We start from the raw sequence: 57,193 nt of genomic DNA, 5'->3' as shown, positions 1-57,193 counted from the left end.
GACCATACCCGGCGCAATGCTGCCGAGCTGCTTGTCCACACCAATGGCGCGCGCGGGATAGAGCGTCGCCATCCGCAATACTTCGTCCAGCGCCACACCGCAATGCTCAACCAGATTACGCACCCCTTCAATCATGGTCAGGGAAGATCCGCTGAGGGTGCCGTTTTCATCTACGCACAGCCCGTTGCGGTAGTATATTGTTTTCCCGGCAAAAATGAACTGGTCAATATTCGCCCCCGCCGGCGCGGTGGCGTCGGTGACCAGGCACAGTTTGTCGCCTTTCAGGCGCTTGGCGTTGCGCACGTTGGCGTAATCGACGTGCATCCCGTCGACAATAATACCGCAGTAGACATCCGGCTCGTCAAAAATCGCCCCGGCCAGACCCGGTTCGCGGCCGGTAATGTACGGCATCGCATTATACAGGTGGGTGGCGAAGGTAATGCCCGCGCGGAAGCCCACTTTCGCCTCTTTCAGCGTGGCGTTGGAGTGGCCCGCGGAGACGACGATCCCGGCGGCGACCAGTTTGCGGATCACTTCCGGCTCGACGCGCTCAGGGGCGAGGGTCACTTTGGTGATCACATCGGCGTTGTCGCACAGGAAATCGACCAGCGCCGCGTCCGGTTTACGCACGTAGTCGGGATTGTGGGTGCCTTTCTTAACGATATTCAGCCACGGTCCTTCAAGATGCAGACCCAGCGCCTGGTTCGGGTGCTTTTGCAGGTATTCGCGCATCACGCGGACGCCTTGCTTCATCAGATCGTCGCTGGAGGTAATCAGCGTCGGCAGGAAGCTGGTGCAGCCTGAGCGTTCGTTGGCCTTCTGCATGATCTCCAGCGTTTCGACAGTGACCGCGTCAGGGCTGTCGTTAAACTGCACGCCGCCGCAGCCGTTGAGCTGGACGTCGATAAAACCGGGGGCGAGGATTGCGCCGTTGACTGAGCGCTGCTCGATGTCAGACGGCAAATCTGCCAGCGGACAAAGACGTTCGATAAGGCCATTAGCGATAACAACCGCATGGTCATCGAGAATTTCATGACCGGTATAAACCCGGCCCTGGGTTAATGCATACATTACGACCCCCGGTATATACGCCTCATCAGGCCCGGGAACGTTCGTTTGCCGCCGGCCTGATGATGCATACAAAGAAAAAGATGGTCCCGCGCAAAGTCGCGGGACGCGACTACATTACAGACCTTTAATATTTTCAGCTTCTAATTCGTTGAAATATTTCAGCGTCTTCACTTTCAGCTCCATGGTGGACGGTTCGTCGCAGACGATCACCGCCTTCGGATGCAGCTGCAGACAGGTAATGGTCCACATGTGGTTGACGTTACCTTCAACTGCCGCCTGCAGCGCCAGCGCTTTCTGATGGCCCAGCACCAGAATCATGACTTCTTCTGCATCCAGCAGGGTGCCTACGCCGACGGTCAGCGCATATTTCGGCACCAGATCCACGTCGCCGTCAAAGAAGCGGGAGTTCGCCACACGGGTGTCATGGGTCAGGGTCTTAATACGGGTGCGGGACGCCAGAGAAGAGGCCGGTTCGTTGAACGCGATGTGGCCATCGTTGCCCACGCCGCCCATAAACAGGTGGATTTTACCGTAGGAACGAATTTTTTCTTCATAGCGACGGCATTCCGCATCGATGTCCGGCGCGTTACCATTCAGCAGGTTGATATTTTCTGCCGGAATATCAACGTGGTCAAAGAAATTACGGTGCATGAAGCTATGATAGCTTTCCGGATGCTCTTTCGGCAGGCCAACGTATTCATCCATGTTGAAGGTGACAACGTGCTTGAAGCTAACCTGGCCTGCTTTATGCATTTCAACCAGCGCCTTGTAGGCGGTGAGCGGGGTGCCGCCGGTCGGCAGACCCAGCACGAACGGACGGTCCGCGGTTGGTTTGAATGCATTAATGCGGTTCACGATATGGCGGGCAGCCCATTTACCGACCTGCTCAGCGGTTACCAGGGGGATCAGTCTCATTCTTCACCTCTATAGTTAAAAGTAGAATCTGGCGGATTGGCGCCAGCACTCTGAGGAGAGTATTGCAGCAACTGCGCCGACCGGGGTCAATCCGTGTTGATTTTTTGAATGATAAAATAAGTTTTCGATGTTAGCCAGTCTAAGGGAGGGGGGAATACGATATTTGGTGATAATTATCACAAAAAATACCCTTTTAATTTGCGATACGAATTAATTTTTCACACACTTTGCCGGTAAGTGATAAAACCGACCTTGTTACACAATAAAAAAGTGGCTTTGAAAATGAGCCTCATCGGGGTCTCATAGGGGGAATAAGATGAATATTTTAGGTTTCTTTCAGCGACTGGGTAGGGCGTTACAGCTCCCTATCGCAGTGCTGCCGGTCGCGGCATTGCTGCTGCGTTTCGGGCAACCAGACCTGTTGAATGTACCCTTCATCGCGCAAGCGGGTGGGGCTATCTTCGACAACCTGGCGCTGATCTTTGCTATCGGTGTGGCGTCAAGCTGGTCCAAGGATAACGCCGGTTCTGCGGCGCTGGCCGGGGCAGTAGGTTATTTCGTGATGACCAAAGCGATGGTCACCATCAATCCGGAAATCAACATGGGCGTACTGGCCGGTATCATTACCGGTCTGGTAGCAGGGGCGGTGTACAATCGCTGGGCCGGCATCAAGCTGCCGGACTTCCTGAGCTTCTTCGGCGGCAAACGCTTCGTGCCGATCGCCACCGGCTTCTTCTGTTTGATCCTCGCGGCGCTCTTCGGCTACGTCTGGCCGCCGGTGCAGCACGCTATCCATGCGGGCGGCGAGTGGATCGTTTCCGCAGGGGCGCTGGGTTCCGGTATCTTCGGCTTTATCAACCGTCTGCTGATCCCGACCGGTCTGCATCAGGTGCTGAACACCATCGCCTGGTTCCAGATTGGTGAGTTCACGAACGCCGCAGGCGCCGTGTTCCACGGCGACATCAACCGCTTCTACGCCGGCGACGGCACCGCGGGGATGTTTATGTCCGGCTTCTTCCCGATCATGATGTTTGGTCTGCCGGGCGCGGCGCTGGCGATGTATCTGGCCGCTCCGAAAGCGCGTCGTCCGATGGTGGGCGGTATGCTGCTGTCTGTTGCCATCACCGCGTTCCTGACCGGGGTAACCGAGCCGCTGGAATTCCTGTTCATGTTCCTGGCTCCGCTGCTGTACCTCCTGCACGCGGTACTGACCGGTATCAGCCTGTTCATCGCAACGGCGCTGGGCATTCATGCGGGCTTCTCCTTCTCCGCAGGCGCTATTGACTACGTGCTGATGTACAGCCTGCCGGCCGCCAGCAAAAACGTCTGGATGCTGCTGGTGATGGGCGTGGTGTTCTTCTTCGTCTACTTCCTGCTGTTCAGCGCGGTGATCCGCATGTTCAACCTGAAAACGCCGGGTCGTGAAGACAAAGCCGCTGACGTGGTAACGGAAGAAGCGAACAGCAACACTGAAGAAGGCCTGACCCAGCTGGCGACCAGCTATATCGCCGCGGTGGGCGGAACGGACAACCTGAAAGCGATTGACGCCTGTATCACCCGTCTGCGCCTGACCGTGGGCGATTCGGCGAAAGTCAACGACGCCGCCTGTAAACGTCTCGGCGCGTCCGGGGTGGTGAAACTGAATAAGCAAACCATCCAGGTTATCGTCGGCGCGAAGGCAGAGTCTATCGGCGATGAGATGAAAAAAGTGGTGACCCGCGGCCCGGTAGCGGCAGCGGCAGCCGCGCCGGCTGGCAACGTCGCCACCGCAGCGCCCGCGGCTAAACCGCAGGCGGTAGCGAACGCGAAGACCGTTGAGTCGCTGGTTTCGCCGATTACCGGTGACGTGGTGGCCCTCGAACAGGTGCCGGACGAAGCCTTCGCCAGCAAAGCCGTCGGCGACGGTATCGCGGTGAAACCGACCAGCAACATCGTGGTGGCCCCGGCCGCCGGTACCGTGGTGAAAATTTTCAATACTAACCACGCGTTCTGCCTCGAAACCAACAACGGTGCGGAAATCGTTGTCCACATGGGTATCGACACCGTGGCGCTGGAAGGCAAGGGCTTCAAACGTCTGGTTGAAGAGGGCGCGGACGTGAAGGCGGGCGAGCCGATTCTGGAAATGGATCTGGACTTCCTCAACGCCAACGCGCGCTCGATGATTAGCCCGGTGGTCTGCAGCAACAGCGATGACTACAGCGCGCTGGTGATACTGGCGAGCGGTAAGGTCGTTGCCGGCCAGACGCCGCTGTATGAGATTAAAGGCAAGTAAGGCTCCTGAGTCGAGTTTATGCCTCAGCGGCGAAGGGAAACCTTCGCCGCTTTTTTTTGCAGCAATCGGCCCCATAATCCTCTTCTGATACCTATTTTACGTAACTAATAGTTGTCACTACGCCCTGCTTGTAAGATCATGTGCCGTTATACGTTGTTTACGCTTTGAGGAACCCGTGATGAGTGAGGCAGAAGCCCGCCCGACTAACTTTATCCGTCAGATCATTGATGAAGATCTGGCTACCGGTAAGCACACCACCGTTCACACCCGCTTCCCGCCGGAGCCGAACGGTTATCTGCACATTGGCCATGCGAAATCCATCTGCCTGAACTTCGGCATCGCCCAGGATTATCAGGGCCAATGCAACCTGCGTTTCGATGACACCAACCCGGTGAAAGAAGATATCGAATACGTGGAGTCGATTAAAAACGACGTGCAGTGGTTAGGTTTCCACTGGTCCGGGGACGTTTGCTACTCGTCTGACTACTTTGATCAGCTGCATCAGTATGCGGTTGAGCTGATCAACAAAGGCCTGGCCTATGTTGATGAACTCTCTCCTGATGAAATTCGTGAATATCGCGGCACCCTGAAAGCGCCGGGTAAGAACAGCCCGTATCGCGACCGCAGCGTGGAAGAAAACCTGGCGCTGTTCGAAAAAATGCGCAGCGGCGGCTTCGAAGAGGGCAAGGCCTGCCTGCGCGCGAAGATCGATATGGCGTCGCCGTTCATCGTGATGCGCGATCCGGTGCTGTACCGCATTAAATTCGCTGAGCATCATCAGACCGGCAACAAGTGGTGCATCTACCCGATGTACGACTTCACCCACTGCATCAGCGATGCGCTGGAAGGCATTACCCACTCGCTGTGTACCCTGGAGTTCCAGGACAACCGTCGTCTGTACGACTGGGTGCTGGACAACATCAGCATCCCGGTTCACCCGCGCCAGTACGAATTCTCGCGCCTGAATCTTGAATACACCGTGATGTCCAAGCGTAAGCTGAACCAGCTGGTGACCGAGAAGCACGTGGAAGGTTGGGACGATCCGCGTATGCCGACCATCTCCGGTCTGCGTCGTCGCGGCTACACCGCCGAATCCATCCGCGAATTCTGCAAGCGCATCGGCGTGACCAAGCAGGACAACACCATTGAGATGGCGTCGCTGGAGTCCTGCATTCGCGAAGATCTCAACGAAAACGCGCCGCGCGCGATGGCGGTGATCGATCCGGTGAAACTGGTTATCGAGAACTACCCGCAGGGCGAAAGCGAAATGGTGGCGATGCCGAACCATCCGAACAAGCCGGAGATGGGCAGCCGCGAAGTGCCGTTCAGCGCGGAAATCTGGATCGACCGCGCGGACTTCCGTGAAGAAGCCAACAAGCAGTACAAGCGTCTGGTGCTGGGCAAAGAAGTGCGTCTGCGCAACGCCTACGTCATCAAAGCGGAACGCGTGGAGAAAGATGCCGAAGGCAATATCACCACTATCTTCTGCACCTACGATGCCGACACCCTGAGTAAAGATCCGGCTGACGGCCGCAAGGTCAAAGGCGTGATCCACTGGGTGAGCGCGGCGCATGCGCTGCCGGTAGAGATCCGTCTCTACGATCGCCTGTTCAGCGTACCAAACCCGGGCGCAGCGGAGGATTTCCTCGCGGTGATCAATCCGGAATCGCTGGTGATCAAACAGGGTTACGCGGAGCCGAGCCTGGCGCAGGCGGAAGCCGGTAAAGCTTACCAGTTTGAGCGTGAAGGTTACTTCTGCCTCGACAGCCGCTATGCAACCGCAACCAGTCTGGTGTTTAACCGCACCGTCGGTCTGCGCGATACCTGGGCGAAAGCGGGCGAATAACCGTTTCCCTACCGTCAAAGCGCCGCACTCTGCGGCGCTTTTTTTGTTTCAGAATCAGCCAATTACTCTTTTTATTTTCGCGAAGCGAATTAATTCTGTTTCAAACCGGAAATAAATAACGCTTCTGATATTTTCTGTCTCATACAAAAAACCAATGTAATCGCTTTCAGGTTTTGCGTTTTTCCCTGATTTTGCAATGACTTCCATGACAAAATCATCAGAGATAAGACTGTAACAAAACGACATAAATTATGTGCGCTTTGTCATAATCTTAAGCTTTGCCTCACGAAAAACATTGATAATTCGCGTCACGAAAAATAGTCTATCTACAGTGGTTTCGCGGCCTTTTTCACCGCCCCACATTTTGCAGTGTTATTTATTTTTTTTAGCGAATGACCCCCTGGTCTTCGCCTTTTAAAACGTCAAAGAGGATATGCACATGCGTACGTTTAGTGGCAAACGTAGTACGCTGGCGCTGGCTATTGCCGCCGTCACCGCGATGTCGGGCTGGGTTGTGATTCCGCAGGCCAGCGCAGCAGGCTTTATCGATGATTCTACTTTAACCGGCGGTATCTATTACTGGCAGCGTGAGCGTGACCGTAAAGATGTGACCGACGGCGACAAATACAAAACCAACCTTTCCCACTCCACCTGGAACGCCAACCTGGACTTCCAGTCCGGCTATGCCGCCGATATGTTTGGCCTTGATATTGCGGCGTTTACCGCGATTGAAATGGCGGAGAACGGCGACAGCGGCCACCCGAACGAAATCGCCTTCTCGTCGCGTAACAAAGCCTATGACGAAGACTACTCCGGCGATAAGAGCGGCATCAGCCTGTATAAAGCCGCTGCGAAATTCAAATACGGTCCGGCGTGGGCGCGCGCGGGCTACATCCAGCCAACCGGTCAGACCCTGCTGGCGCCGCACTGGAGCTTTATGCCGGGTACCTATCAGGGGGCGGAAGCCGGGGCCAACTTCGACTATGGCACCGCGGGCGCGTTAAGTTTCTCCTACATGTGGACGAACGAGTATAAAGCGCCATGGCATATCGAGATGGATGATTTCTACCAGAACGATAAGAAGACTAAAGTCGATTATCTCCACTCCGTCGGCGCCAAATATGATTTCAAAAACGACCTGGTGCTGGAGGCGGCATTTGGTCAGGCTCAGGGCTATATCGATCAGTACTTTGCTAAAGCCAGCTACAAGTTTGACGTCGCCGGCGCGCCGTTGAGCACCAGCTACCAGTTCTACGGCACTCGCGATAAGGTCAGCAACGGCGGGGTCAACGACATCTATGACGGCACCGCATGGCTGCAGGCGTTAACCTTTGGCTATAAAGTGGCGGATGTGCTGGATCTGCGTCTGGAAGGGACCTGGGTGAAGGCCGATGGCCAGCAGGGCTACTTCCTGCAGCGTATGACCCCGACCTACGCCTCCTCCAACGGTCGTCTCGATATCTGGTGGGATAACCGTTCCGACTTCAACGCCAACGGCGAAAAAGCGGTCTTCTTCGGCGCGATGTATGACATGAAAAACTGGGATATGCCGGGCTGGGCGTTTGGCGCGTCTTATGTGTACGCCTGGGATGCGAAGCCGGGCAAAATGTCCTCCCCGGACGCCTACTATGACGCTGATTACCGTCTGAAAGAGTCGGCCTACAGCCTGGATGCGCTGTATACCGTGCAGGAAGGCCGGGCGAAGGGCACGCTGTTTAAACTGCACTTTACCCAGTACGACAACCATTCCGATATTCCGAGCTGGAGCGGCGGCTACGGCAACATCTTCCAGGATGAGCGCGACGTGAAGTTCATGGTTATCGCCCCGTTCACAATTTTCTGATGCCTGCGCGGCGGGCGTGAGCCTGCCGCACCTCTGGGAGAACGACAATGAAAAAAATGCTGCTTATTGCCATGATGGCATCGGCTCTGGTGGCCTGCACCACGTCGCCGGCACCGAAAGAAGACACCAAACTGAAAGATGCCTATAGCGCCTGTATTAATACGGCGGAAGGCAATCCGGACAAAATTGAAGCCTGCCAGAGCGTACTGAATGTCCTGAAAGAGGATAAACAGCACCAGCAGTTTGCTAACCAGGAGAGCGTCCGGGTACTGGATTATCAGCAGTGTATCCAGGCTACCCGTACCGGTAACGATCAGGCGGTGAAAGCGCGCTGCGACCAGATCTGGAAAGAGATCCGCAGCAATAACACCACCCATTAAGCCAGACGGCAGCGGCAAACGGGCGGAGTCTATCTCCGCCCGTTTGTTTTTTTAGCGCTGACTCTCCGCCGGCTGATAGCCGCGACTCAGGCGCACGAACAGCAGCGCGGTGGCGATGAACCCGCACAGCGCAGCGCACATCAGCCACCATCCCGGCGCGCTTTTATCGCCGGTAAGCTCGACCAGGGCAGTGGAGATAGCCGGCGTCAGGCCGCCGAAGATGGCGGTGGCGAGGCTGAAGGCCAGCGAAAAGCCCACGGTGCGGACATAAACCGGCATCACTTCGGTGAGCGCCGCCACCATCGCGCCGTTATACATGCCAAAGAAGAAGGAAAACCACAACAGGACCAGCGTCATACGGGTGAAATCCGGCGCGGCGGTGAGCCAGTGCATCACCGGCCAGGTGGTGAGCAGCGCCAGCACGGTAATCCCCATCAGCACCGGGCGACGACCGATCCGATCGGAGATCGCGCCGCCAATCGGTAACCAGATAAAATTGGAGATGCCCACCAGCATGGTGACCAGCAGGCTGTCGTGGGCGCTGAGGTGTAGCACTGCTCTGCCGTAGGTTGGCGTATAGACGGTAATAAAGTAGAAAGTGGTGGTGGTCATCGCTACCAGCAGCGTCCCCGCGGTAATAATGCGCCAGTTTCTGGCGATGGTGGTCAGGATCTCTTTGGTATCCGGGCGATGTTTACGCTGCAGGAATTCCTCGGTCTCCTGCAGCGAGCGGCGCAGCACGAAAATCAGCGGAATGATCATACAGCCAATAAAAAAGGGAATGCGCCAGCCCCAGGCGGCAATCTCCTCATGTTCCAGCGTGGCGTTCAGCGCATAGCCGATCAGCGCCGCCATGATGATAGCCACCTGCTGGCTGGCGGACTGCCAGCTGGTATAGAAGCCTTTATTGCCCGGCGTAGCGATTTCAGAGAGATAGACCGACACTCCGCCAAGCTCGACGCCCGCCGAGAACCCCTGCAGCAGACGGCCCACTAACACGAGGATCGGCGCCAGCACGCCGATAGTCTGATAGCCAGGGACCAGGGCGATGAGTAGCGTCCCGCAGCCCATGATCGCCAGGGTGACCATCAGCCCTTTGCGGCGACCGATTCTGTCGATATAAGCGCCGAGCACCACCGCGCCGATAGGACGCATCAGGAAGCCCGAGCCAAATACCGCAAAGGTGAGCATCAGCGCCGCGAACTCGCTCTCCGCCGGAAAGAAGGTGCGGGCGATATAGGTGGCGTAAAAGCCAAACAGGAAGAAGTCGAACTGTTCGAGAAAATTACCGCTGGTCACGCGGAGGATAGCGCCGACGGTGCCGGCGCGGGTGGGTTGTTGGGTCATAGGGGGTGATCTCCATTGTCTTTATCTTGTTGTTATCGGGTGCAGAGGGGCAGGTCAGTCGCCGGCGACGCCCGCCTGTTTTCCGCGGCGTTTCTCAATCGCCCACTTGAGTAACGCCGCACAGCGATAAAATCCGTGGGCAAATTTTCCATACGGCAGGGTTAAGAACAGGGCCATCACCACCCCGAGGTGGATGGCGAGCAGGACGCCCATCCACGAAGTATCCCGCCCCGCCAGCAGCGCCAGGCCGGTGAAGCTGGTCAGCAGCAGCAGCAGAATAAATCCGCGATCCATCGGTTTCTGCCGCGCGTCGCCGTGCAGCGGCGAGCGGCGCAGGTTCAGCCACAGCAGGCCCGCCGGGCCGACCAGCAGGCCGATGCCGCCGAGGGTGCCGAGCAGCACCGGCAGGCTGAAGAACGGGTAGGGGGCTTCCTGGCCGGCGATATAGTGATAGCCCGTGGCCACCACGGTGGCGGCGAAGCAGAGCATAAAGCCGTAGAAGGTGCAGTGGTGGAAACGGCGGCGCAGCAGGGTGAAGGCGTCATCGGCTTCGTTGCAGCCTTTCCCGTGGCCGCCGTCGAGATATTTCAGCGTCAGCGCATCATGGGATGCCTTCGCAATATCAATCGGTTGCGGCTGGCCCGGGGAGATCTCGCGCCAGAAGCGGATCACCCCGCTCATCAGTAAGCCAATCGCCAGCACAAAGACCGAACCAAACATCCACGCCAGCAGGTTATGGGGGAATATCTGGTAGAAGTCGCCCGCCAGCGGCGGATGGCGCAGCGAGCCTTTGAGCCCCATCGCCAGCAGCAGAAAGACAATCAGGCCGCCGACCAGCGCCAGCACGGTGGTCATGCCGGCCCGACGGTACAGGCTGCCAAAGGCGGCGGGCTGGGCGTAGTGTTGATAGGTCTCGAGCCGGACTTCGGCCATCGCCTTCGGCACGTTAATGGCGAACTCGTGCGGCGGCGCATACTGGCAGGCATGCAGGCAAGCGCCGCAGTTATGGCACAGGTTAGCCAGATAGTTGATATCCGCCTTGCCAAAGGCCAGGCGCTGGGTCATCGCCGGGAACACGGCGCAAAACCCTTCGCAGTAGCGGCAGGCGTTACACACCTGCATCACCCGTTCGACTTCCGCCTCCGGTTCGGTGATGATCTGCGCGTCAATGATCAGCTTTTCAAGCGACTTCATGGTGTTTCTCCTGCTGCGCCGCCCGGGCGGCTTGCTGGCCGGCGATGCGGCCGAAGGTGGTGCCGATCGACATCCCGACGCCGGCGGTGTAGCCCTTGCCCAGCACGTTGCCGGCCATCATTTCCCCGGCGACGAACAGATTACGACTGGGTTGACCGGCGAAATGGACGGCGGCGGTGTCGTCGACGTAGAGCCCGAGGTAGGTGAAGGTGATCCCCGGACGCAGGGCGTAGCCGTAGTAAGGCGGCGTATCGATGGGGCGCGCCCAGTGGGTTTTCGCCGGCGTGAGGCCAGAGGTCGCGCAGTTATCCAGGCGGGTGTGATCGAACTGGCCCGGCGCGCAGGCGGCATTATAGTCGGCGATGGTTTGCGCTAAGCGTTCGCCGTCCAGCCCCAGCTGGCGGGCCAGTTCCGCGATGGTATTGGCCTGAGCGCCGGTAAAGACGGGGGGCATAAAGTGGCCGATGGCTTTGCTGTCGATGATCGAGTAGCCGATCTGTCCAGGCTGGTGGGCGACCAGTCGGCCCCAGATGGCGTAGCGTTTAGGCCAGAAATCTTCCCCCTCATCATAAAAGCGCACGGCATCGCGGTTGACCACCACCCCCAGCGAAACGCAGTCGACGCGGGTGCAGATCCCGCCGTCATAGAGCGGCGCCCGGGCGTCAATGGCGACGCAGTGGGACTGGGAAGGATCGCCGATGATATCGGCCCCGGCGTCGATCATAAACTTGAGCAGCACCCCCTGGTTGAAGCGCGTGCCGCGGATGAGAAAGTTATCGGCGGGCCATTCGCCGCGGTCATTTTGCCCCCAGGCCTCGCGCAGCCACTCGCGGTTGGATTCAAATCCGCCGGCGGCGAGGACGCAGCTTCTCGCGACAATCCGTTCCTCGCCCGCCAGCGCGGCGACAAATTCACCGTTGCGCAGTTCCAGAGCCTGCACCGGCGTGTTGTAGCGGATCTGCACCCCCATCCGCTCTGCGCTGCGGTAATAGGCATTGACCAGCGCTTTGCCGCCGCCCATAAAAAAGGCGTTGGTGCGGGCCACGTGCAGGGCGCCGGAGAGCGGCGGCTGAAAGTTAACCCCGTGCTGACGCATCCAGTCCCGGCACTGTGACGAGGTGCGGATCACCAGCCGGGCCAGCGCTTCGTTGGTGTTCCCTTCGGTGACGCGCAGCAGATCCTGCCAGTACTCCTCTTCCGGATAGCTGTCGACCAGCACGTCCTGCGGCGCATCGTGCATACAGCGCAGGTTACGCGTGTGCTGCGAGTTGCCGCCTCGCCACTCCCGCGGCGCCGCCTCCAGCAGCAGCACCGAGGCGCCGGCTTCCCGGGCGGTTAAGGCGGCGCATAGCGCGGCATTGCCGCCGCCAATGACCAGTACATCCACCATTATCGGCTCCCTTACAATTTAATTAATTGTTAAATTTGTAATGGGAATGTAGGCGGTAACGACGGCGGGGCGCTATGGCGTAACGCTAAAGAGGGGTTTAGTTAACGTAAAGAGTGGCGCCTGGCCAGCGATCGGACTCCACCAGCTGGCGCATGACTTTGCTTAGTATGACCCGTGCCGCAAGGCCTGCCGGGGTGAGCTCATCATCCGACAGGCTGACCAGAAAGTTGGGGCGGCTGAGGACCGGATTAGCGATGCCGATCACCCTCAGCGCCTGATGGTCGAGGTGGGAAATAGCGGCCCCGGGCTGCAGAGTGGCGCCCAGTCCGCTGCGCACGGCCTGCATCAGCAGGGCCAGACCGTCAATGTCCGCCACCACCTCAACGCTGAGGCTGTGCTGCTGGCAAACCGCCTCCAGCCTGCCGCGCAGGCCGTGGCCCTGGCTTGGCATAATCAGCGGCAGGGTGGTGAGCTGGTCAGGGGAAACAGGGTCATCCGGCAGCGAGGCCAACAGCGCATGGGTGCCGATCAGAAACAGGCGCTCTTCGAGCACCGGTCTGGCGCTCCAGCGCAGGATCTTCTCCTGCTGGAAGACGATGGCTAAATCCAGCTGGCGGGTGTTGATCATCCGCTCCAGATTCCCGGAGAGGCTTTCCACCAGGTGCAGGCGGACGTCGGGGTAGCTCTCGCGCATCGCGTTGATGAACGGTACGCCAAGAACGGAGGCGGTGCTGGGGGCCATGCCGACGCTGACGTGGCCCGACAGCCGCGCCTCGCGGGCGGCGAGGATGGCATCATCGGCATGACGCAGCGCCAGCTGCGCCTGTGAGTAGAAAGCGAGGCCCGCGCTGGTGGGCGTCACGCCGCGAGAGGTTCGCTGCAGGAGGCGAATGGCCAGCTCATTTTCCAGACGCGCGATCTGCTGGCTGAGCGCCGAGACGCCGATATTCAGATCGAGCGCGGCGCGGCCCATGCTGCCGGTTTCAACAATGCGCGTAAAATAGCGTAGCTGGCGAAGTTCCATATCAACTCTCCGGACAAAGCGGGGACTCGCGAGGGTCGCCGCCGGGACGTGAGCGGGAAGCGCGGCAGAAGCGCCCATAAAAAAGCCAACCGGCTGGTTGGCTTTTCAGAGCAGGCGAAGCAGGGAATTACTTTTCCACTGCGTCGTGGGCGTGTTCGTCCTCGCGGCAATCACCTTCCGCACAGTGACCGTACAGATACAGACTGTGGTTGGTCAGGCGGATGCCGTGACGGGAAGCGATTTCACGCTGGCGCGCTTCGATAGAGTCATCACTGAATTCGATCACTTTGCCGCAGTCGAGGCAGATCAGGTGATCGTGGTGATGCTGCTGGGTCAGTTCGAAAACGGATTTACCGCCTTCAAAATTATGACGAGTCACGATACCGGCGTCATCAAACTGGTTGAGGACGCGGTAAACGGTCGCCAGACCAATCTCTTCGCCCATGTCGATCAGGCGTTTATATAAGTCTTCCGCACTGACATGATGGTTATCCGGTTCCTGCAGCACTTCAAGGATTTTCAGTCGAGGAAGTGTGACTTTCAGGCCAGCCTTCTTTAATGCGGTATTGTTGTCAGTCATGCGGAATCTGTCCTGTTGCTAAACGATCTACTTCCTTCAACGGAAGTCATACAGAAATTAACCCGACGTAATGCGTCTCATTATAGAACTGCCACTGGTAAATGAAAACTGCAAGCATCGGGCCTGGTTTGCTGTCAAAAACGAGGCACCAGCTACAAACTGCGTCACGTGCCTCGTAGAATCAGAGGACATTGTACAGATATGTGATTAAAAGTTAAAAACTTGTAGCTATTAGTTTGATTGCTTTTGTCTATTAATACGACGCAACTCAACGATTGCGCCGCTTAATTATCAGGCGTTTTTGATTTCTTCGAGGTGCAGCTCTTCAGCCACCTGCTTCACCCACTTCTCAACGCGCTCGTTGGTCAGTTCCGGCTGACGGTCTTCATCAATGGCGAGGCCGACGAAGTGGTCGTCATCCGCCAGGCCTTTGGAGGCCTCGAAGTGATAGCCGGCAGTCGGCCAGTGGCCAACGATGGTCGCGCCGCGCGGCTCAATGATGTCGCGGATGGTGCCCAGCGCATCGCAGAAGTACTCTGCGTAGTCTTCCTGGTCGCCGCAGCCGAACAGCGCCACCAGCTTGCCGTTAAAGTCGATCTCTTCCAGCGTCGGGAAGAAGTCGTCCCAGTCACACTGGGCTTCACCGTAGTACCAGGTCGGGATGCCGAGCAGCAGGATGTCGTGGGCTTCCAGATCTTCTTTGCTGCTTTTGGCAATGTCGTGAACATCAGCAACATCTTTACCAAGCTGCTTTTGAATCATTTTTGCAATATTTTCGGTGTTGCCGGTGTCGCTGCCAAAAAAGATGCCGATGATTGCCATGAGTAAAATAACCTCTTGAAACTTAAATGATGTGGTAGGGACGCGATGCCCACAGATAACGGCAATCATAGCAGAACAGGCAAGGACGCGGAAACAGCAATCACGCCCGACTGCACACTCTGCTACATGAATGCGGATTTTTCGCGGAAAGTTAGACTTTTCCCTGGCTGCGCAGGGCGGTTAATTGCGTCATCAGCATCTCTTCGATGAGATCGCTGCGGCTCATATTACGCGCTTCCGCCAGTTCGTTAAGCGCATCGACCGCGTCGGCGTTGAGCTTTAGCTCCACGCGCTTCAGCCCGCGCACTTTATCGCGTTTCAGCTGATTACGTTTGTTGATGCGCAGTTGTTCATCGCGCGACAGCGGATTGGTTTTTGGTCTTCCCGGGCGACGCTCGTTTGCGAACAAATCTAATGTCGTACGGTCCGTTTGTTCTTTTGCCATGATTCTGAGTGACTTCGGGGAAACAAGCTGCCGGGCTCTAGCCGGCGCAGATAGCGCGCCATCATACATCAGGCGAACGGCTGCGCCAACGACCGCGGGCATTCTGCGGCGCGGTCGGGCATATTTTAGCCAATCAGGCGCCAATGCTCGTGAGATAACGGCGGATCGCGCGCAACACCGCTTCGGGTTTCTCGGCATGGACCCAGTGTCCGGCGCCGGCGATGACGTGGGCCCGGGCCTGCGGGAACTGGGCCAGCAGCGCGTCGCGGTAGGCGTCGGTCACGTAGGGTGAGTTGCCGCCGGGAATAAACTGCGTCGGGTGCGGCCAGGCCGGGATGGTTTCCCAGCCGACGATATGCGGGTACTGGTCCCACAGCACCGGGACGTTGAAGCGCCAGTCGCCGTCGACGAAAGATTTCAGCAGGAACTGAATCACCCCCTCTTCCTGCAGATGCTCGCGCATCACCTGCGCCGCCTGCTGGCGGGTGCTGGCGGCGGATTCGCTGACGGCGCGGATAGCGGCGAAGATCTCATCATGGCGGCGAACATGATAATCCACCGGGGCGATATCGATCGCCACCAGACCGTTGATGCGCTCCGGCGCCAGGGCGGTCAGCGCCATCACCGCTTTGCCGCCCATCGAATGGCCGATAAAGGTGGCGCGCTCAATCTGGTGCGCGTCGAGCGTATCGAGCAGATCCTGCGCCATCGCGGGGTAGGTCATCTCTGCCGACCGCGGCGACAAACCGTGGTTGCGCATATCGACCTGCAGAATATCGTGGTCGGCGACCAGGTCGCGGGCGAGGATGCCCAGGTTGTCCAGGCTGCCAAACAGACCGTGGACCAGCACGATCGGGGAGTGGTTGTGCGGATTCTGTGCAGATTGCGCTCGGCTATTTAATTTCATGGCAAAGTTCTTTTTTTCGCTCCGTCGGGTTAGGGTATTATGTTGGACATTCTGCCATCCGGCTGCAAGACCCAGAAGTTTTCTGAGTTTTACCGCCATCCTGGTTTGACGCTATCCGCGGTTGGGATTTGTACTTATAATCCCAACGATTTGTATTCAGAAAAGATATCGCACTGGATTAAGATGAAAACAATTGAAGTTGATGATGAACTCTATCGCTATATTGCCAGCCACACTCTGCATATCGGCGAGAGCGCATCCGACATTTTACGGCGCATGCTGAAATTTTCCGCCGTTTCCCAACCGGCTACACAGGTCAGCAAAGCCGCGCCGGCGCTGGCGCCCGCGCCTGCCGTTGAGGTGAAACCCGCTAACCCGGCGAAAGATAAAGTCCGCGCCATGCGCGAGATGCTGTTATCTGATGAATACGCCGAGCAGAAGCGCGCGGTGAACCGTTTTATGCTGGTGTTGACGACCCTCTACTCCCTGGACAGTAAAGCATTTGCCGAGGCGACCGAGTCTCTGCATGGCCGCACGCGCGTCTACTTCGCGGAAGATGCGCGTACGCTGCTGAAAAGCGGTAATCAGACCAAACCGAAACAGGTTCCTGGTACACCGTGGTGGGTGATCACCAATACCAATACCGGCCGTAAATGCAGCATGATTGAGCACATCATGCAGTCGATGCAGTTCCCTGCGGAGCTGATTGAAAAGGTTTGCGGCACGATCTAGCTTTTTAACATTTGCACCAGAAGGATCAGGCAATGGCAATCGATAAACGTGCGGGGCAGCCTGCGCAACAGAGTGATTTGATTAACGTCGCCCAACTGACTGCTCAGTACTACGTGCTGAAGCCTGAAGTCGGTAATGCGGAGCATGCGGTCAAATTCGGCACCTCCGGCCATCGCGGCAGCGCGGCGCGTCACAACTTCAACGAACCGCATATCCTGGCCATCGCCCAGGCGATTGCGGAAGATCGTGCGAAGAACGGGATCACCGGTCCGTGCTATGTCGGTAAAGATACCCACGCCCTGTCCGAGCCGGCGTTTATTTCGGTGCTGGAAGTGTTAACCGCCAACGGCGTTGACGTGATCGTGCAGGAAAACAACGGCTTCACCCCGACGCCGGCGGTCTCCAACGCGATTCTGGTGCATAACAAAAAAGGCGGTCCGCTGGCGGACGGCATTGTGATCACCCCGTCACACAACCCGCCGGAAGATGGCGGTATCAAGTACAACCCGCCAAACGGCGGTCCGGCTGATACCAACGTCACCAAAGTGGTGGAAAACCGCGCCAACGAACTGCTGGCCGCTGGCCTGCAGGGCGTGAAACGCCTTCCTCTGGACGCGGCGCTGGCTTCCGGCCACGTCAAAGAGCAGGATCTGGTGCAGCCGTTTATTGAAGGCCTGGCGGATATCGTCGACATGGCGGCGATCCAGAAAGCGGGCCTGACGCTGGGCGTCGATCCGCTGGGCGGTTCCGGTATCGAATACTGGAAGCGCATTGGCGAGCACTACAAGCTCAATCTGACCATTGTGAACGACCAGGTAGACCAGACCTTCCGCTTTATGCACCTCGATAAAGACGGCGCCATCCGCATGGACTGCTCCTCGGAATGTGCGATGGCGGGCCTGCTGGCGCTGCGCGATAAGTTCGATCTGGCGTTTGCCAACGACCCGGATTACGACCGTCACGGGATTGTCACCCCAGCCGGGCTGATGAACCCGAACCACTATCTGGCGGTGGCGATTAACTACCTGTTCCAGCATCGTCCGCAGTGGGGCAAAGAGGTGGCGGTCGGTAAAACCCTCGTCTCCTCGGCGATGATTGACCGCGTGGTGAACGATCTGGGCCGCAAGCTGGTGGAAGTGCCGGTGGGCTTTAAGTGGTTCGTCGACGGCCTGTTCGACGGCAGCTTCGGTTTCGGCGGCGAAGAGAGCGCCGGGGCCTCCTTCCTGCGCTTCGACGGCACGCCGTGGTCCACCGATAAAGACGGCATTATCATGTGCCTGCTGGCGGCGGAAATCACCGCAGTGACCGGCAAAAACCCGCAGGAGCACTATAACGAGCTGGCGGAGCGCTTTGGCGCGCCGAGCTACAACCGTCTGCAGGCTTCCGCGACCTCCGCGCAGAAAGCGGCGCTGTCTAAGCTGTCGCCGGAAATGGTCAGCGCTGACACCCTGGCGGGGGATCCGATCACCGCCCGTCTGACCGCAGCGCCGGGCAACGGGGCGGCGATTGGCGGCCTGAAAGTGATGACCGACAACGGCTGGTTCGCGGCGCGTCCGTCAGGCACCGAAGACGCCTACAAGATCTACTGCGAAAGCTTCCTCGGCGAAGAACATCGCAAACTGATCGAAAAAGAAGCGGTAGAGATTGTCAGTGAAGTGCTGAAGAACGCCTAAAGGCGCACGACCATCAGGCCCCTCGCGGGCCTGATTTTTTTCGCAAGGATAGCGATGAAAATACAACGGAAGTCCCTGTTTTTGTTCTGGGCGTGGATGGATCTCTTTTTCGTCCTGCAATTCTTATGGTGGAATATTGCCCACCGCCGACTCCCTTTTTACGACGACCTGCTGGCTTATCTCCAGCAGCTGCACGCCTGGGGCGCTGCGGCGGTCTGGCTCTATCCGCTGAATGTGCTGCTGATTATCAGCATCCCGCTGTCGATGATCCTCTTTTTCCGTCAGAGCCGCTATGGGCTGTGGCTGGCCTGGGGGCAGGTGCCGCTCAGGCTGGTGTTTATGCAGCCTTCGCTTTCTTTGGGTCTGTGGCTGATTCAGGCCGCCGGCGTCCGGCATTTCGCGATCCTGGCAGGCTTCCTGCTGCTCTCTGAAGGGCTGAAAATCGCCAGCCTCTGGTACTGCAGAGGCGGGGCTCAGGGCATAAAGCGATAGCCAATCCCGGTTTCGGTCAGCAGATGCTGCGGGCGCGCCGGATCGGCCTCCAGCTTTTGCCGCAGGTGACCCATATAGATCCGCAGATAATGGCTGTGCTCCACGGCGTTAGGGCCCCACACCTGATTCAGCAGCTGGCGCTGGGTAAGCACTTTGCCGGGATTATTCAATAGCGCCGCCAGCAGACGAAACTCGATGGGCGTCAGGTGGATCTCTTCGCTGCCGCGCAGGATGCGGCGGGCGGGGATATTGACCTCCAGGTCGGCGAAGCGCACCACCGGCTCGTCGGCCTGCGCCGCGCCGTGACGACGCAGTGCGACGCGCAGGCGGGCCTGCAGCTCGCCGATGCCAAAGGGTTTACTTAAGTAGTCATCGGCGCCGGCATCCAGGGCGGCAATTTTGTCGTGCTCTTCGCTACGCGCTGACAGGACGATAATCGGCATCTGACTCCACTGGCGCAGGTCGCGAATAAAATCAATGCCGTCGCCATCCGGCAGGCCGAGATCGAGTATCGCGAGGTCGGGCTTACGGGTGGCGGCTTCGATCAGCCCGCGCTGCAGGGTTTCCGCTTCAAATACGCGCATGCCGTCGGCTTCCAGCGCGGTGCGCAGAAAGCGACGGATAGCGTGTTCGTCTTCGATAATCAGAACGTTAATCACAATTCCTCAGATAGCTCTTCCAGTTCAGGGGGCGTTTCTCCCGGCAGTGTAACACGGAATGAGGCGCCGCCTTCCGGCCGGTTGCTGGCGGAGATGGTCCCGCCGTGGACGTCGACGATGGCCTGACAGATGGCAAGGCCCAGCCCGACGCCGGGGATCGCCGACTCTTTGTTGCCGCGGGCGAATTTATCAAAGATAGCCTGTTCCTGACCCGCCGGGATCCCCGGACCATTATCCCATACCTCCAGCGACAGCTGCCGGGCGTCCGCTTCGGCGCGAATACCGATGTCCGCCCGGGCGCCGGCATACTTATGGGCATTCTCCAGCAGATTGATCAGCACCCGCTCGAACAGCGGCCCGTCGACATGCACCAGCTGCAGCGGGTCGGGTAAATCCAGTTGAACGTGCTGGCCGCCGAGGCTCGGCTCGAGCATACGCAGCGCGCTGCCGACCACTTCCTCCAGCGTCAGCCACTCCTTGTGCAGATTAAAGCCGCCGGACTGGATCCGCGCCATATCCAGCAGGTTGTTCACCAGCCGGGTGGTATTGAGCACATGCTGGCGGATTTCATTGGCCTGCGGGGCATGCTTCGAGCCCTCGCTGGCCAGATCGAGGGTCAGGATTTCCGCCTGGCCAAACAGCACGGTGAGCGGGGTACGCAGATCGTGGGACAGGGCGGCGAGCAGCGAGTTACGCAGGCTTTCGCGCTCGCTGGTCAGCCGGGCCTGCTCTTCGCTGGCGGTCAGGGTGAGACGCTCCAGGGCGCTGGCCACCAGCAGGGTGAAGGTCTCCAGCAGCCGCTGCTGCTCCGGGATCATCAGCTGGCGCAGATTCGCCGGCTCCACCACCAGCAGTCCCCAGGTGCGGGCGGCGCTCTTCAGGGGCAGGATCTGATACGGCACGCCGGGCAGGGTATCGGTGCCGGCGCCGGCGGGTTGCCCCTTATCAAAGCTCCAGCGGGCGATGGCGTCATCCCACGGCGTCAGCCCGGGCTGGTGGGTTAAGGGCAGCAGTTTCCCCTGGGCGTCCGGGAGCAGCAGCTGGCTGCGAGCCTGAAAGGTGGAGGCGATAAACCGCTCGCTGGTGGTGGCGATATCCTGCTGGCTACGACCCACCGCCAGCGCTTTGGACATTTCATACAGGTGGCGGGTACGCCGCTCGCGATAGCGCGCCACCCGCGCCTGGTAGCGCACGCCGGCGGTGAGGTTACCGATAAGCAGGCCAACGGTGAGCATCACGCCGAAGGTGAGCAGATACTGGACATCTGACACCGCCAGCGTGCCGCGCGGGGCGACAAAAAAGAGATCGAAGCTGATAACGTTGATCACCGTCGCCAGCACCGACGGCCAGCGGCCATAGAGCAGGGCGATGATCACCACCCCCAGCAGATAGAGCATGACCAGGTTGGCGGCTTCGAAGGCCATCAGCCACTGCATGGCCACCAGGGTAATGATGGCGCACAGGGCCACCGCCAACGCGCAGCCCTGCAGCTGCAGCCGCCATTTCTCCAGCGCCGGACGAGTGTCGCTGGCGCGCGCCGGAAGGGGGAAGGGCTTTTCATCCAGGGCGATGACCACCAGATCGAGGTCCGGCGCGTGACGAGCCAGACGGTCGGCGAAGCCGCTGCGATCCCACCAGCGGCGCTTGCTCTGGCGGCCGATGACAATTTTTCCGAGATTATGTTCGCGAGCGTAATGGAGGACCGCTTTCTCTTCAGACGGGTCGGAGAGGGTGGCGGTTTCGGCGCCCAGCTCCTGGGCCAGACGCAGCGCGGCGAGGATGGCCCGCCGCCGGGATTCCGGCAGGCGGTGCAGGGAAGGCGTTTCGACATATACCGCATGCCAGACGCTGCCCAGACGGGCGGCGAGGCGGGCGGCGGTACGCACCAGCTTTTCGCTGCCGGTGTTGTGCCCGATACAGAGCAGAATGGCGTCGCGGGTGTGCCAGACTTTCTCCTGGCCCTGGCGGTCGCGCCAGGCGCGCATCTGCTCATCGACGCGATCGGCGGTACGGCGCAGAGCCAGTTCGCGCAGCGCAATCAGGTTCCCTTTGCGGAAAAAGTTCTCGATAGCGCGCTCGGCCTGGCCGCCGATGTAGACTTTGCCCTCATTGAGCCGCTGGCGCAGATCGTCAGGGGGGAGGTCCACCAGCACCACGTCGTCCGCGGCGTCAAAAAAGGGATCGGGGACGGTCTCCCGCACCTGCACGCCGGTGATCCCGCTGACGACGTCGTTCAGGCTTTCCAGATGCTGAACGTTAACCGTGGTGAAGACGTCAATCCCGGCCTCCAGCAGTTCGTCCACATCCTGCCAGCGCTTCGGATGGCGGGAGCCGGGGGCATTACTGTGCGCCAGTTCATCCACCAGAATCAGCGCCGGGCGGCGGGCGAGGGCGGCGTCGAGGTCGAACTCATACACGTAGCGCCCGCGGTGAGCGAGCCGCCGCGGCGGCAGGGTGCTCAGGCCCTGCAGCATCGCGGCGGTCTCTTTCCGGCCGTGGGTCTCCGCCACGCCAATCAGAATATCCAGCCCCTGGGCCCGCAGCCGCTGCGCTTCCGCCAGCATCGCCCAGGTTTTCCCCACCCCGGCGCAGGCGCCGAAGAAGACTTTCAGTTTGCCGCGATGCGGGGCGGCGGTGTGCTGCAGCAGGCGGTCAGGGTCCGGACGCAGCGGCTCGTCACTCATTTACTTATCCTTCAGGGCATCCAGCGCCATATTGAGTTGCAGTATATTGACCACCGGCTGGCCAAGGAAGCTCAGCAGCGGCGTTTGTGTGGCCTGATTAACCAGCGCGGTCACCTGGTCGACGCTCAGCTGGCGCGCTTTGGCCACCCGGGGCGCCTGCCACAGCGCGGCGGCCGGGGTCAGGTTGTTATCGAGACCGCTCGCCGAGGTGGTGACCAGTTCGACTGGCACCCGCGGGTCGGCATCCGGGTTCGCGGCGCGCAGGGCCTGCACCCGCTCGCTCACCGCCTTATCCAGCGCCGGGTTGCTGGCGGCGAGGTTGCTGCCGCCAGAGGCCATCGGGTTATCCGCTGTCTCCGCGGTGGCTGACGGGCGGCCCTGGAAATAGCCTGCGGCGGTAAAGTTCTGGCCAATCAGCGCCGAGCCGCGCACCTCGCCGTTCAGGCGGATCAGCGAGCCATTGGCCTGTGAGTTAAACCACCACTGTCCCAGGCTGGTGGTCAGCAGAGGATAAACGCCGCCGGTGAGCAGGGTTAACAGAATAAATAGCACAAGTGCTGGACGAATCAATGACATAGTTTGTTCCTCACACCAGACCGCTCAGGGTCAGCAGCAGGTCAATGGCTTTAATACCGATAAAAGGCACCAGCAGACCGCCAAGGCCGTAGATCCACAGGTTGCGGCGCAGCATCGCCGAGGCGGAGAGCGGGCGATAGCTCACCCCTTTCAGGGCCAACGGGATCAGGAAGACGATGATCAGCGCGTTGAAGATAACGGCGCTGAGGATCGCCGACGATGGCGAATGCAGGCCCATCACGTTCAGCATCGCCAGCTGGGGATAGACCGCGGCAAACGCCGCCGGAATAATGGCGAAATATTTCGCCACGTCGTTGGCAATACTGAAGGTGGTCAGCGAGCCGCGCGTCATCAGCATCTGTTTGCCGATATGGACCACCTCAATCAGTTTGGTGGGGTTGGAATCCAGGTCGACCATGTTGCCCGCCTCTTTCGCCGCCTGGGTGCCTGAGTTCATGGCCACCGCGACGTCGGCCTGGGCCAGCGCGGGCGCGTCGTTGGTGCCGTCGCCGGTCATCGCCACCAGCCGACCTTCCGACTGATACTGGCGGATCAGCGCCAGCTTGGCTTCCGGCGTCGCTTCGGCGAGGAAATCGTCGACGCCGGCCTCGGCGGCGATCGCCGCGGCGGTGAGGCGGTTATCGCCGGTGATCATCACCGTTTTAATGCCCATTTTGCGCAGCTGGGCGAAACGCTCTTTGATGCCGCCTTTGACGATATCTTTGAGGGAAATAATTCCCAGCACCTTTTCACCTTCGGCAACCACCAGCGGCGTGGCCCCCTGGCGGGCGACCTCTTCCACCTGCTTCTCGACATCGGCAGGGAAGTGGCCGCCGTTTGCCTCCACGTGACGGCGAATCGCGTCCACCGAGCCTTTACGGATCATGCGCTGATCGATATTGATGCCGCTCATCCGCGTTTGCGCGGTAAAGGGGACAAAGGTGGCGTGCAGCGACTGCAGATCGCGTTCGCGCAGGTTGAAGCGCTGCTTCGCCAGCACCACGATGCTGCGTCCCTCCGGGGTTTCGTCAGCCAGCGAGGAGAGCTGGGCGGCGTCGGCGAGGGTTCGCTCTTCCACACCGCGCGCCGGCAGGAAAGCGGAGGCCTGGCGGTTGCCAAGCGTAATGGTCCCGGTTTTATCCAGCAGCAGGACATCGACATCGCCAGCGGCCTCCACCGCGCGGCCGCTGGTGGCGATCACGTTGGCGCCCAGCATACGGCTCATCCCGGCGACGCCGATCGCCGACAGCAGACCGCCGATGGTGGTCGGGATCAGGCACACCAGCAGAGCGACCAGCACGGTGACGCTCACCGCATTGCCGCTCCAGGCCGAGAAGGGCCAGATGGTGGCGGTGGCCAGCAGGAACACCAGCGTCAGGGCGATCAGCAGGATCGTCAGGGCGATTTCGTTCGGCGTTTTACGGCGCTGGGCGCCTTCCACCATGGCGATCATCCGGTCGAGGAAGGTTTCTCCCGGGTTGACGCTGCAGCGGATCACCAGCCAGTCGGAGAGGATGCGCGTCCCGCCGGTCACCGAGGCGAAATCGCCGCCGGATTCGCGGATCACCGGCGCGGACTCGCCGGTAATGGCGCTTTCGTCCACCGAGGCGCCGCCTTCGATGACTTCGCCATCGCAGGGGATAATATCCCCGGCTTCCACCAGCACCACGTCGCCTTTGCGCAGGTCTTCCGCCGGCACATGGTCGACCGTCGCGTCATGCTGCGGGGCGCGCAGCTTACGGGCGAAGGCCGTTTTTTTCACCCCTTTCAGGCTATTGGCCTGGGCTTTGCTGCGGCCTTCCGCCATCGCTTCGGCAAAGTTGGCGAACAGCACGGTAAACCATAACCAGATACTGATGGCGGCGGTAAACGTGGCGCTGCCGGTCAGGGCGCCGCTAGCCATGGCGATGGCCAGCAGGGTGGTTAACAGGCTGCCCACCCAGACGATAAACATCACCGGATTGCGCCACTGCACCATCGGGCTGAGTTTTTTCACGGCATCCAGCAGCGCCTGGCGCACCAGCGTCGGCTCCAGCAGGGCTAATTGTTTGCGACTCATAACAGGGGGCTCCGCATCGCTCAAAGTAAGGAAAAGTGTTCGGCCAGCGGGCCAAGCGCCAGCGCAGGAATAAAGGTCAGGGCGCCCACCAGCAGCACGGTGCCGATCAGCAGACCGATAAACAGGGCGTCGTGGGTGGCCAGGGTACCGGGGCTGGCCGGTTGAATTTTCTTCGTCACCAGCGAGCCGGCGATAGCCATCACCGGAATGATGACGGCGAAGCGTCCAGCCAGCATGCAGAACGCCAGCAGCAGGTTCCAGAAGGGCGTCGCCGCGCCCAGGCCGGCGAAGGCGCTGCCGTTGTTATTGGCCGCCGAGGTGACGGCGTACAGCACTTCGCTAAAGCCGTGCGCGCCGGGGTTGAACATCCCGGCGCGGCCGGCCTCGGTCATCATCGCCAGCGCCGTGCCGAGCAGTACCAGCGTCGGGGTGACCAGAATGGCCAGGGCGATCATTTTCATTTCCCGGACATCGATTTTCTTCCCGAGGTACTCCGGGGTGCGGCCGACCATCAGCCCGGCGATAAACACCGCCAGCATAACGAACAGCAGCATGCCATAGAGACCCGAGCCGACGCCGCCGAACACCACTTCGCCAATCTGCATCAGCCACATCGGCACCATCCCGCCCAGCGCGGTGAAGGAGTCATGCATGGCGTTGACCGCGCCGCAGGAGGCGGCGGTGGTGATCACCGCGAACAGACTGCTGGCGAGAATACCGAAGCGGCTCTCTTTACCTTCCATATTCAGGCTGCTGTCGGCGCCCAGCGTCAGCAGGTGCGGGTTGCCGCGGGTTTCCGCCCACATCACCACGGCGACGCAGAGGATAAAGATCAGCGTCATCGCCCACAGGATAGCGCGCCCCTGGCGGCGATCGCTCACCACCTCGCCGAAGGCGAAGCACAGCGCCGCCGGGATCAGGAAGATGGCCAGCATCTGCACGAGATTGGTCAGCGCCGTCGGGTTTTCAAACGGATGGGCGGAGTTAGCGTTAAAGAAACCGCCGCCGTTGGTGCCCAGCAGCTTAATCGCTTCCTGTGAGGCGACAGGCCCCATCGGCAGCAGCTGGTGCGCCCCTTCGAGGGTGGTAAAGGGCTGGTAAGCCTGCAGGTTCTGCGGCACGCCTTGCTGAATAAAGAACAGGGCCACCAGCAGAGAGAGCGGCAGCAGCAGCCACAGGGTAATGCGCGTCAGGTCGACCCAGGCATTGCCGAGGGTGGACATTTTCTGTCGGGCGAAGGCGCGGGTCAGGGCGAAGACTACGGCGATGCCGGTGGCGGCGGAGAGGAAATTCTGCACCGTCAGCCCCACCATCTGGCTGAGATAGCTCATGGTGCTTTCGCCGGCGTAAGCCTGCCAGTTGGTATTACTGACAAAGCTGACCGCGGTGTTGAGCGCCAGATCCCACGGCAGCCCCGGCAGGTGCTGCGGGTTAAAGGGCAGCACGCCCTGGAGCATCAGCAGGGCAAACAGCGCCAGGCCGCCGAGGGCGTTAAACAGCAGGATCGCCAGCAAATACTGCAGCCAGCCCATCTCTTCGGCGCGGATCCCGGCCACGCGCCACAGAACGCGCTCGACGCCGGCCAGGCCGGGAAGCGGGATGTCGTTCACCATTCTCGCCAGACACATCCCCAGCGGGCGCGCCAGCGCCAGCAATACCAGCAGGTAGCTGGCTAATAAAAAAAATCCCTGGGCAGCCATCAGAATGCCTCCGCATGTATCAAGGCATAAACCAGATAAGCCAGTAACAGGAACACCAGCCCAACGCCAGTGAGTACGCCTGCAGTCACAATCCACCTCCGGGTGTGTTTTTGATTTACCAGGAGAATAGAAATTACGGCGCAAAGATTTCGCAAAAATCCGCGGGCGCGGTGTAAAAAAAGTATAAAAATGGCAAAGGCACAATTTAACTGATGGTTAGTATTAATTTAACTTTTTCGTAACTAATTTACGGGATGAATGTAAATTAAGTATAAATACGTGCTTTTTAGTGGTCGGATGAGTAGTAAAATTACAACCAACGCGGTACTATTTTGCTCAAACAAACATGGTAATTTTTTACCGGCGCGACTTGCCGGCCTGACAAAGGGGAGAGAAATAATGGCGTTGTACAAAGCTTATCCTGCTCATATTATTTTGCTGCGTCGGGCTTTCGCCGTCGTGGCTGGCGTCGCGGCGCTGCCGGTGATGCTGTTCTGGAAAGATCGCGCCCGCTATTACAGCTGGCTGCACCGGGTGTGGTCGAAAACCAGCGAGCAGCCGGTGTGGATGGCGCAGGCGGAAAAAGCCGCTCACGACTTCTACTGATTCGCCCTGCTGCAATGAAAGCCAATAACCGCCGGTTGCCCCCGGCGGTTTTTTTTCGTCGCTTGTCTACACTCGTTGCAAGCGCCGCAGCGGAATTGGCAGGTGCTTATTTTGCCGAAGCGCGCTATTTTTTCCGGCTTAGATCATGAGATGAGTTTTGCTGACGGATAATGAGGAGTGATATGGCCACCCATCTGGTCTGGTTACGCACGGATTTACGCATTCACAATAACCTGGCGCTGGCCGCAGCCTGCCGCGATCCGCAGGCGCAGGTGCTGGCGCTCTATATTGCCACCCCGGGGCAGTGGCGCGAGCATCATATGGCGCCGCGGCAGGCCGCTTTTATCGCCAGCCATTTGCACAGTCTGCACGCCGCGCTGGCGGAGCGTGGCATACCGTTGTGGGTAGAAGAGGCGGACGATTTTAGCGCCAGCGTCGAGCGGCTGGCCCAGTTTTGCCAGCAGCACCAGGTCAGTCACCTGTTCTACAACTATCAGTACGAATTCAATGAACGCCAGCGCGATGCCGCCGTTGAGAACACCTTGAGCGAAGTGATTTGCCAGGGATTTGACGACAGCGTCCTGTTGCCGCCCGGCAGCGTACTGACCGGCGGCGGCGAAATGTATAAAGTCTTCACTCCGTTTAAGAATGCGTTTATTCGCCGGCTACGGGAAGGGCTGCCGGCGTGCGTGGCCGCGCCAAAGCCGCGCGAGGCACCCGCCCGCCAGGCGCCGCCGCCGCCGGAGCTCAACTATCCGCAAACGCCGTTCGATGGGCTGCTGTTTGCTGCAGATGAAAAAACGGCGCTGGCGCGGCTGCGCGCGTTTTGTCAGCAACCGGCGGCGGATTATGAGGGGCAGCGCGACTTCCCGGCCGTGGAAGGGACCAGTCGCCTGTCGCCCTGCCTGGCCACCGGGGTGCTGTCGCCGCGCCAGTGCCTGCATCGGCTGCTGACGGAACACCCCGCCGCGCTGGACGGCGGGGCAGGCGCCACCTGGCTTAATGAGCTGATTTGGCGCGAGTTTTACCGCCATCTGATGGTCTACTATCCGAAACTCTGTAAAGGACGGCCGTTTGTCGCCTGGACCGATAAGGTCGCCTGGCGCGAAGAGGATGGCGCCCTGCAGGCCTGGCAGCGCGGGGAGACCGGCTATCCGATTGTCGATGCCGCCATGCGCCAGCTTAACGCCACCGGCTGGATGCATAACCGGTTGCGCATGATCGTCGCCAGCTTCCTGACTAAAGATCTGCGCCTCGACTGGCGGGCAGGGGAGCGCTATTTCATGAGCCAGCTGATTGATGGCGACCTGGCGGCGAACAACGGCGGCTGGCAGTGGGCGGCTTCGACGGGCACCGACGCCGCGCCCTATTTCCGCATATTTAATCCCACCACCCAGGGCGAGAAGTTTGATAAGCAGGGGGTGTTTATGCGTCGCTGGCTGCCGGAGCTGGCAAAGGTGCCGGAGAAGGCGCTGCATCAGCCGTGGGCGTGGGCGGATAAACAGGGGATTACGCTGGATTATCCGCGCCCGATAGTCGATCACAAGCAGGCGCGGCAGGAGACGCTGGCGGCCTGGGAGGCCGCCAGAAAGGGGATTACTCCACCGCCAGACGGCGGGTCCTGACCTTCAGCGAGTGATACAGCCAGATGACCAGCACCACGCCGACGCAAGCCAGCGCGCCCCAGGTGATCTGGCTGAAGACGTTGATGTAGGCGTCAATAGAGTAGTTCACCGCCCCGGCGGCGTCGAATGACGCCTGCGAGGTCTGGTCGGCGATAACGCCGGCCAGATAGTTGGCGATGGCCCCGGAGAGCAGCATATAGATGCCGGTCAACACCCCGGTGACCCCCGGGATCTCAATGCGGGTGATTTGCGACATCGCGACCGGGTCGATAAACAGTTCGGCAAAACCCATCACCGCCAGCCCCAGCACCATCAGCGGCATGGACGACTGACCATAGGCCGCCGACCAGCGGGCGCTGAGGGTTAGGATGCAGAACCCGGCGCTCATCAGGCCCAGACCGAGGGCAAATTTTCCCCAGATGCGCACGGTGCGATTACCGCCGACGCTCTCTTTCACCAGCCACGCCAGCACCATGCCGCAGAGCATCACCGCGAAGGCATTGATCGACTGGAACATAGCGGTAGGGACTTCGTAGCTCATGATATGGCGGTTAACGAAGCGGTCAATATACAGGCTGATGGAGCTGCCGCCCTGTTGGGCGAAGGCCCAGAACAGCAGGCTGAAAGCGGTCAGGACGACGATCAGGCGCAGATCCTTGCGCTGTTTATCGGTCTCGGCGCGCAGGTAGATCCGCGCCAGCACCGCGAGGCCAATGGCCGTGGCCACGATCAGGGCATATACCGACCACTCCTGCCAGAACAGCACGGCAATCAGCAGCGGAGCAGTGACCAGCAGCACCAGCAGCCAGCCCCAGTTCGGCAGCAGCAAACGACGGGCGCACAGCGCCTGGCGGTTCACGCCGGCGGTATGCTGGAAGTGGCGGTTGCCGCAGAGGAAAATCACCAGTCCCGCCACCATGCCGATGGCCGCCAGGGCAAAGCCCATCGCCCAGCTATACTCCTCCTGGACGTAGCCGCAGGCGATCGGCGCGATGATCGAGCCGATATTGCCCGCGGCATACATCAGCGAGAAACCGCCATCGCGACGCGGATCGGCGGGTTCGTACAGCTCGCCCAGCAGACAGCTGACGTTGGATTTAAACAACCCGTAGCCGCAGACGATGATCGCCAGCGACAGGTAGAGGAAGACCGGGGCGGTTTCGCTGGCCCCGAGCACCAGATGGCCAATGGCCATCAGCAGCGCGCCGAGCATGACCGCCATCCGGTTGCCTAACAGCTTATCGGCCAGATAGCCGCCGAGGATCGGCGTCACATAGACCAGCGAACAGTAGGCGCTGAACAGGGCGTAAGCGTGGTTATCGTCATATTTAAGCTGATTGGTGAGATAGAGGATCAGCAGGGCGCGCATGCCGTAGAAGCTAAAGTATTCCCAGATTTGCAGCGCCACGACGTAGTAAATCGCCCGCGGTTGCGATGATGTTGTCTTCATGAGAAGTGTGTTTCCTGGCGTAAAGCGAAAGTCGATCGTTCTGCATGAATAGCGTTTAATTAGTCATATTCATGGCTTGAGGGGCTTTCTGATTATTTAATATGCTTTATTAGTGCATAAATATACACGAATGCGCGGCGGAATGAATAGACAAATTGCGCTATTCGGTAAAAAGTCATCGTCAGTGTCGGAGGCGGACTATCGACGACCCGAATGGATCTGGTTATGTTATGCCTTTGTATACCCTGATTATCTGCTGGAGTGGCGATGAAAAATAGCGAACTGGAACAACTGATAAACGACAAGCTCAATAGCGCAGCCATCAGTGACTTCGCCCCTAACGGTCTGCAGGTGGAAGGGCGCGACACGGTGCACAAGATCGTCACCGGAGTCACGGCCAGCCAGGCGCTGCTGGATGAGGCCGTCCGCCTGCAGGCGGATGCGGTAATCGTCCATCACGGCTATTTCTGGAAAAACGAATCGCCAGTGATCCGCGGCATGAAGCGCCGGCGCCTGAAAACCCTGCTGGCCAACGATATCAATCTCTACGGCTGGCACCTGCCGCTGGATGCCCATCCCGAGCTGGGCAATAACGCGCAGCTGGCGCATCTGCTGGGGATTAACGTGCTGGGCGAAATCGAACCGCTGGTGCCCTGGGGCGAACTGTCGATGCCGGTGTCCGGCCTCGAGCTGGCCTCGTGGATTGAAGCGCGGCTGGGACGCAAGCCGCTGTGGTGCGGCGATACCGGGCCGGAGACCGTCAGCCGCGTCGCCTGGTGTACCGGGGGCGGCCAGAGCTTTATCGACGCCGCGGCGCGCTTTGGCGTGGACGCGTTTATCACCGGCGAGGTGTCGGAACAAACCATCCACTCTGCCCGCGAGCAGGGCCTGCATTTTTATGCCGCCGGCCACCACGCCACCGAGCGGGGCGGCATTCGCGCCCTCAGCGAATGGCTGACGGAAACCACCGACCTGGATGTCACCTTTATTGATATTCCTAACCCTGCCTGACGGGAGAGAGAAAAGTGCAGCGAGCGCGTTGTTATCTGTTAGGAGAAACGGCTGTCGTGCTGGAGCTGGAGCCGCCGGTTACCCTTGAAAGCCAGCAACGGATCTGGGGATTAGCCCAGCGTCTGGCGAACCATGAAGAGGTGATTGACGCCATTCCCGGCATGAACAATATCACTGTGGTGCTCCGCCGCCCGCAGGAGGTGGCGTGGGAGGCGATAGACCGTCTGCAGCGCTGGTGGGAGGAGAGCCTTGCGATCGAGCCAGAGTCGCGCTCGCTGTCTGTTCCGGTCGTCTACGGCGGCGAGGCCGGACCGGACCTCGGGGTAGTGGCGCAGCACAGCGGCCTGAGTGAAAAACAGGTCGTGGAGCTGCACGCCTCGGTGGAATATCTGGTCTGGTTTATTGGTTTTCAGCCGGGATTTCCCTACCTGGGCGGGCTGCCTGCGGCGCTGGCGACACCGCGTCGCGCCGAACCGCGCGTGCTCGTCCCGGCCGGGTCGGTGGGTATCGGCGGCGCGCAAACCGGTATCTATCCGCTGGCGACGCCCGGCGGCTGGCAGCTGCTGGGGCGCACCGCGCTGACGCTGTTCGACCCGGCGCGGAAGGAGCCTGCGCTACTGCGCGTGGGCGATAAAATTCGCTTTGTGCCGCAAAAGGAGGGGGTATGTTGACCTTGATCCGCGCCGGCCTGTACACCTCGGTACAGGACGGTGGACGAGAAGGCCTGCGCCAGTCTGGCATCAGCCGCTGCGGCGCCCTGGATTATCCCTCGCTGGTGATTGCCAATCTGCTGGTTGGCAACGAGGCGAATGCCGCCGGGCTGGAGATTACCCTCGGCCAGGTGGAGATCGAATTTGCCCGCAGCGGCTGGTTTGCGCTGACCGGCGCCGCCTGCGAAGCGACGCTGGACGGTAAAGCGGTCTGGGTGGGCTGGCGCACCGCCTACCGGGCCGGGCAGCGGCTGGTGCTGAAAACGCCGCAGCATGGCATCCGTAGCTATCTGGCGGTGGCGGGCGGGATTGCGGTCCCCGAGGTCCTTGGCTCGCGCTGCACGGATCTCAAGGCGGGGATTGGCGGTCTGGAAGGACGCCGGCTGCAGGACGGCGACAAGCTGAAGCTCGGGAAAGCCGCCCGCCGCTTCACCACCCCGCGCGGCGTCAAGCAGCTGCCGCTGGGCAACCGCATTCGTGCGCTGCCCGGGCCGGAGTATCATGAATTTGATGAGGCCTCGCAGGCGTCATTCTGGCGCGCCCCCTGGAAGCTCAGTCCGCAGAGTAACCGCATGGGGTACCGCTTACAGGGGCAGCCACTGAAACGCACCACCGATCGTGAAATGCTGTCGCACGGCCTGCTGCCGGGCGTGGTGCAGGTGCCGCACAACGGCCAGCCCATTGTGCTGATGAACGACGCGCAAACCACCGGCGGCTATCCGCGGATCGCCTGCATTATCGATGCCGATATGTATCAGCTGGCGCAGATCCCGCTGGGGCAGCCGATCCATTTCGTGGCCTGCTCGCTGGAGGAGGCGCTGAAGGCGCGGGCCGATCGCCAGCGTTATCTTGAACAACTGGCCTGGAGACTCCACGATGATGATTGATCTTAATGCCGATCTTGGAGAAGGCGGGGCGAACGATAGCGCGCTGCTCCAGCTGGTGTCATCGGCGAATATCGCCTGTGGTTTTCACGCCGGCGACGCCGGGCTGATGGTGCAGAGCGTGCGCGAGGCGCTGAAGTACGGCGTGGCGGTGGGCGCCCATCCGGGATATCCCGACCGGGAAAATTTTGGCCGCACGGCGATGGATCTGCCGCCGGAAACGGTCTATGCCCAGACGCTGTATCAGATTGGCGCTCTGGCGGCGATCGTTCAGGCGCAGGGCGGCGAGATGCAGCACGTGAAGCCGCACGGCATGCTCTACAACCAGGCGGCCAAATCGCCGCCGCTGGCCGACGCGATCGCCCGCGCGGTCCGCGATGTTAACCCGCAGCTGGTGCTGGTGGGTCTGGCGGGCAGCGAATTGATCCGCGCCGGACAGCGCTATGGTCTGACGACGCGTCAGGAGGTGTTTGCCGATCGCGGTTATCTGGCCGACGGCAGCCTGGTGCCGCGCAGCCAGCCCGGGGCGCTGATTGACAGCGAAGAGCAGGCCCTGGCGCAAACCCTCGAGATGGTGCAACACCACCGGGTGCGCAGCGTCAGCGGCGAATGGGCGAACGTGGTGGCGCAGACGGTATGTCTGCACGGTGATGGTCCGCATGCCCTCGATTTTGCCCGCCGTTTACGGGCGGCGTTCGCCGGGCGCCATATTCTGGTCAGCGCTCAGCCAGAGGCTGAGATATGACAATCGGCATGACCGCGAAGGAGAGGATGGTGGCGGGAGTATTACTCACCGGTTTCGAACCCTTTGACGGCGAGACGGTGAACCCTTCCTGGGAAGTGGTGCAGCAGCTTGACGACACTATGATTGCTGGCCAGCCGGTGACCGCCCGGCAGCTTCCCTGCGTGTTTGGCGAGGCGCTGTCGGCGCTCGACGCGGCGATAGAGGACCTGCAGCCGAAGCTGGTTATCGCGGTGGGGCAGGCCGGCGGTCGGGTCGATATCAGCGTCGAACGTGTGGCGATCAACGTCGATGATGCGCGTATCCCCGATAACAAAGGCCAGCAACCCATCGACACGCCGATCGTCGACGGCGGGCCGGCGGCGTGGTTCAGCACCTTGCCGATCAAAGCGATCGTCAGCGCGCTGCGCGATCGCGGGATCCCGGCCTCGGTGTCGCAGACTGCCGGCACCTTCGTCTGCAACCACGTCATGTACGGCCTGTTGCACAGGCTGCAGGGTCAGGCTGAGGTGAGAGGCGGTTTTATCCATATTCCATGGCTACCGGCGCAGGCGGCGGCCCATCCCGGCGAGCCGAGTATGGCGATCGCCACCGTGCGGGAGGCGCTGGAGACGGCCATTGCCGTGGCCCTGCGCCAGCCGGTGGACAGTAAACTGGGTGGCGGCGCCACCCACTGACAAAAGGATGACAGTATGCCGGAAGGTCCGGAGATCCGCCGCGCGGCGGATACACTGGAGGCGGCAATCAAAGACGAACCCTTAACCGACGTCTGGTTCGCCTTTCCCCGGTTGCAACCCTACCAAACCCCGCTGATTGGTCAGCGGGTTACCCATATCGACACCCGGGGCAAAGCCCTGCTGACCCGCTTCTCCGGCGGCCTGACCCTGTACAGCCATAATCAGCTGTACGGCGTCTGGCGCGTGGTTGACGCTGGCGAACAGCCCGCCTCTAACCGGGTGCTGCGCGTCAGGCTCCAGACCGCCAGCAAGGCGATTTTGCTCTACAGCGCGTCGGACATTGAGATGCTCACAGCGGAGCAGGTGGCCAACCATCCGTTCTTGCTGCGCATCGGTCCGGACGTACTGGATATGACGTTAACCGCGGAGCAGGTGAAAGCGCGGCTGCTGTCGGCCAAATTCCGCCATCGTCAGTTTTCCGGCCTGCTGTTGGATCAGGCTTTTCTTGCCGGGCTGGGAAACTATCTGCGGGTGGAAATCCTCTGGCAGGTGGGGCTGACCGGGCAGCATAAGGCCTCGGAGCTGAATGCAATACAACTGGATGCGCTGGCGCACGCGCTGCTCGATATCCCGCGGCTTTCTTATCGTACCCGCGGCCAGCCCGATGACAACAAGCACCACGGCGCGCTGTTCCGCTTTAAGGTGTTCCATCGCGATGGCGAACAGTGCGAGCGCTGCGGGGGCGTGATTGAGAAGACGATGCTCTCCTCGCGGCCGTTTTACTGGTGCCCGCACTGCCAGCATTAAGCCGGCGGCCAGGCAGCGCCAGACCTCATCGTCAGGCATAAAAAAACGCGCCATCAGGCGCGTTTTTATCATCCGGACAGCGAGATTAACGCTTGATGTCGGACTGGAAATCGCGTTTTTCGTAGCCGGTATAGAGCTGACGCGGACGGGCGATTTTCATGCCATCGCTGTGCATTTCGTTCCAGTGCGCAATCCAGCCCACGGTACGCGCCATGGCGAAGATAACGGTAAACATGGAGGACGGAATACCCATCGCTTTCAGGATGATACCGGAGTAGAAGTCGACGTTCGGGTAGAGTTTCTTCTCGATGAAGTACGGGTCGTTCAGCGCGATATGCTCCAGCTCCATGGCCACCTGCAGCAGGTCGTCTTTGGTGCCCAGCTCTTTCAGCACTTCATGGCAGGTTTCACGCATCACGGTGGCGCGCGGGTCGTAGTTTTTGTACACACGATGGCCGAAGCCCATCAGGCGGAAAGAGTCATTCTTGTCTTTCGCACGACGAACAAATTCCGGAATGTGCTCAACGGAGCTGATCTCTTCCAGCATTTTCAGCGCCGCTTCGTTGGCGCCGCCGTGCGCCGGTCCCCACAGGGAGGCGATGCCGGCTGCGATACAGGCGAACGGGTTAGCGCCGGAAGAGCCCGCAGTACGTACCGTCGAGGTCGAGGCGTTCTGTTCGTGATCGGCGTGCAGGATCAGAATACGGTCCATTGCGCGCTCCAGCACCGGATTGACTTCGTACTCTTCGCACGGCGTGGCGAACATCATGCGCAGGAAGTTGCCGGCGTAGGAGAGGTCATTGCGCGGATAAACAAACGGCTGGCCGATAGAATACTTGTAACACATGGCTGCCATGGTCGGCATTTTGGACAGCAGGCGATAGGCGGCAATTTCACGGTGACGCGGGTTATTCACGTCGAGGGAGTCGTGATAGAACGCCGCCAGGGCGCCGGTGATCCCGCACATAACGGCCATCGGGTGAGAATCGCGACGGAACGCATGGAACAGACGAGTAATCTGCTCATGGATCATGGTGTGGCGGGTGACGGTGGTTTTGAATTCGTCATATTCGGCTTGGGTCGGTTTTTCACCGTTTAGCAGAATGTAACAAACTTCAAGATAGTTTGATTCGGTCGCTAACTGGTCGATCGGGAAGCCACGGTGCAGCAGGATCCCCTCGTCACCATCGATAAACGTAATTTTAGATTCACAGGAAGCGGTAGATGTGAAACCTGGGTCAAAAGTAAATACGCCTTTTGAACCAAGACTACGAATATCAATAACATCCTGACCGAGCGTGCCTTTTAGCACATCCAGTTCAATAGCAGTGTCACCACCCAGGGTGATTTTTGCTTTAGCATCAGCCATTTATGGTCTCCTTAGCGCCTTTATTGCTTAAGACTGCCGGGTGGTGGATTTGCTTTCGGCCCGCGCCCGTATACGTTACCAGTTTGTTATGTTGCACACAGCTCTGCGTCAGCGAAAAGGGCAGGGTACAGAGCAACGGCGCTTGATGGCACGTTCTTCAGGGCTGCGGTGAAACAACAGCAAATCAGCGTTTTAGCAGTCCGAATATTAAAACCTGTATACCACTAATAACTGTCCTGATTACATCGGTCAATACTGACACACTGTTACATAACTTATTCTCAGGTGAAAGCATGACCTCATAACTTTTGAGCATTATTGCATTTAACTGGTAATGGTTGTAACAAGAATGTTTAATATTTGTCAAATCAGGTGATTAAAAATTAAAAAAATGTTGTTATCGTGACCTTGATCACTGTTCCGGAGAAAACCCAACAAACTATATGTAGGTTAATTGTAATGATTTTGTGAACGGCCTATACTGCGGCCAGGTCTCCGGAACACCCTGCAATCCCGAGCCACCCAGCGTTGTTTAGTGATGTTTTAATGCCTGAAAAGACGTTTTAACATGACTTCTGGTTATAGAAAGGACGCTGTCTGACCCGCAAGCAGACCGGAGGAAGGAAACAATAAGAACAGCATGTGGGCGTTATTCATGGTAAGAAATGTGAAAAAACAAAGACCTGTCAATCTGGATCTACAAACGATACGGTTCCCAATCACGGCGATAGCGTCCATTCTCCATCGCGTTTCCGGTGTCATCACCTTCGTGGCGGTCGGAATTCTGCTTTGGCTGCTGGGCACCAGCCTCTCCTCCCCTGAAGGTTTTCTGACGGCGGCCTCGATCATGGATAGCTTCTTTGTGAAGTTCATCATGTGGGGCATCCTCACCGCGCTGGCCTATCACGTCGTTGTTGGTATCCGCCATCTGATGATGGACTTTGGCTACCTGGACGAAACCCTCGAAGCAGGGAAACGTTCCGCCAAGATTTCTTTTGTTATTACTGTCGTGCTTTCACTTCTCGCAGGAGTCCTCGTATGGTAAGCAACGCCTCAGCACTGGGACGCAACGGCGTACATGACTTTATTCTGGTCCGTGCTACCGCCATCGTTCTGACCCTCTACATCATCTACATGGTTGGCTTCTTCGCTACCACCGGTGAAATCTCATGGGAAGTGTGGACCGGATTCTTTGCCTCCGGTTTCACTAAAGTCTTCACTCTGCTGGCTCTCGTTTCCATTCTTATCCATGCCTGGATCGGGATGTGGCAGGTGTTAACGGACTACGTTAAACCACTGGCTCTGCGCCTGGTTCTGCAACTGGCTATCGTTGTGGCGCTGGTGGCTTACGTTCTTTATGGATTTGTTGTGGTGTGGGGTGTGTAATGAAATTGCCAGTCAGAGAGTTTGATGCTGTTGTCATCGGTGCCGGCGGCGCAGGTATGCGCGCGGCGCTGCAAATTTCCCAGAGCGGACAGACCTGTGCGCTGCTCTCCAAAGTTTTCCCGACCCGTTCGCACACCGTATCCGCGCAGGGTGGTATCACCGTCGCGCTCGGTAACTCCCATGAAGATAACTGGGAATGGCATATGTACGACACCGTAAAAGGGTCGGACTATATCGGCGACCAGGACGCCATCGAATATATGTGTAAGACCGGCCCGGAAGCGATTCTCGAGCTGGAGCATATGGGCTTGCCGTTCTCCCGTCTTGACGACGGCCGTATTTATCAGCGCCCGTTCGGCGGCCAGTCGAAGAACTTCGGCGGCGAGCAGGCGGCGCGTACCGCGGCGGCGGCTGACCGTACCGGCCACGCCCTGCTGCACACCCTGTACCAGCAGAACCTCAAAAACCACACCACTATCTTCTCCGAATGGTATGCCCTCGATCTGGTGAAAAACCAGGACGGCGCGGTGGTGGGTTGTACCGCCCTGTGCATCGAGACCGGCGAAGTGGTCTACTTTAAAGCCCGCGCCACCGTGCTGGCGACCGGCGGCGCAGGCCGTATCTATCAGTCCACCACCAACGCCCACATCAACACCGGTGACGGCGTCGGGATGGCCATTCGCGCCGGCGTGCCGGTGCAGGATATGGAAATGTGGCAGTTCCACCCGACCGGTATCGCCGGGGCCGGGGTTCTGGTCACCGAAGGTTGCCGCGGCGAAGGCGGTTATCTGCTGAATAAACACGGCGAGCGCTTTATGGAGCGTTATGCGCCGAACGCGAAAGACCTGGCGGGTCGTGACGTGGTGGCGCGTTCCATCATGATCGAGATCCGCGAAGGCCGCGGCTGCGACGGTCCGTGGGGCCCGCACGCGAAACTGAAACTGGATCACCTGGGTAAAGAGGTTCTGGAATCTCGTCTGCCGGGTATCCTTGAGCTGTCCCGCACCTTTGCTCACGTCGATCCGGTGAAAGAGCCGATCCCGGTTATCCCAACCTGCCACTACATGATGGGCGGTATTCCGACCAAAGTGACCGGCCAGGCGCTGACCGTCAATGAGAAGGGCGAAGACGTGGTGATCCCGGGTCTGTTCGCGGTGGGCGAAATCGCCTGCGTATCGGTCCACGGCGCCAACCGTCTGGGCGGCAACTCGCTGCTCGACCTGGTGGTCTTCGGCCGCGCGGCGGGCCTGCATCTGCAGGAGTCTATCGCCGAGCAGGGCACGCTGCGCGACGCCAGCGAATCCGATATCGAAGGCTCGCTGGACCGCCTCAACCGCTGGAACAACACCCGTTCCGGTGAAGATCCGGTGGCGATCCGCAAAGCGCTGCAGGAATGTATGCAGCATAACTTCTCGGTGTTCCGCGAAGGCGATGCGATGCACAAAGGTCTGGAACAGCTGAAAGTGATCCGCGAGCGCCTGAAAAACGCCCGTCTCGACGATACCTCCAGCGAGTTCAACACCCAGCGCGTTGAGTGCCTGGAGCTGGATAACCTGATGGAAACCGCGTACGCGACCGCCGTATCCGCTAACTTCCGTACCGAGAGCCGTGGCGCTCACAGCCGCTTCGACTTCCCGGATCGTGATGATGAAAACTGGCTGTGCCATTCCCTGTATCTGCCAGAGTCGGAATCCATGACGCGTCGTAGCGTCAACATGGAACCGAAACTGCGTCCGGCATTCCCGCCGAAGATTCGTACTTATTAATGCGGAGACAGGAAAATGAAACTCGAGTTTTCAATTTATCGCTATAACCCGGATGTTGACGACGCTCCGCACATGCAGGATTACACCCTCGACGCGGAAGAAGGTCGTGACATGATGCTGCTGGATGCGCTGATCCAGCTGAAAGAAAAAGATCCGTCGCTATCGTTCCGCCGCTCCTGCCGTGAAGGGGTCTGCGGTTCCGATGGCCTGAACATGAACGGGAAAAACGGTCTGGCGTGCATCACGCCGATCTCCGCGCTGAATCAGCCGGGCAAGAAGATTGTTATCCGCCCGCTGCCAGGATTACCGGTTATCCGTGATTTGGTGGTGGACATGGGGCAATTCTATGCACAATATGAGAAGATTAAGCCTTACTTGTTGAATAATGGGCAAAATCCTCCGGCTCGCGAGCATCTGCAGATGCCTGAGCAGCGTGAGAAGCTCGATGGCCTGTACGAGTGTATTCTGTGCGCATGTTGTTCGACCTCGTGCCCGTCGTTCTGGTGGAACCCGGACAAGTTCATCGGCCCGGCAGGCCTGCTGGCCGCGTATCGCTTCCTGATCGACAGTCGCGATACCGAAACCAGCGAGCGTCTGGACGGCCTGAGCGATGCTTTCAGCGTATTCCGCTGTCACAGCATTATGAACTGCGTCAGTGTGTGTCCTAAGGGGCTGAACCCGACGCGCGCCATCGGCCATATTAAGTCGATGCTGCTGCAGCGCAGCGCGTAAGTTGTTTTAGTTGCCGGATGGCGACGTAAACGTCTTATCCGGCCTACAGGAGCATATTTTGTAGGCCTGATAAGCGAAGCGCCATCAGGCAATAGATATAGCAGGAAATCTTTAAAAACCGCCAAATATGTACCAGTAATCAAGGCGTTCAGAGCGAGGTAAGGCGGCAACTGAACGCATCCCCGGGAGCATAGTGAACTATGTGACCGGGGAAAGTGAAGGCAGCTAACGCAACCGCAGCCTGAACGCCGAAGATTAATGGCAGTTTTTAAAGGTTCCTTAGCGGATAGAAACCACAACTCGTCCGCAACAAGTGAACCCCGGCACGTGCACTCGGTGTGCGTGGTAGTTTCTACGGCGAAATAAGCATATGAATGCTTAAGGGATCACGATGCAGAACGGCGCAATGAAAGCCTGGCTGGACTCTTCTTACCTCTCTGGTTCGAACCAGAGTTGGATAGAACAGCTCTATGAAGACTTCTTAACCGATCCTGACTCTGTTGACGCCAACTGGCGTTCAATGTTCCAGCAGTTACCTGGCACCGGAGTTAAACCGGATCAATTTCATTCCAAAACGCGTGATTATTTCCGTCGACTGGCGAAGGATGCCTCACGTTACACTTCTTCGATTTCCGACCCAGACACCAATGTGAAGCAGGTTAAAGTCCTGCAGCTCATCAACGCATATCGTTTCCGTGGCCACCAGCATGCGAATCTCGATCCGCTGGGGCTGTGGAAGCAAGAGAGAGTGGCGGATCTCGATCCGGCCTACCACGATCTGACCGAGGCCGATTTCCAGGAAAGCTATAACGTAGGTTCATTTGCCATCGGTAAAGACACGATGAAGCTGGGCGAGCTGATTGCCGCCCTTAAGCAAACCTACTGCGGCTCCATCGGCGCGGAATACATGCATATCACCTCTACCGAAGAAAAACGCTGGATCCAGCAGCGCATTGAATCGGTAGCCGGCAAAGCGAGCTTTACCGCGGAAGAGAAAAAACGTTTCCTCGGCGAACTGACTGCCGCGGAAGGGCTGGAGCGCTACCTCGGCGCCAAATTCCCGGGGGCGAAGCGCTTCTCGTTGGAGGGTGGCGACGCCCTGATCCCCATGCTCAAAGAGATGATCCGCCATGCGGGTAAGAGCGGCACCCGTGAAGTGGTGCTGGGCATGGCGCACCGTGGCCGTCTGAACGTGCTGGTCAACGTACTGGGTAAAAAACCGCAGGACCTGTTCGACGAGTTTGCCGGCAAACATAAAGAACACCTCGGTACCGGCGATGTGAAGTACCACATGGGCTTCTCTTCCGATATAGAAACCGAAGGCGGTCTGGTGCACCTGGCGCTGGCGTTTAACCCGTCGCACCTCGAGATCGTCAGCCCAGTGGTGATCGGTTCCGTACGCGCCCGTCTGGATCGTCTGGACGAGCCGAGCAGCAACAAGGTTCTGCCGATCACTATCCACGGCGACGCTGCGGTGACCGGCCAGGGCGTGGTTCAGGAAACCCTGAACATGTCCAAAGCCCGCGGTTACGAAGTGGGCGGGACCGTGCGCATCGTTATCAACAACCAGGTGGGCTTCACGACCTCTAACCCGCTGGATGCGCGTTCGACCCCGTACTGCACCGACATCGGTAAAATGGTGCAGGCGCCGATTTTCCACGTCAATGCCGACGATCCGGAAGCGGTCGCTTTCGTCACCCGTCTGGCGCTGGATTTCCGCAATACCTTCAAACGCGATGTCTTCATCGACCTGGTGTGCTACCGCCGTCACGGCCATAACGAAGCCGATGAGCCGAGCGCAACCCAGCCGCTGATGTATCAGAAGATCAAAAAGCACCCGACTCCGCGCAAAATCTATGCTGACAAGCTGGAGCAGGACAAGGTTGCGACCCTGGAAGATGCTACCGAGCAGGTTAACCTCTACCGCGATGCGCTGGATGCCGGCGAATGCGTGGTGAAGGAATGGCGTCCGATGAACATGCACTCCTTTACCTGGTCGCCGTACCTCAACCATGAGTGGGACGAGAGCTATCCGGATAAAGTGGAGCCGAAGCGTCTGCAGGAGCTGGCCAAACGCATCAGCACGGTGCCGGAAGGTATCGAAATGCAGTCCCGCGTGGCGAAAATTTACGCCGACCGCCAGGCGATGGCGGCAGGTGAGAAGCTGTTCGATTGGGGCGGCGCTGAAAACCTGGCCTACGCCACGCTGGTTGACGAAGGTATTCCGGTGCGTCTGTCCGGGGAAGACTCCGGTCGCGGCACCTTCTTCCACCGTCATGCGGTGATCCATAACCAGACCAATGGTTCAACCTACACCCCGCTGCAGCATGTCCATAACGGTCAGGGCCAGTTCCGCGTTTGGGACTCCGTGCTGTCTGAAGAAGCGGTGCTGGCGTTTGAATATGGTTACGCCACCGCAGAGCCGCGCACCCTGACCATCTGGGAAGCGCAGTTTGGCGACTTCGCCAACGGCGCGCAGGTGGTGATCGACCAGTTCATCTCCTCCGGTGAGCAGAAGTGGGGCCGGATGTGCGGCCTGGTGATGCTCCTGCCGCACGGCTACGAAGGCCAGGGCCCGGAGCACTCCTCCGCCCGTCTGGAGCGTTATCTGCAGCTGTGCGCTGAGCAGAATATGCAGGTATGCGTGCCGTCCACGCCGGCGCAGGTGTACCACATGCTGCGTCGTCAGGCGCTGCGCGGTATGCGTCGTCCGCTGGTGGTGATGTCGCCGAAGTCGCTGCTGCGTCATCCGCTGGCGGTCTCCAGCATGGATGAGCTGGCGAACGGCACTTTCCTGCCGGCCATCGGTGAAATCGATCAACTTGATCCGCAGGCTGTGAAGCGCGTGGTGCTGTGCTCTGGTAAGGTTTACTACGACCTGCTGGAACAGCGCCGTAAAAACGAGCAAAAAGATGTCGCTATCGTTCGTATCGAGCAGCTCTATCCGTTCCCGCATCAGGCGGTGCAGGATGCGCTGAAAGCGTATGCGCACGTACATGATTTTGTCTGGTGCCAGGAAGAGCCGCTCAACCAGGGCGCATGGTACTGCAGCCAGCATCACTTCCGTGAAGTGATTCCGTTTGGGGCCTCTCTGCGTTATGCAGGCCGCCCGGCCTCCGCCTCTCCGGCGGTAGGGTATATGTCCGTTCACCAGAAACAGCAACAAGATCTGGTCAATGACGCGCTGAACGTCGATTAATTAAAGGATACACAATGAGTAGCGTAGATATTCTGGTTCCCGACCTGCCTGAGTCCGTAGCTGACGCAACCGTCGCCACCTGGCACAAAAAACCGGGCGACGCGGTCGTCCGTGACGAAGTCCTGGTCGAAATCGAAACTGACAAAGTGGTACTGGAAGTACCGGCATCAGCGGACGGCATTCTGGATGCAGTGCTGGAAGACGAGGGCGCTACCGTCCTGTCTCGCCAGATCCTTGGCCGCCTGCGCGAAGGTAACAGCGCAGGTAAAGAAAGCAGCGAAAAAGCCGATGCGAAAGCGTCCACGCCGGCGCAGCGTCAGCAGGCCTCTCTGGAAGAGCAGAACAACGATGCGCTGAGCCCGGCGATCCGTCGTCTGCTGGCTGAACACAACCTCGACGCGGCGGCCATCAAAGGCACCGGCGTCGGCGGCCGCCTGACCCGCGAAGATGTCGAGAAACATCTGGCGAAAGCCCCGGCGGCGGCAGAAGCCAAAGCGCCAGCCGCTGCCCCGGCAGCCGCGCCGGCGCCGCAGCTGGGCCACCGCTCTGAAAAACGCGTCCCGATGACCCGCCTGCGTAAACGTGTGGCCGAGCGTCTGCTGGAAGCGAAAAACTCCACCGCCATGCTGACCACATTCAACGAAGTCAACATGAAGCCAATCATGGATCTGCGTAAGCAGTACGGCGACGCGTTCGAAAAACGTCACGGCATCCGTCTGGGCTTTATGTCCTTCTACGTGAAAGCGGTCGTGGAAGCGCTGAAACGCTATCCGGAAGTGAACGCCTCTATCGATGGCGACGACGTGGTGTACCACAACTACTTCGATGTCAGCATGGCCGTATCCACACCACGCGGCCTGGTCACCCCGGTTCTGCGTGACGTTGACCTGCTGGGCATGGCGGATATCGAAAAGAATATTAAAGAGTTGGCGGTGAAAGGCCGTGACGGCAAGCTGACCGTAGACGACCTGACCGGCGGTAACTTCACCATTACCAACGGCGGCGTGTTCGGCTCCCTGATGTCCACGCCGATCATCAACCCACCGCAGAGCGCCATCCTGGGTATGCATGCCATTAAAGACCGTCCGATGGCGGTGAATGGCAAGGTAGAGATCCTGCCGATGATGTACCTGGCGCTCTCCTACGACCACCGTCTGATCGACGGACGTGAATCGGTAGGCTTCCTGGTGGCGATTAAAGAGCTGCTGGAAGATCCGACCCGTCTGCTGCTGGACGTGTAGTCAGCAAGCGTATTACCTACCGTAGGCCGGATAACACGCGTTAACGCTGTTATCAGGCCTACAGGTTTAAAGATAATTACACCCTGAAGGATGGACTGAACACATGAACTTACATGAATATCAGGCAAAACAACTTTTTGCCCGCTATGGCTTACCGGCGCCGGTGGGTTATGCCTGTACTACTCCGCGTGAAGCAGAAGAAGCCGCTTCAAAAATCGGCGCGGGTCCGTGGGTAGTGAAATGTCAGGTTCACGCTGGTGGCCGCGGCAAAGCGGGCGGTGTGAAAGTGGTGAAGAGCAAAGAAGAGATCCGCGCATTTGCCGAGCACTGGCTGGGCAAACGTCTGGTGACCTATCAAACAGATGCGAACGGCCAGCCGGTTAACCAGATCCTGGTTGAAGCGGCGACCGATATTGACAAAGAGCTGTACCTGGGCGCGGTCGTTGACCGTAGCTCCCGTCGCGTAGTGTTCATGGCCTCTACCGAAGGCGGCGTGGAAATCGAAAAAGTGGCGGAAGAGACCCCGCACCTGATCCACAAGATCGCCATCGATCCGCTGGCGGGCCCGATGCCTTATCAAGGTCGTGAACTGGCGTTCAAACTGGGTCTGGAAGGTAAACAGGTTCAGCAGTTCACCAAGATCTTCATGGGTCTGGCGACCATTTTCCTGGAGCGCGACCTGGCGCTGATCGAAATCAACCCGCTGGTTATCACTAAGCAGGGCGACCTGATCTGCCTCGACGGCAAACTGGGCGCTGACGGCAACGCGCTGTTCCGCCAGCCGGATCTGCGCGAAATGCGCGACCAGTCGCAGGAAGATCCGCGTGAAGCGCAGGCGGCGCAGTGGGAACTGAACTACGTCGCGCTGGACGGCAACATCGGCTGCATGGTTAACGGCGCAGGCCTGGCGATGGGTACCATGGACATCGTTAAACTGCACGGCGGCGAACCGGCTAACTTCCTCGACGTGGGCGGCGGTGCGACCAAAGAGCGCGTCACCGAAGCGTTCAAAATCATCCTCTCTGATGACAATGTGAAAGCGGTGCTGGTGAACATCTTCGGCGGTATCGTGCGTTGCGACCTGATCGCTGATGGCATCATCGGTGCGGTAGCGGAAGTTGGGGTTAACGTTCCGGTCGTGGTTCGTCTGGAAGGTAACAACGCCGAACTGGGCGCGAAAAAACTGGCTGACAGCGGCCTGAATATTATTGCAGCGAAAAGTCTGACGGACGCAGCACAGCAGGTTGTTGCCGCAGTGGAGGGGAAATAATGTCAGTTTTAATTAATAAAGATACCAAGGTTATCTGCCAGGGCTTCACCGGTAGCCAGGGGACCTTCCACTCTGAACAAGCGATCGCTTACGGTACGCAAATGGTTGGCGGCGTGACGCCAGGCAAAGGCGGCACCACTCACCTGGGCCTGCCGGTGTTCAACACCGTGCGCGAAGCCGTTGAAGCGACCGGCGCCACCGCGACCGTGATCTACGTTCCGGCGCCGTTCTGCAAAGATTCCATTCTGGAAGCGATTGACGCGGGCATTAAGCTGATTATCACCATCACCGAAGGTATTCCGACGCTGGATATGCTGACCGTGAAAGTGAAACTGGACGAAGCGGGCGTGCGTATGATCGGCCCGAACTGCCCAGGCGTGATCACGCCGGGCGAATGCAAAATCGGCATCATGCCGGGTCACATTCACAAGCCGGGTAAAGTGGGCATCGTTTCCCGTTCCGGTACCCTGACCTATGAAGCAGTTAAGCAGACCACCGACTACGGCTTCGGTCAGTCTACCTGCGTCGGTATCGGCGGCGACCCGATCCCGGGCTCTAACTTCATCGATATCCTGAAGCTGTTCCAGGAAGACCCGCAGACCGAAGCGATTGTGATGATCGGTGAGATCGGCGGTAGCGCGGAAGAAGAAGCGGCTGCCTACATCAAAGAGCACGTGACCAAGCCGGTTGTCGGTTACATCGCGGGCGTGACCGCGCCGAAGGGCAAGCGTATGGGCCATGCTGGCGCCATCATCGCTGGCGGTAAAGGTACTGCCGATGAGAAATTCGCAGCCCTGGAAGCAGCCGGTGTGAAAACCGTTCGCAGCCTGGCCGATATCGGCGAAGCGCTGAAAGCTATCATCAAGTAAACCCTCTCTGCTTTTCCGCAAGCAGAAATCTGTCCGATTTCGACATGGTTGGCCACCGTCAGGTGGCCTTTTTTTGGCCGTTGTCCGCTTCTTCCGAAAGCCGCTGCGTCAGCAAACCCTGCGTTTGGCAAAAACCTTATCTATCATATTGATTTTATGAATTATTTCATAAATATTATCGACGCGCGGTTGTCGGAAATGAAAATTTGCCCTGGTCGTACCGCAGGGTAACGAAACAGACAGTAAAAAAAAGAGTGGGGGAGGGGAGAAGAAAGCAGGAAAAAATACTGTGAGCGGTCTAGCATTAATCGGATCGGCTCTTTTTTTTATTTTTTTCCTGTGGCGTTAAATAATATTACCTATGATTCTCATCTTTCCCTTTTTAGTAACCAATCAAGGCATACTTTAAACACAGTATTAACATTGGGTTTACCAATATTCTTTATTGAGCTACATAATTAACACGTAGAGTAAAAATTGATTTATATCAATACTTAATGCTTGGAAAAATCCTTCAAAAAACGTTAAATTGTCTCAAGTCAAATTGGCCTAAACCGGCCATCTTCGCTATATATTGATCACCGTCGAAAAATGTAAAACTGGAACAATAAAAACATATTTATTGTAAGGTTATTGCGGCGTAATATATTGGGGAATCAATTGGGTTTTTCGTTAACGTATTTGTAACCTTGTCCTGGCGTGGTTTCACTTTCGGTTGAAACCCGCTCCGGGCGGGCGACAAATAAAAATTTGTATTGGGGCATGCGTATGAGCCAGAGCTTCTCGGTTCATTTTCGGAGTCTTCATGCGATGAGCAAGGAGTCATGATGTTAGATATAGTCGAACTGTCGCGCTTACAGTTTGCCTTGACCGCGATGTACCACTTCCTGTTTGTGCCACTGACGCTCGGTATGGCGTTCCTGCTGGCCATCATGGAAACGGTCTACGTCCTTTCCGGCAAACAGATTTATAAAGATATGACCAAATTCTGGGGCAAGTTGTTTGGTATCAACTTCGCGCTGGGTGTGGCGACCGGTCTGACCATGGAGTTCCAGTTCGGGACTAACTGGTCGTATTACTCACACTACGTGGGCGATATCTTCGGCGCGCCGCTGGCCATTGAAGGTCTGATGGCCTTCTTCCTCGAATCCACCTTTGTAGGTCTGTTCTTCTTCGGTTGGGATCGTCTGGGTAAAGTTCAGCATATGGCCGTCACCTGGCTGGTCGCTCTGGGCTCCAACCTCTCCGCGCTGTGGATCCTCGTCGCTAACGGCTGGATGCAGAACCCTATCGCATCGGACTTCAACTTTGAAACCATGCGTATGGAGATGGTCAGCTTCTCCGAACTGGTGCTCAACCCGGTTGCTCAGGTGAAATTCGTTCACACTGTGGCGTCTGGCTATGTCACCGGTGCGATGTTTATCCTGGCTATCAGCTCCTGGTACATGCTGAAAGGTCGTGACTTTGCCTTTGCTAAGCGCTCCTTCGCCATCGCAGCCAGCTTCGGTATGGCGGCGATCCTCTCCGTTATTGTGCTGGGTGACGAATCCGGTTACGAAATGGGTGACGTGCAGAAAACCAAACTGGCGGCTATCGAAGCAGAGTGGGAAACCCAGCCTGCGCCGGCGGCCTTTACCCTGTTTGGTATTCCCGATCAGAATGCGCAAACCAACCACTTCGCCATCCAGATCCCCTACGCGCTGGGCATCATTGCCACCCGCTCGGTGGATAAGCCGGTTATCGGACTGAAGGATCTGATGGTTCAGCACGAAGAGCGTATCCGTAACGGCATGAAAGCCTACGCGCTGCTGGAGCAACTGCGCGCCGGTTCCACCGACCAGGCCGTTCGCGACCAGTTCAATAACGTGAAGAAAGATCTCGGCTATGGTCTGCTGCTGAAACGCTATACCCCGAACGTCGCTGACGCCACGGAAGAGCAGATCGCCAAAGCCACCAAAGACTCTATTCCAAGCGTCGCACCGCTGTACTTCGCCTTCCGTATCATGGTGGCGTGCGGCATTCTGATGCTGTTGATTATCGGCGCCTCCTTCTGGAGCGTAATTCGTAACCGTATCGGCGAGAAAAAATGGCTGCTGCGCGCCGCGTTCTATGGCCTGCCGCTGCCGTGGATTGCCGTGGAGTCGGGCTGGTTTGTTGCCGAATACGGCCGTCAGCCGTGGGCGATTGGTGAAGTCCTGCCGACGGCGGTGGCCAACTCGTCGCTGACCGCGGGCGATCTGATCTTCTCTATGTTGCTGATCTGCGGTCTGTACACGCTGTTCCTGGTGGCTGAACTGTTCCTGATGTTCAAGTTTGCCCGCAAAGGACCTAGCAGCCTGAAAACCGGCCGCTATCACTTTGAACAGTCCTCTGCGGCTATTCAGTCGGCACGCTAAGACAGGAGTCGTCAAATGATCGATTATGAAGTATTGCGTTTTATCTGGTGGCTGCTGATTGGCATCCTGCTGATTGGCTTCGCCGTCGCCGACGGGTTCGACATGGGGGTGGGCATGCTCACCCGCTTCCTCGGCCGTAACGACACCGAGCGTCGGATTATGATCAACGCCATCGCCCCGCACTGGGACGGTAACCAGGTGTGGCTGATCACCGCCGGCGGCGCGCTGTTCGCTGCCTGGCCGATGGTCTACGCCGCGGCGTTCTCCGGTTTCTATGTGGCGATGATTCTGGTGCTGGCCTCGTTGTTCTTCCGTCCGGTCGGTTTCGACTACCGTTCCAAGATCGAGGACACCCGCTGGCGCAACATGTGGGACTGGGGCATCTTCATCGGCAGCTTCGTGCCGCCGCTGGTGATTGGCGTGGCCTTCGGCAACCTGCTGCAGGGCGTGCCGTTCCATGTCGACGAATACCTGCGTCTGTTCTATACCGGTAACTTCTTCCAGCTGCTGAACCCGTTTGGTCTGCTGGCCGGTATCGTCAGCGTGGCGATGATCCTGACCCAGGGCGCGACCTACCTGCAGATGCGTACCGTAGGCGAACTGCATCTGCGCACCCGCACCGTCTCCACGGTGGCGGCGCTGGTGACGCTGGTCTGCTTCGCGCTGGCGGGCGTGTGGGTCTACTACGGCATCGACGGCTATGTGGTGAAATCGGTGATTGACCATACCGGCCCGTCTAACCCGCTGACCAAAGAAGTGGTGCGTGAAGCGGGCGCGTGGATGGTGAACTTTAACAATATGCCAGCGCTGTGGGCGATCCCTGCCCTGGGCGTGGTGCTGCCGCTGCTGACCGTCGTTTCGACCAAAGCGGATAAAGGCGCCTGGGCATTCCTGTTCTCCTCGCTGACCCTGGCCTGCATCATTCTGACTGCCGGTATCGCGATGTTCCCGTTCATCATGCCGTCCAGCACCATGCTGAACGCCAGCCTGACGATGTGGGACGCGACCTCCAGCCAGCGGACGCTGAACCTGATGACCTACGTGGCGATTGTCTTCGTGCCGATCATTCTGGGCTACACCAGCTGGTGTTACTGGAAGATGTTTGGCCGCATCACCCGTGAAGACATCGAAAAGAACACCCACTCGCTGTACTAAGGTAAGGAGCTATATATGTGGTACTTCGCATGGATTTTGGGAACGCTTCTTGCCTGTGCCTTTGGGGTGATTACCGCGCTGGCGCTTGAGCACGTGGAAGCCACCAAAGCAGGTAAAGAAGAACACTGATGAGTATTATCGTGATGCGATATACGAAATCATTCGGGTTGCATCGAGGCGGCAAGTCTGTGAATCCCCAGGAGCTTACACCAGTAAGTGACTGGGGTAAGCAGACGGAGCCAACAAAGAGGCGACGTGAATGATAAAGTATATGTATGCGATAATGGACAAGCGCCCGTTAAGGGCGCTTTCCTTGTTGATGGCGCTGCTGCTGGCAGGCTGCATTTTCTGGGATCCGTCGCGCTTTGCCGCGAAGACCAGCGAGCTGGAAATCTGGCACGGTTTCTTGCTGATGTGGGCGGTTTGCAGTGGCGTAATTCACGGCGTGGGCTTCCGCCCGCGTGCCGTTCACTGGCAGGGGATTTTTTGTCCGCTTATCGCTGATATCGTGCTCGCTTTAGGTCTCTTCTTTTTCTTCTTTTGAATAAGAGATCTCTGTTAATGCTATGGGCTTGCATAAGCCCATAAAAATTTACGCCCCGTTTACTTTCCCCCATTCCAAACCATCTTTCCCGCGCGTATAGTAGCGAAGTTTGAAAGCTCTAACCTTTTTTTGCATTACCGGGATGTAAAGTGAATACAACGCTGTTTCGATGGCCGGTTCGGGTCTACTACGAAGATACCGACGCCGGTGGTGTGGTTTACCACGCCAGTTACGTCGCTTTTTATGAAAGAGCACGCACAGAGATGCTGCGCCACCATCACTTTAGTCAACAGGTTCTGTTGGCTGAACGCGTTGCCTTCGTGGTTCGCAAAATGACGCTGGAGTATTTTGCCCCCGCCAGACTCGACGACATGCTCGAAGTCCAGACGGAAATTACCTCGATGCGCGGCACCTCTTTGGTTTTCACGCAGCGAATCGTCAACGCCGAGAATACAGTGTTAAACGAAGCTGAGGTTCTCATTGTGTGCGTTGATCCACTCTTAATGAAGCCACGTGCGCTTCCCAAGTCTATTGTCGCGGAGTTTAAGCAGTGACTGACATGAATATCCTTGATTTGTTCCTGAAGGCGAGCCTTCTGGTTAAACTTATCATGTTGATTTTGATTGGTTTTTCTATCGCTTCCTGGGCTATCATTATTCAGAGAACGCGTATCCTTAACTCGGCCGCGCGCGAAGCTGAAGCGTTCGAGGACAAATTCTGGTCCGGGATTGAACTGTCCCGTTTGTATCAGGAAAGCCAGGGGCGTCGCGATAATCTGACCGGTTCGGAGCAGATCTTCTACAGCGGCTTCAAAGAGTTTGCGCGCTTGCATCGGGCCAACAGCCATGCGCCGGAGGCGATCGTCGAAGGGGCATCGCGCGCGATGCGTATTTCGATGAACCGCGAGCTGGAAACGCTGGAGACCCATATTCCGTTCCTCGGCACCGTAGGCTCCATCAGCCCGTATATCGGTCTGTTCGGTACCGTCTGGGGGATCATGCACGCCTTTATCGCTCTTGGCGCGGTGAAGCAGGCCACCCTGCAGATGGTGGCGCCGGGTATCGCCGAAGCGCTGATCGCCACTGCGATCGGTCTGTTCGCTGCTATCCCGGCGGTCATGGCGTATAACCGCCTGAACCAGCGGGTGAACAAGCTTGAACTGAATTACGACAACTTTATGGAAGAGTTCACCGCCATTCTGCACCGTCAGGCTTTTACCACCAGCGAAAGCAATAAGGGGTAAGCCATGGCCAGAGCACGTGGACGCGGACGTCGCGAACTGAAGTCCGAGATCAACATCGTTCCGCTGCTGGATGTCCTGCTGGTGCTGTTGCTGATCTTTATGGCAACGGCGCCGATCATTACGCAGAGCGTGGAAGTCGATCTGCCGGACGCCACGGAATCGCAAGCGGTGAAAAGCAATGACGATCCGCCGGTGATTGTGGAAGTCTCCGGGGTAGGGCAGTACAGCGTGAAAGTGGGGCAGGAGACGCTGTCCCAGCTGCCGCCGGAGCAGGTGATTGCCGAAGCGAAGCGTCGTCTTGAAGCCAATGAGAAAACGGTATTCCTGATCGGCGGTGCGAAAGACGTCCCTTACGATGAAATTATTAAAGCGCTGAACCTGTTGCATAGTGCAGGGGTTAAATCGGTCGGCTTGATGACCAAACCTATTTAATCGCTTCAGGTAGGTGCGTCCGCGCGGCGTTCGGCGGCGAGTATCGCTCGCCGTCGGTGCGCATCGCGGGTACAGGCGAACAGTTTTTGGGAACCGATAGTGTCAAAGGCAACCGAACAAAACGACAAGCTTAAACGAGCGATCATCATTTCAGTCGCGCTGCACATCATACTGATCGCGCTGCTGATCTGGAGTTCGTTTGACGAGCATCTGGATGCCTCTGCCGGCGGCGGCGGGGGATCGTCGATTGATGCCGTCATGGTCGATCCGGGGGCGGTGGTAAATAACTATAACCGTCAGCAACAGCAGCAGGCCAGCGCACGTCGCGCCGCTGAACAGCGCGAAAAACAGGCGCAGCAGCAGGCGGAAGAGTTACGTGAGAAGCAGGCGGCGGAACAGGAACGGCTGAAACAGCTCGAACAGGAGCGGCTGCAGGCGCAGGAAGCGGCGAAAGAAGCGAAGGAACAACAGAAGCAGGCTGAGGAAGCCGCAGCCAAGGCTGCCGCGGCGGCGAAAGCCAAAGCGGATGCGCAGGCTAAAGAAGCGCAGGAAGCAGCGGCCAAAGCGGCCGCCGAGGCGAAAGCGAAGGCGGATGCCCAGGCGAAAGCGGCTGAACTGGCGGCAGCGAAAGCGGCGGCTGACGCGAAGAAACAGGCCGAAGCCGCCGCCGCGAAAGCAGCGGCCGATGCGAAGAAACAGGCGGAAGCCGAAGCGGCGAAAGCCGCAGCAGAGGCGCAGAAGAAAGCAGAAGCGGCAGCGGCGAAGAAAGCGCAACAGGAAGCGGAGAAGAAGGCCCAGCAGGAAGCGGCTAAGCAGGCAGCGGCTGAAAAAGCGGCTGCAGAAAAAGCCGCCGAAAAAGCAGCTGAGAAAGCGGCCGCGCAAAAAGCGGCCGCGGAGAAGGCCGCTGCCGAGAAAGCCGCCGCAGCTGAAAAAGCAGCGGCAGCCAAAGCGGCAGCTGCTGAGAAGGCGGCGGCTGATAAAGCGGCCAAAGCGGCAGCAGCAAAAGCCGCGGCAGCGAAGAAAGCGGCTGCAGCGAAAGAAGCGGATGGCGTTGACGAACTGCTCGGCGATCTGAGTTCAGGTAAGAATGCGCCGAAAGGTAGCACCAGCGGTAGCACAGGTGGCTCTTCACCTGCTAAAGGAAGTAAACCGGGGCAGGGCGGTGCATCTCAGGCGGAGATTGCCAGCTATATTTCGCAGGTGCAGGCCGCGATTAAAGGACATCTCTATGACTGGGATACGTACAAGGGTAAAGTATGTACGTTGCGCGTAAACCTGGCTCAGGATGGAACGTTGTTGAGTGTGAAATCGGAAGGCGGCGATCCGGCTTTCTGCCAGCAAATGCTGGCGGCTACCAGTCGGATGAGCAAATTCCCTAAACCGCCGTCGCAGGCTGTTTATGAAACGTTCAAAAATGCGCCACTGGACTTCAAACCTTAAGCGCTTTTTCCCCCGCGTCAGCGGGGGGAAAGAAAATAGGGCGTTCATGGGTTTTGGTAGTTTTGTGTATTTGAGTTTGTTAACATTCTGCTAAATTATCGTGGGCTTTCCGCCCGGATAAGGGAGATATGATGAAGCAGGCATTACGAGTAGCATTTGGTTTTTTAATGCTGTGGGCGGCGGTGCTGCACGCAGAAGTACGTATCGAGATCACCCAGGGGGTGGACTCGGCGCGCCCCATCGGCGTGGTACCGTTCCAGTGGGCCGGGCAGGGCGCTGCGCCGGAAGATGTTGGCGGTATCGTGGCGGCTGACCTGCGCAACAGCGGTAAATTCAACCCGCTGGATCGCTCGCGTCTGCCGCAGCAGCCGACCAGTGCCCAGGAAGTGCAGCCTGCTGCCTGGTCTGCGCTGGGTATTGACGCCGTGGTCGTCGGCCAGGTGACGTCAAACCCGGATGGTTCTTACCAGGTAGCGTATCAGCTGGTGGATACCGGCGGTGCGCCGGGCACAACGCTGGCGCAAGGCTCTTTCAAAGTCACTAAACAGTACCTGCGCTATGCCGCGCACACTGCCAGCGACGCGGTATTTGAAAAGCTGACCGGTATTAAAGGCGCCTTCCGGACTCGTATCGCCTACGTGGTGCAGACCAATGGCGGTCAGTTCCCGTATGAGCTGCGCGTTTCCGATTATGATGGCTACAACCAGTTTGTGGTTCACCGCTCCTCCCAGCCGCTGATGTCCCCGGCCTGGTCTCCGGACGGTTCAAAACTGGCTTACGTCACCTTCGAAAGCGGTCGCTCTGCGCTGGTGGTGCAGACCCTGGCGAACGGCGCTGTGCGTCAGATTGCCTCCTTCCCGCAGCACAACGGCGCGCCGGCGTTCTCGCCGGATGGTTCTAAACTGGCCTTCGCGCTGTCGAAAACCGGTAGCCTGAACCTGTACGTGATGGATCTGGGCTCGGGTCAGATTCGTCAGGTGACCAACGGTCGCAGCAACAACACCGAACCAAGCTGGTTCCCGGACAGCCAGAACCTGGCCTTCACCTCTGACCAGGCCGGTCGTCCGCAGGTGTATAAAGTCAATATTAATGGCGGCACGCCGCAGCGTATCACCTGGGAAGGTTCGCAGAACCAGGACGCTGACGTGAGCGCGGATGGTAAAACGATGGTAATGGTCAGCTCGGCCGGCGGCCAGCAGCACATTGCCAAACAAGATCTGGAAGCGGGTGGTGTACAGGTTCTGTCATCAACGTTTTTAGACGAAACGCCAAGTCTGGCACCTAACGGCACTATGGTAATCTACAGCTCTTCTCAGGGGATGGGATCCGTGCTGAATCTGGTTTCTACAGATGGGCGTTTCAAAGCGCGTCTTCCGGCAACTGATGGACAGGTAAAATCGCCTGCCTGGTCGCCGTATCTGTGATAATAAATAATTGATTATTAAAGGAATCAAAGAAATGCAACTGAACAAAGTGCTGAAAGGGCTGATGATCGCTCTGCCGGTTATGGCAATCGCGGCATGTTCTTCTAACAAGAACGCCAGCAACGACCAGAGCGGTGAAGGCATGCTGGGTGCCGGCACTGGTATGGACGCTAACGGTAACGGCGGCAACATGTCTTCTGAAGAGCAAGCTCGTCTGCAGATGCAGCAGCTGCAGCAGAACAACATCGTTTACTTCGATCTGGACAAGTACGATATCCGTTCTGACTTCGCTGCAATGCTGGACGCGCACGCTAACTTCCTGCGCAGCAACCCGTCCTACAAAGTGACTGTAGAAGGTCACGCGGATGAGCGCGGTACCCCGGAATACAACATCGCGCTGGGTGAGCGTCGTGCTAACGCCGTTAAGATGTATCTGCAGGGCAAAGGTGTTTCTGCCGATCAGATCTCCATCGTTTCTTACGGTAAAGAAAAACCAGCAGTACTGGGTCATGACGAAGCGGCATATGCCAAAAACCGTCGCGCCGTACTGGTTTACTAAGAGAATTGCATGAGCAGTAACTTCAGACATCATTTATTGAGTCTGTCGTTACTGGTTGGCATAGCGGCCCCCTGGGCCGCTTTTGCTCAGGCGCCAATCAGTAGTGTCGGCTCAGGCTCGGTCGAAGACCGTGTCACTCAACTCGAGCGTATTTCCAATGCTCACAGCCAGCTTTTAACCCAACTCCAGCAACAACTCTCTGATAACCAGACTGACATTGATTCTCTCCGTGGTCAGATCCAGGAGAACCAGTATCAGCTGAATCAGATCGTTGAGCGTCAGAAGCAGATTCTGCTGCAGATTGACGGGCTGACGAGCGGAGGTGGCGCAGCGGCGGCGGGCGCCCAGGCATCGTCGTCTTCCGGCGATCAGAGCGCGGCTACCGCCAGCGCAGCGCCAGCGGCCACGTCAGGCGCTCCGGCGATGACCGGCGATGCGAACACCGATTACAATGCGGCTATTGCCCTGGTGAAGGATGCTTCACGCCAGGATGACGCCATGGCGGCGTTTCAGAACTTCGTTAAAAAGTACCCGGATTCAACTTATCAGCCGAACGCCAACTATTGGCTCGGACAGTTGAACTACAATAAGGGGAAAAAAGACGATGCGGCGTTTTACTTCGCCTCGGTGGTGAAGAACTACCCGAAATCGCCAAAAGCGCCGGACGCCATGTTTAAGGTCGGCGTGATCATGCAGGACAAAGGTGATACCGCGAAAGCGAAAGCGGTTTACCAGCAGGTGATCAGCAAATTCCCCGGCACCGACGGTGCGAAACAAGCGCAAAAACGACTTAATGCTCTTGGTTGATTACGGCATGACCAGAAATCGCGTTATTTCTGGTCTTGTCGCCTGAATCGCCAGCAGTTAAGTGATCTTTATCGAAATTTTAGTTGCGCTGAATTCTGAAATCAGTAATATATGCCGCCGTTGCCAAGGGATATCAAACAAGCCCAAAGCGACGCCAGAGTGGGTCGTTAGCTCAGTTGGTAGAGCAGTTGACTTTTAATCAATTGGTCGCAGGTTCGAATCCTGCACGACCCACCAA

52 protein-coding genes, 1 tRNA gene and 1 pseudogene (1 of these 54 cut by a window edge) are annotated in these 57,193 nt (G+C 58.4%); 35 read left to right on the top strand and 19 right to left on the bottom strand.

Annotated features, from left to right (window positions below; all coding sequences use genetic code 11):
• Both nagA and nagB read right to left on the bottom strand, forming a co-directional pair.
• Window positions 1–1,071 carry the 5' portion of an N-acetylglucosamine-6-phosphate deacetylase gene (gene nagA, locus QLG03_RS23830; RefSeq protein WP_032455137.1) on the bottom strand. The gene continues 78 nt to the left of window position 1, outside the view, so the window shows 1,071 of its 1,149 coding nt (coding positions 1–1,071); it begins with the start codon at window positions 1,069–1,071; its stop codon lies beyond the left edge, outside the window.
• Window positions 1,072–1,185: 114 nt separating this feature from the next.
• Window positions 1,186–1,986 carry a glucosamine-6-phosphate deaminase gene (gene nagB / locus QLG03_RS23825; protein ID WP_012542446.1) on the bottom strand — a complete coding sequence of 267 codons (801 nt, stop codon included), beginning with the start codon at window positions 1,984–1,986 and terminating at the stop codon, window positions 1,186–1,188.
• Window positions 1,987–2,302: 316 nt separating this feature from the next.
• Between nagB and nagE the strand changes: the two genes are divergently transcribed.
• Both nagE and glnS read left to right on the top strand, forming a co-directional pair.
• Window positions 2,303–4,258: a PTS N-acetyl glucosamine transporter subunit IIABC gene (nagE, locus tag QLG03_RS23820; protein ID WP_023288849.1), complete on the top strand. Its 1,956-nt coding sequence runs from the start codon at window positions 2,303–2,305 to the stop codon at window positions 4,256–4,258.
• A 178-nt stretch (window positions 4,259–4,436) separates the two neighbouring features.
• Entirely contained in the window at window positions 4,437–6,104 is a 1,668-nt protein-coding gene (gene glnS, locus QLG03_RS23815; protein ID WP_004885933.1) for a glutamine--tRNA ligase, read from the top strand.
• Window positions 6,105–6,158: 54 nt separating this feature from the next.
• Here glnS and QLG03_RS23810 read toward each other — a convergent pair.
• Window positions 6,159–6,467: pseudogene (locus QLG03_RS23810) on the bottom strand (methionine synthase).
• A 76-nt stretch (window positions 6,468–6,543) separates the two neighbouring features.
• Between QLG03_RS23810 and chiP the strand changes: the two are divergent.
• Together chiP and chiQ are read left to right on the top strand one after the other, a co-directional pair.
• Window positions 6,544–7,947, top strand: coding sequence for a chitoporin (gene chiP, locus QLG03_RS23805; protein ID WP_023288850.1), 1,404 nt, complete (start codon window positions 6,544–6,546; stop codon window positions 7,945–7,947).
• 47 nt (window positions 7,948–7,994) lie between these two features.
• Window positions 7,995–8,327, top strand: coding sequence for a ChiQ/YbfN family lipoprotein (gene chiQ / locus QLG03_RS23800; RefSeq protein ID WP_023288851.1), 333 nt, complete (start codon window positions 7,995–7,997; stop codon window positions 8,325–8,327).
• 51 nt (window positions 8,328–8,378) lie between these two features.
• Here chiQ and QLG03_RS23795 read toward each other — a convergent pair whose 3' ends face one another.
• The 8 genes from QLG03_RS23795 to ybfF form a co-directional block, all read right to left on the bottom strand.
• Complete coding sequence (locus QLG03_RS23795) at window positions 8,379–9,674, bottom strand: MFS transporter (protein ID WP_255988250.1); 1,296 nt, start codon at window positions 9,672–9,674, stop codon at window positions 8,379–8,381.
• 54 nt (window positions 9,675–9,728) lie between these two features.
• Window positions 9,729–10,868, bottom strand: a complete 1,140-nt coding sequence (gene tcuB / locus QLG03_RS23790) for a tricarballylate utilization 4Fe-4S protein TcuB (RefSeq protein ID WP_023288853.1) — start codon at window positions 10,866–10,868, stop codon at window positions 9,729–9,731.
• Window positions 10,855–12,258: an FAD-dependent tricarballylate dehydrogenase TcuA gene (gene tcuA / locus QLG03_RS23785; protein WP_255988247.1), complete on the bottom strand. Its 1,404-nt coding sequence runs from the start codon at window positions 12,256–12,258 to the stop codon at window positions 10,855–10,857. Before tcuA ends, tcuB begins: the two co-directional genes overlap by 14 nt.
• Before the next feature lie 97 nt (window positions 12,259–12,355).
• A complete protein-coding gene (gene tcuR, locus QLG03_RS23780) occupies window positions 12,356–13,282 on the bottom strand; it encodes a tricarballylate utilization LysR family transcriptional regulator TcuR (RefSeq protein WP_065804704.1) in 927 nt (308 codons plus the stop codon).
• Between the two features lie 127 nt (window positions 13,283–13,409).
• The gene (fur, locus tag QLG03_RS23775; RefSeq protein WP_004885952.1) at window positions 13,410–13,862 is read right to left on the bottom strand and encodes a ferric iron uptake transcriptional regulator; all 453 of its coding nucleotides are present in this window, start codon (window positions 13,860–13,862) and stop codon (window positions 13,410–13,412) included.
• Window positions 13,863–14,153: 291 nt separating this feature from the next.
• Window positions 14,154–14,684 (bottom strand): flavodoxin FldA, encoded by a 531-nt coding sequence (fldA, locus tag QLG03_RS23770; protein WP_002894765.1) that lies wholly within the window; start codon window positions 14,682–14,684, stop codon window positions 14,154–14,156.
• Between the two features lie 151 nt (window positions 14,685–14,835).
• Window positions 14,836–15,129 carry a LexA regulated protein gene (gene ybfE, locus QLG03_RS23765; protein WP_002894767.1) on the bottom strand — a complete coding sequence of 98 codons (294 nt, stop codon included), beginning with the start codon at window positions 15,127–15,129 and terminating at the stop codon, window positions 14,836–14,838.
• Window positions 15,130–15,262: 133 nt separating this feature from the next.
• A complete protein-coding gene (gene ybfF / locus QLG03_RS23760; RefSeq protein ID WP_255988245.1) occupies window positions 15,263–16,036 on the bottom strand; it encodes an esterase in 774 nt (257 codons plus the stop codon).
• Between the two features lie 183 nt (window positions 16,037–16,219).
• Here ybfF and seqA point away from each other — a divergent pair, with 183 nt between their 5' ends.
• Genes seqA through QLG03_RS23745 form a run of 3 tightly spaced genes read left to right on the top strand, consistent with a single transcriptional unit; the run spans window position 16,220 to window position 18,933 of the window.
• A complete protein-coding gene (gene seqA, locus QLG03_RS23755) occupies window positions 16,220–16,768 on the top strand; it encodes a replication initiation negative regulator SeqA (RefSeq protein ID WP_032428668.1) in 549 nt (182 codons plus the stop codon).
• A 32-nt stretch (window positions 16,769–16,800) separates the two neighbouring features.
• Window positions 16,801–18,441, top strand: a complete 1,641-nt coding sequence (pgm, locus tag QLG03_RS23750) for a phosphoglucomutase (alpha-D-glucose-1,6-bisphosphate-dependent) (protein WP_023288859.1) — start codon at window positions 16,801–16,803, stop codon at window positions 18,439–18,441.
• 54 nt (window positions 18,442–18,495) lie between these two features.
• Complete coding sequence (locus QLG03_RS23745; protein ID WP_147734034.1) at window positions 18,496–18,933, top strand: arginine:ornithine antiporter; 438 nt, start codon at window positions 18,496–18,498, stop codon at window positions 18,931–18,933.
• On the opposite strand, the gene kdpE is transcribed toward QLG03_RS23745, so the two are convergent.
• Genes kdpE through kdpF form a run of 6 tightly spaced genes read right to left on the bottom strand, consistent with a single transcriptional unit; the run spans window position 18,915 to window position 26,700 of the window.
• Entirely contained in the window at window positions 18,915–19,592 is a 678-nt protein-coding gene (kdpE, locus tag QLG03_RS23740; RefSeq protein ID WP_002894776.1) for a two-component system response regulator KdpE, read from the bottom strand. The two genes, QLG03_RS23745 and kdpE, sit on opposite strands and share 19 nt — an antisense overlap.
• Entirely contained in the window at window positions 19,589–22,276 is a 2,688-nt protein-coding gene (gene kdpD, locus QLG03_RS23735; RefSeq protein ID WP_032455149.1) for a two-component system sensor histidine kinase KdpD, read from the bottom strand. The genes kdpE and kdpD overlap by 4 nt, the downstream gene beginning before the upstream one ends.
• Window positions 22,277–22,852 carry a potassium-transporting ATPase subunit KdpC gene (gene kdpC / locus QLG03_RS23730; RefSeq protein WP_023288862.1) on the bottom strand — a complete coding sequence of 192 codons (576 nt, stop codon included), beginning with the start codon at window positions 22,850–22,852 and terminating at the stop codon, window positions 22,277–22,279.
• A gap of 10 nt (window positions 22,853–22,862) precedes the next feature.
• Window positions 22,863–24,911 carry a potassium-transporting ATPase subunit KdpB gene (gene kdpB, locus QLG03_RS23725; RefSeq protein ID WP_072421300.1) on the bottom strand — a complete coding sequence of 683 codons (2,049 nt, stop codon included), beginning with the start codon at window positions 24,909–24,911 and terminating at the stop codon, window positions 22,863–22,865.
• Window positions 24,912–24,931: 20 nt separating this feature from the next.
• Window positions 24,932–26,611 carry a potassium-transporting ATPase subunit KdpA gene (gene kdpA / locus QLG03_RS23720; RefSeq protein WP_178944978.1) on the bottom strand — a complete coding sequence of 560 codons (1,680 nt, stop codon included), beginning with the start codon at window positions 26,609–26,611 and terminating at the stop codon, window positions 24,932–24,934.
• The gene (kdpF, locus tag QLG03_RS23715; RefSeq protein ID WP_020323459.1) at window positions 26,611–26,700 is read right to left on the bottom strand and encodes a K(+)-transporting ATPase subunit F; all 90 of its coding nucleotides are present in this window, start codon (window positions 26,698–26,700) and stop codon (window positions 26,611–26,613) included. Before kdpF ends, kdpA begins: the two co-directional genes overlap by 1 nt.
• A gap of 310 nt (window positions 26,701–27,010) precedes the next feature.
• Between kdpF and QLG03_RS23710 the strand changes: the two genes are divergently transcribed.
• Both QLG03_RS23710 and phrB read left to right on the top strand, forming a co-directional pair.
• Window positions 27,011–27,217, top strand: coding sequence for a DUF2517 family protein (locus QLG03_RS23710; RefSeq protein ID WP_002894847.1), 207 nt, complete (start codon window positions 27,011–27,013; stop codon window positions 27,215–27,217).
• Between the two features lie 182 nt (window positions 27,218–27,399).
• Window positions 27,400–28,842: a deoxyribodipyrimidine photo-lyase gene (phrB, locus tag QLG03_RS23705; protein ID WP_255988234.1), complete on the top strand. Its 1,443-nt coding sequence runs from the start codon at window positions 27,400–27,402 to the stop codon at window positions 28,840–28,842.
• Here phrB and QLG03_RS23700 read toward each other — a convergent pair.
• On the bottom strand, window positions 28,814–30,292 hold the full coding sequence (locus QLG03_RS23700) for an MFS transporter (protein WP_048334425.1): 1,479 nt from the start codon (window positions 30,290–30,292) through the stop codon (window positions 28,814–28,816). The genes phrB and QLG03_RS23700 overlap by 29 nt on opposite strands.
• Window positions 30,293–30,559: 267 nt before the next feature.
• Here QLG03_RS23700 and QLG03_RS23695 point away from each other — a divergent pair, with 267 nt between their 5' ends.
• The 6 genes from QLG03_RS23695 to nei are packed head-to-tail and all read left to right on the top strand — an operon-like array spanning window position 30,560 to window position 35,123.
• Entirely contained in the window at window positions 30,560–31,303 is a 744-nt protein-coding gene (locus QLG03_RS23695) for a type 2 GTP cyclohydrolase I (RefSeq protein WP_023288867.1), read from the top strand.
• Between the two features lie 14 nt (window positions 31,304–31,317).
• Window positions 31,318–31,974: a 5-oxoprolinase subunit PxpB gene (gene pxpB / locus QLG03_RS23690; protein WP_044521671.1), complete on the top strand. Its 657-nt coding sequence runs from the start codon at window positions 31,318–31,320 to the stop codon at window positions 31,972–31,974.
• The gene (gene pxpC / locus QLG03_RS23685; protein WP_023288869.1) at window positions 31,968–32,900 is read left to right on the top strand and encodes a 5-oxoprolinase subunit PxpC; all 933 of its coding nucleotides are present in this window, start codon (window positions 31,968–31,970) and stop codon (window positions 32,898–32,900) included. The genes pxpB and pxpC overlap by 7 nt, the downstream gene beginning before the upstream one ends.
• Window positions 32,890–33,642 (top strand): 5-oxoprolinase subunit PxpA, encoded by a 753-nt coding sequence (gene pxpA / locus QLG03_RS23680; protein ID WP_023288870.1) that lies wholly within the window; start codon window positions 32,890–32,892, stop codon window positions 33,640–33,642. The genes pxpC and pxpA overlap by 11 nt, the downstream gene beginning before the upstream one ends.
• Before the next feature lie 29 nt (window positions 33,643–33,671).
• Window positions 33,672–34,316 carry a pyroglutamyl-peptidase I gene (gene pcp / locus QLG03_RS23675; protein WP_255988519.1) on the top strand — a complete coding sequence of 215 codons (645 nt, stop codon included), beginning with the start codon at window positions 33,672–33,674 and terminating at the stop codon, window positions 34,314–34,316.
• Between the two features lie 15 nt (window positions 34,317–34,331).
• Window positions 34,332–35,123 carry an endonuclease VIII gene (gene nei, locus QLG03_RS23670; protein WP_023288872.1) on the top strand — a complete coding sequence of 264 codons (792 nt, stop codon included), beginning with the start codon at window positions 34,332–34,334 and terminating at the stop codon, window positions 35,121–35,123.
• A gap of 85 nt (window positions 35,124–35,208) precedes the next feature.
• Here the strand turns inward: nei and gltA are convergent, their stop codons facing one another.
• Window positions 35,209–36,492 (bottom strand): citrate synthase, encoded by a 1,284-nt coding sequence (gene gltA / locus QLG03_RS23665; protein WP_255988229.1) that lies wholly within the window; start codon window positions 36,490–36,492, stop codon window positions 35,209–35,211.
• A 640-nt stretch (window positions 36,493–37,132) separates the two neighbouring features.
• Between gltA and sdhC the strand changes: the two genes are divergently transcribed.
• From sdhC to QLG03_RS23565, 20 genes are all read left to right on the top strand, one after another.
• On the top strand, window positions 37,133–37,537 hold the full coding sequence (sdhC, locus tag QLG03_RS23660; RefSeq protein ID WP_004142216.1) for a succinate dehydrogenase cytochrome b556 subunit: 405 nt from the start codon (window positions 37,133–37,135) through the stop codon (window positions 37,535–37,537).
• Complete coding sequence (gene sdhD, locus QLG03_RS23655) at window positions 37,531–37,878, top strand: succinate dehydrogenase membrane anchor subunit (protein ID WP_002894949.1); 348 nt, start codon at window positions 37,531–37,533, stop codon at window positions 37,876–37,878. The genes sdhC and sdhD overlap by 7 nt, the downstream gene beginning before the upstream one ends.
• The gene (gene sdhA, locus QLG03_RS23650; protein WP_004179067.1) at window positions 37,878–39,644 is read left to right on the top strand and encodes a succinate dehydrogenase flavoprotein subunit; all 1,767 of its coding nucleotides are present in this window, start codon (window positions 37,878–37,880) and stop codon (window positions 39,642–39,644) included. Before sdhD ends, sdhA begins: the two co-directional genes overlap by 1 nt.
• A gap of 15 nt (window positions 39,645–39,659) precedes the next feature.
• The gene (gene sdhB, locus QLG03_RS23645; RefSeq protein WP_023288874.1) at window positions 39,660–40,376 is read left to right on the top strand and encodes a succinate dehydrogenase iron-sulfur subunit SdhB; all 717 of its coding nucleotides are present in this window, start codon (window positions 39,660–39,662) and stop codon (window positions 40,374–40,376) included.
• A gap of 391 nt (window positions 40,377–40,767) precedes the next feature.
• Window positions 40,768–43,575 carry a 2-oxoglutarate dehydrogenase E1 component gene (gene sucA, locus QLG03_RS23640; protein WP_023288875.1) on the top strand — a complete coding sequence of 936 codons (2,808 nt, stop codon included), beginning with the start codon at window positions 40,768–40,770 and terminating at the stop codon, window positions 43,573–43,575.
• A gap of 14 nt (window positions 43,576–43,589) precedes the next feature.
• A complete protein-coding gene (gene odhB, locus QLG03_RS23635; RefSeq protein ID WP_023288876.1) occupies window positions 43,590–44,816 on the top strand; it encodes a 2-oxoglutarate dehydrogenase complex dihydrolipoyllysine-residue succinyltransferase in 1,227 nt (408 codons plus the stop codon).
• Between the two features lie 103 nt (window positions 44,817–44,919).
• On the top strand, window positions 44,920–46,086 hold the full coding sequence (gene sucC, locus QLG03_RS23630) for an ADP-forming succinate--CoA ligase subunit beta (protein WP_002895039.1): 1,167 nt from the start codon (window positions 44,920–44,922) through the stop codon (window positions 46,084–46,086).
• On the top strand, window positions 46,086–46,955 hold the full coding sequence (sucD, locus tag QLG03_RS23625; protein WP_004885990.1) for a succinate--CoA ligase subunit alpha: 870 nt from the start codon (window positions 46,086–46,088) through the stop codon (window positions 46,953–46,955). Before sucC ends, sucD begins: the two co-directional genes overlap by 1 nt.
• Before the next feature lie 827 nt (window positions 46,956–47,782).
• Window positions 47,783–49,351, top strand: a complete 1,569-nt coding sequence (gene cydA / locus QLG03_RS23620; protein WP_002895047.1) for a cytochrome ubiquinol oxidase subunit I — start codon at window positions 47,783–47,785, stop codon at window positions 49,349–49,351.
• Window positions 49,352–49,366: 15 nt separating this feature from the next.
• Window positions 49,367–50,506, top strand: a complete 1,140-nt coding sequence (gene cydB, locus QLG03_RS23615; protein ID WP_004885993.1) for a cytochrome d ubiquinol oxidase subunit II — start codon at window positions 49,367–49,369, stop codon at window positions 50,504–50,506.
• A 15-nt stretch (window positions 50,507–50,521) separates the two neighbouring features.
• Entirely contained in the window at window positions 50,522–50,635 is a 114-nt protein-coding gene (cydX, locus tag QLG03_RS23610) for a cytochrome bd-I oxidase subunit CydX (protein WP_004100325.1), read from the top strand.
• 130 nt (window positions 50,636–50,765) lie between these two features.
• The gene (gene ybgE / locus QLG03_RS23605) at window positions 50,766–51,050 is read left to right on the top strand and encodes a cyd operon protein YbgE (protein ID WP_008805691.1); all 285 of its coding nucleotides are present in this window, start codon (window positions 50,766–50,768) and stop codon (window positions 51,048–51,050) included.
• A gap of 149 nt (window positions 51,051–51,199) precedes the next feature.
• Window positions 51,200–51,604: a tol-pal system-associated acyl-CoA thioesterase gene (ybgC, locus tag QLG03_RS23600; RefSeq protein WP_002895056.1), complete on the top strand. Its 405-nt coding sequence runs from the start codon at window positions 51,200–51,202 to the stop codon at window positions 51,602–51,604.
• Window positions 51,601–52,293 (top strand): Tol-Pal system protein TolQ, encoded by a 693-nt coding sequence (gene tolQ / locus QLG03_RS23595; protein ID WP_004152221.1) that lies wholly within the window; start codon window positions 51,601–51,603, stop codon window positions 52,291–52,293. The genes ybgC and tolQ overlap by 4 nt, the downstream gene beginning before the upstream one ends.
• A 3-nt stretch (window positions 52,294–52,296) precedes the next feature.
• Window positions 52,297–52,725: a colicin uptake protein TolR gene (gene tolR / locus QLG03_RS23590; protein ID WP_002895061.1), complete on the top strand. Its 429-nt coding sequence runs from the start codon at window positions 52,297–52,299 to the stop codon at window positions 52,723–52,725.
• Window positions 52,726–52,824: 99 nt separating this feature from the next.
• Window positions 52,825–54,165 carry a cell envelope integrity protein TolA gene (gene tolA, locus QLG03_RS23585; protein ID WP_069603248.1) on the top strand — a complete coding sequence of 447 codons (1,341 nt, stop codon included), beginning with the start codon at window positions 52,825–52,827 and terminating at the stop codon, window positions 54,163–54,165.
• A gap of 131 nt (window positions 54,166–54,296) precedes the next feature.
• Window positions 54,297–55,589, top strand: a complete 1,293-nt coding sequence (gene tolB, locus QLG03_RS23580; RefSeq protein WP_023288877.1) for a Tol-Pal system beta propeller repeat protein TolB — start codon at window positions 54,297–54,299, stop codon at window positions 55,587–55,589.
• Between the two features lie 34 nt (window positions 55,590–55,623).
• A complete protein-coding gene (gene pal, locus QLG03_RS23575; RefSeq protein ID WP_002895068.1) occupies window positions 55,624–56,148 on the top strand; it encodes a peptidoglycan-associated lipoprotein Pal in 525 nt (174 codons plus the stop codon).
• A 9-nt stretch (window positions 56,149–56,157) separates the two neighbouring features.
• On the top strand, window positions 56,158–56,955 hold the full coding sequence (gene cpoB, locus QLG03_RS23570; protein ID WP_048297071.1) for a cell division protein CpoB: 798 nt from the start codon (window positions 56,158–56,160) through the stop codon (window positions 56,953–56,955).
• Window positions 56,956–57,116: 161 nt separating this feature from the next.
• Window positions 57,117–57,192, top strand: a tRNA-Lys gene (locus QLG03_RS23565).
• Window position 57,193 lies beyond the last annotated feature (1 nt).

This window comes from Klebsiella sp. V115_8 (assembly GCF_029967715.1).
GTDB lineage: Bacteria > Pseudomonadota > Gammaproteobacteria > Enterobacterales > Enterobacteriaceae > Klebsiella > Klebsiella quasipneumoniae.
Note: the sequence above shows the minus strand (reverse complement) of the source record. Positions and strands in the feature narration are given on the sequence as shown.

Bases quoted from the DNA above. Each gene is read 5' to 3' on its own strand.
- nagB (WP_012542446.1), bottom strand. From the start codon at position 1,986: ATGAGACTGATCCCCCTGGTAACCGCTGAGCAGGTCGGTAAATGGGCT.
- nagE (WP_023288849.1), top strand. From the start codon at position 2,303: ATGAATATTTTAGGTTTCTTTCAGCGACTGGGTAGGGCGTTACAGCTC.
- glnS (WP_004885933.1), top strand. From the start codon at position 4,437: ATGAGTGAGGCAGAAGCCCGCCCGACTAACTTTATCCGTCAGATCATT.
- chiP (WP_023288850.1), top strand. From the start codon at position 6,544: ATGCGTACGTTTAGTGGCAAACGTAGTACGCTGGCGCTGGCTATTGCC.
- chiQ (WP_023288851.1), top strand. From the start codon at position 7,995: ATGAAAAAAATGCTGCTTATTGCCATGATGGCATCGGCTCTGGTGGCC.
- QLG03_RS23795 (WP_255988250.1), bottom strand. From the start codon at position 9,674: ATGACCCAACAACCCACCCGCGCCGGCACCGTCGGCGCTATCCTCCGC.
- tcuB (WP_023288853.1), bottom strand. From the start codon at position 10,868: ATGAAGTCGCTTGAAAAGCTGATCATTGACGCGCAGATCATCACCGAA.
- tcuA (WP_255988247.1), bottom strand. From the start codon at position 12,258: ATGGTGGATGTACTGGTCATTGGCGGCGGCAATGCCGCGCTATGCGCC.
- tcuR (WP_065804704.1), bottom strand. From the start codon at position 13,282: ATGGAACTTCGCCAGCTACGCTATTTTACGCGCATTGTTGAAACCGGC.
- fur (WP_004885952.1), bottom strand. From the start codon at position 13,862: ATGACTGACAACAATACCGCATTAAAGAAGGCTGGCCTGAAAGTCACA.
- fldA (WP_002894765.1), bottom strand. From the start codon at position 14,684: ATGGCAATCATCGGCATCTTTTTTGGCAGCGACACCGGCAACACCGAA.
- ybfE (WP_002894767.1), bottom strand. From the start codon at position 15,129: ATGGCAAAAGAACAAACGGACCGTACGACATTAGATTTGTTCGCAAAC.
- ybfF (WP_255988245.1), bottom strand. From the start codon at position 16,036: ATGAAATTAAATAGCCGAGCGCAATCTGCACAGAATCCGCACAACCAC.
- seqA (WP_032428668.1), top strand. From the start codon at position 16,220: ATGAAAACAATTGAAGTTGATGATGAACTCTATCGCTATATTGCCAGC.
- pgm (WP_023288859.1), top strand. From the start codon at position 16,801: ATGGCAATCGATAAACGTGCGGGGCAGCCTGCGCAACAGAGTGATTTG.
- QLG03_RS23745 (WP_147734034.1), top strand. From the start codon at position 18,496: ATGAAAATACAACGGAAGTCCCTGTTTTTGTTCTGGGCGTGGATGGAT.
- kdpD (WP_032455149.1), bottom strand. From the start codon at position 22,276: ATGAGTGACGAGCCGCTGCGTCCGGACCCTGACCGCCTGCTGCAGCAC.
- kdpC (WP_023288862.1), bottom strand. From the start codon at position 22,852: ATGTCATTGATTCGTCCAGCACTTGTGCTATTTATTCTGTTAACCCTG.
- kdpB (WP_072421300.1), bottom strand. From the start codon at position 24,911: ATGAGTCGCAAACAATTAGCCCTGCTGGAGCCGACGCTGGTGCGCCAG.
- kdpA (WP_178944978.1), bottom strand. From the start codon at position 26,611: ATGGCTGCCCAGGGATTTTTTTTATTAGCCAGCTACCTGCTGGTATTG.
- QLG03_RS23710 (WP_002894847.1), top strand. From the start codon at position 27,011: ATGGCGTTGTACAAAGCTTATCCTGCTCATATTATTTTGCTGCGTCGG.
- phrB (WP_255988234.1), top strand. From the start codon at position 27,400: ATGGCCACCCATCTGGTCTGGTTACGCACGGATTTACGCATTCACAAT.
- QLG03_RS23700 (WP_048334425.1), bottom strand. From the start codon at position 30,292: ATGAAGACAACATCATCGCAACCGCGGGCGATTTACTACGTCGTGGCG.
- QLG03_RS23695 (WP_023288867.1), top strand. From the start codon at position 30,560: ATGAAAAATAGCGAACTGGAACAACTGATAAACGACAAGCTCAATAGC.
- pxpC (WP_023288869.1), top strand. From the start codon at position 31,968: ATGTTGACCTTGATCCGCGCCGGCCTGTACACCTCGGTACAGGACGGT.
- pxpA (WP_023288870.1), top strand. From the start codon at position 32,890: ATGATGATTGATCTTAATGCCGATCTTGGAGAAGGCGGGGCGAACGAT.
- nei (WP_023288872.1), top strand. From the start codon at position 34,332: ATGCCGGAAGGTCCGGAGATCCGCCGCGCGGCGGATACACTGGAGGCG.
- gltA (WP_255988229.1), bottom strand. From the start codon at position 36,492: ATGGCTGATGCTAAAGCAAAAATCACCCTGGGTGGTGACACTGCTATT.
- sdhC (WP_004142216.1), top strand. From the start codon at position 37,133: ATGTGGGCGTTATTCATGGTAAGAAATGTGAAAAAACAAAGACCTGTC.
- sdhD (WP_002894949.1), top strand. From the start codon at position 37,531: ATGGTAAGCAACGCCTCAGCACTGGGACGCAACGGCGTACATGACTTT.
- sdhA (WP_004179067.1), top strand. From the start codon at position 37,878: ATGAAATTGCCAGTCAGAGAGTTTGATGCTGTTGTCATCGGTGCCGGC.
- sdhB (WP_023288874.1), top strand. From the start codon at position 39,660: ATGAAACTCGAGTTTTCAATTTATCGCTATAACCCGGATGTTGACGAC.
- sucA (WP_023288875.1), top strand. From the start codon at position 40,768: ATGCAGAACGGCGCAATGAAAGCCTGGCTGGACTCTTCTTACCTCTCT.
- odhB (WP_023288876.1), top strand. From the start codon at position 43,590: ATGAGTAGCGTAGATATTCTGGTTCCCGACCTGCCTGAGTCCGTAGCT.
- sucC (WP_002895039.1), top strand. From the start codon at position 44,920: ATGAACTTACATGAATATCAGGCAAAACAACTTTTTGCCCGCTATGGC.
- sucD (WP_004885990.1), top strand. From the start codon at position 46,086: ATGTCAGTTTTAATTAATAAAGATACCAAGGTTATCTGCCAGGGCTTC.
- cydA (WP_002895047.1), top strand. From the start codon at position 47,783: ATGTTAGATATAGTCGAACTGTCGCGCTTACAGTTTGCCTTGACCGCG.
- cydB (WP_004885993.1), top strand. From the start codon at position 49,367: ATGATCGATTATGAAGTATTGCGTTTTATCTGGTGGCTGCTGATTGGC.
- cydX (WP_004100325.1), top strand. From the start codon at position 50,522: ATGTGGTACTTCGCATGGATTTTGGGAACGCTTCTTGCCTGTGCCTTT.
- ybgE (WP_008805691.1), top strand. From the start codon at position 50,766: ATGATAAAGTATATGTATGCGATAATGGACAAGCGCCCGTTAAGGGCG.
- tolR (WP_002895061.1), top strand. From the start codon at position 52,297: ATGGCCAGAGCACGTGGACGCGGACGTCGCGAACTGAAGTCCGAGATC.
- tolB (WP_023288877.1), top strand. From the start codon at position 54,297: ATGAAGCAGGCATTACGAGTAGCATTTGGTTTTTTAATGCTGTGGGCG.
- pal (WP_002895068.1), top strand. From the start codon at position 55,624: ATGCAACTGAACAAAGTGCTGAAAGGGCTGATGATCGCTCTGCCGGTT.
- cpoB (WP_048297071.1), top strand. From the start codon at position 56,158: ATGAGCAGTAACTTCAGACATCATTTATTGAGTCTGTCGTTACTGGTT.